At 51.0% G+C, this 57,671-nt stretch carries 52 protein-coding genes, 1 tRNA gene and 1 riboswitch (1 of these 54 cut by a window edge); of the genes, 16 read left to right on the top strand and 37 right to left on the bottom strand.

Annotation, left to right across the window (positions count from 1 at the left end; genetic code table 11):
* From flgL to ACXAFR_RS09755, 13 genes are all read right to left on the bottom strand, one after another.
* A protein-coding gene (flgL, locus tag ACXAFR_RS09815) for a flagellar hook-associated protein FlgL (protein ID WP_475176161.1) crosses the window boundary here: on the bottom strand, window positions 1–1,126 show its 5' portion. 134 nt of this gene lie to the left of the window's left edge; 1,126 of the gene's 1,260 nt are visible here — the first part of the coding sequence; it begins with the start codon at window positions 1,124–1,126; the stop codon falls past the left edge of the window.
* A gap of 11 nt (window positions 1,127–1,137) precedes the next feature.
* Complete coding sequence (flgK, locus tag ACXAFR_RS09810; protein WP_475176160.1) at window positions 1,138–3,882, bottom strand: flagellar hook-associated protein FlgK; 2,745 nt, start codon at window positions 3,880–3,882, stop codon at window positions 1,138–1,140.
* Window positions 3,883–3,887: 5 nt separating this feature from the next.
* Window positions 3,888–4,874, bottom strand: coding sequence for a flagellar assembly peptidoglycan hydrolase FlgJ (gene flgJ / locus ACXAFR_RS09805; RefSeq protein WP_475176157.1), 987 nt, complete (start codon window positions 4,872–4,874; stop codon window positions 3,888–3,890).
* A gap of 15 nt (window positions 4,875–4,889) precedes the next feature.
* A complete protein-coding gene (locus tag ACXAFR_RS09800; RefSeq protein ID WP_475176154.1) occupies window positions 4,890–6,020 on the bottom strand; it encodes a flagellar basal body P-ring protein FlgI in 1,131 nt (376 codons plus the stop codon).
* 10 nt (window positions 6,021–6,030) lie between these two features.
* On the bottom strand, window positions 6,031–6,774 hold the full coding sequence (flgH, locus tag ACXAFR_RS09795) for a flagellar basal body L-ring protein FlgH (RefSeq protein ID WP_475176150.1): 744 nt from the start codon (window positions 6,772–6,774) through the stop codon (window positions 6,031–6,033).
* 26 nt (window positions 6,775–6,800) lie between these two features.
* Window positions 6,801–7,586, bottom strand: a complete 786-nt coding sequence (flgG, locus tag ACXAFR_RS09790; RefSeq protein WP_475176149.1) for a flagellar basal-body rod protein FlgG — start codon at window positions 7,584–7,586, stop codon at window positions 6,801–6,803.
* A 68-nt stretch (window positions 7,587–7,654) separates the two neighbouring features.
* Window positions 7,655–8,392 (bottom strand): flagellar basal body rod protein FlgF, encoded by a 738-nt coding sequence (locus ACXAFR_RS09785; protein ID WP_475176146.1) that lies wholly within the window; start codon window positions 8,390–8,392, stop codon window positions 7,655–7,657.
* Between the two features lie 248 nt (window positions 8,393–8,640).
* On the bottom strand, window positions 8,641–11,028 hold the full coding sequence (locus ACXAFR_RS09780) for a flagellar hook-basal body complex protein (protein WP_475176143.1): 2,388 nt from the start codon (window positions 11,026–11,028) through the stop codon (window positions 8,641–8,643).
* A 61-nt stretch (window positions 11,029–11,089) separates the two neighbouring features.
* A complete protein-coding gene (locus ACXAFR_RS09775; RefSeq protein ID WP_475176139.1) occupies window positions 11,090–11,767 on the bottom strand; it encodes a flagellar hook assembly protein FlgD in 678 nt (225 codons plus the stop codon).
* Window positions 11,768–11,787: 20 nt separating this feature from the next.
* Entirely contained in the window at window positions 11,788–12,222 is a 435-nt protein-coding gene (gene flgC, locus ACXAFR_RS09770) for a flagellar basal body rod protein FlgC (RefSeq protein ID WP_475176135.1), read from the bottom strand.
* Window positions 12,223–12,233: 11 nt separating this feature from the next.
* Window positions 12,234–12,635, bottom strand: coding sequence for a flagellar basal body rod protein FlgB (flgB, locus tag ACXAFR_RS09765; RefSeq protein WP_475176130.1), 402 nt, complete (start codon window positions 12,633–12,635; stop codon window positions 12,234–12,236).
* 171 nt (window positions 12,636–12,806) lie between these two features.
* Window positions 12,807–13,643 (bottom strand): CheR family methyltransferase, encoded by an 837-nt coding sequence (locus ACXAFR_RS09760; protein ID WP_475176126.1) that lies wholly within the window; start codon window positions 13,641–13,643, stop codon window positions 12,807–12,809.
* A gap of 76 nt (window positions 13,644–13,719) precedes the next feature.
* Window positions 13,720–14,685 carry a chemotaxis protein CheV gene (locus tag ACXAFR_RS09755; RefSeq protein WP_475176123.1) on the bottom strand — a complete coding sequence of 322 codons (966 nt, stop codon included), beginning with the start codon at window positions 14,683–14,685 and terminating at the stop codon, window positions 13,720–13,722.
* 250 nt (window positions 14,686–14,935) lie between these two features.
* Here ACXAFR_RS09755 and flgA point away from each other — a divergent pair, with 250 nt between their 5' ends.
* The 3 genes from flgA to ACXAFR_RS09740 all read left to right on the top strand — a co-directional run bounded on the left by flgA (window position 14,936) and on the right by ACXAFR_RS09740 (window position 16,787).
* Window positions 14,936–15,658 carry a flagellar basal body P-ring formation chaperone FlgA gene (flgA, locus tag ACXAFR_RS09750; protein WP_475176120.1) on the top strand — a complete coding sequence of 241 codons (723 nt, stop codon included), beginning with the start codon at window positions 14,936–14,938 and terminating at the stop codon, window positions 15,656–15,658.
* Window positions 15,659–15,818: 160 nt separating this feature from the next.
* Window positions 15,819–16,136, top strand: a complete 318-nt coding sequence (gene flgM / locus ACXAFR_RS09745) for a flagellar biosynthesis anti-sigma factor FlgM (protein WP_475176119.1) — start codon at window positions 15,819–15,821, stop codon at window positions 16,134–16,136.
* 129 nt (window positions 16,137–16,265) lie between these two features.
* Window positions 16,266–16,787 (top strand): flagella synthesis protein FlgN, encoded by a 522-nt coding sequence (locus tag ACXAFR_RS09740; protein WP_475176116.1) that lies wholly within the window; start codon window positions 16,266–16,268, stop codon window positions 16,785–16,787.
* Window positions 16,788–16,824: 37 nt separating this feature from the next.
* Here the strand turns inward: ACXAFR_RS09740 and ACXAFR_RS09735 are convergent, their stop codons facing one another.
* Complete coding sequence (locus ACXAFR_RS09735) at window positions 16,825–17,526, bottom strand: TIGR04283 family arsenosugar biosynthesis glycosyltransferase (RefSeq protein WP_475176115.1); 702 nt, start codon at window positions 17,524–17,526, stop codon at window positions 16,825–16,827.
* 164 nt (window positions 17,527–17,690) lie between these two features.
* On the opposite strand from ACXAFR_RS09735, the gene ACXAFR_RS09730 reads away from it, so the two are divergent.
* The 3 genes from ACXAFR_RS09730 to phaZ all read left to right on the top strand — a co-directional run bounded on the left by ACXAFR_RS09730 (window position 17,691) and on the right by phaZ (window position 20,137).
* Window positions 17,691–17,767, top strand: a tRNA-Arg gene (locus ACXAFR_RS09730).
* A gap of 29 nt (window positions 17,768–17,796) precedes the next feature.
* Window positions 17,797–18,513, top strand: coding sequence for a 16S rRNA (uracil(1498)-N(3))-methyltransferase (locus ACXAFR_RS09725; RefSeq protein WP_475176113.1), 717 nt, complete (start codon window positions 17,797–17,799; stop codon window positions 18,511–18,513).
* 403 nt (window positions 18,514–18,916) lie between these two features.
* A complete protein-coding gene (gene phaZ, locus ACXAFR_RS09720) occupies window positions 18,917–20,137 on the top strand; it encodes a polyhydroxyalkanoate depolymerase (RefSeq protein ID WP_475176111.1) in 1,221 nt (406 codons plus the stop codon).
* 57 nt (window positions 20,138–20,194) lie between these two features.
* Here the strand turns inward: phaZ and ACXAFR_RS09715 are convergent, their stop codons facing one another.
* From ACXAFR_RS09715 to ACXAFR_RS09680, 8 genes are all read right to left on the bottom strand, one after another.
* The gene (locus tag ACXAFR_RS09715) at window positions 20,195–21,754 is read right to left on the bottom strand and encodes a class I adenylate-forming enzyme family protein (protein ID WP_475176110.1); all 1,560 of its coding nucleotides are present in this window, start codon (window positions 21,752–21,754) and stop codon (window positions 20,195–20,197) included.
* A gap of 207 nt (window positions 21,755–21,961) precedes the next feature.
* On the bottom strand, window positions 21,962–23,632 hold the full coding sequence (locus ACXAFR_RS09710; RefSeq protein WP_475176107.1) for a PHA/PHB synthase family protein: 1,671 nt from the start codon (window positions 23,630–23,632) through the stop codon (window positions 21,962–21,964).
* A gap of 510 nt (window positions 23,633–24,142) precedes the next feature.
* Window positions 24,143–24,865 (bottom strand): acetoacetyl-CoA reductase, encoded by a 723-nt coding sequence (phbB, locus tag ACXAFR_RS09705; protein ID WP_475176106.1) that lies wholly within the window; start codon window positions 24,863–24,865, stop codon window positions 24,143–24,145.
* 505 nt (window positions 24,866–25,370) lie between these two features.
* A complete protein-coding gene (locus ACXAFR_RS09700; RefSeq protein ID WP_475176105.1) occupies window positions 25,371–25,751 on the bottom strand; it encodes a PilZ domain-containing protein in 381 nt (126 codons plus the stop codon).
* 93 nt (window positions 25,752–25,844) lie between these two features.
* Window positions 25,845–26,108: a hypothetical protein gene (locus ACXAFR_RS09695; RefSeq protein WP_475176101.1), complete on the bottom strand. Its 264-nt coding sequence runs from the start codon at window positions 26,106–26,108 to the stop codon at window positions 25,845–25,847.
* Window positions 26,109–26,314: 206 nt separating this feature from the next.
* On the bottom strand, window positions 26,315–28,216 hold the full coding sequence (locus tag ACXAFR_RS09690) for a propionyl-CoA synthetase (RefSeq protein WP_475176100.1): 1,902 nt from the start codon (window positions 28,214–28,216) through the stop codon (window positions 26,315–26,317).
* Between the two features lie 161 nt (window positions 28,217–28,377).
* Window positions 28,378–29,238, bottom strand: coding sequence for a DUF3014 domain-containing protein (locus tag ACXAFR_RS09685; protein ID WP_475176098.1), 861 nt, complete (start codon window positions 29,236–29,238; stop codon window positions 28,378–28,380).
* Window positions 29,239–29,328: 90 nt separating this feature from the next.
* Entirely contained in the window at window positions 29,329–30,267 is a 939-nt protein-coding gene (locus ACXAFR_RS09680; protein ID WP_475176095.1) for an alpha/beta fold hydrolase, read from the bottom strand.
* A 184-nt stretch (window positions 30,268–30,451) separates the two neighbouring features.
* Here ACXAFR_RS09680 and ACXAFR_RS09675 point away from each other — a divergent pair, with 184 nt between their 5' ends.
* Complete coding sequence (locus ACXAFR_RS09675) at window positions 30,452–31,669, top strand: hypothetical protein (protein ID WP_475176093.1); 1,218 nt, start codon at window positions 30,452–30,454, stop codon at window positions 31,667–31,669.
* A 36-nt stretch (window positions 31,670–31,705) separates the two neighbouring features.
* Window positions 31,706–32,476, top strand: coding sequence for a fumarate/nitrate reduction transcriptional regulator Fnr (gene fnr, locus ACXAFR_RS09670; RefSeq protein ID WP_475176090.1), 771 nt, complete (start codon window positions 31,706–31,708; stop codon window positions 32,474–32,476).
* A gap of 101 nt (window positions 32,477–32,577) precedes the next feature.
* Here fnr and ACXAFR_RS09665 read toward each other — a convergent pair whose 3' ends face one another.
* The gene (locus tag ACXAFR_RS09665; RefSeq protein ID WP_475176088.1) at window positions 32,578–33,285 is read right to left on the bottom strand and encodes an OmpW/AlkL family protein; all 708 of its coding nucleotides are present in this window, start codon (window positions 33,283–33,285) and stop codon (window positions 32,578–32,580) included.
* 178 nt (window positions 33,286–33,463) lie between these two features.
* On the opposite strand from ACXAFR_RS09665, the gene ACXAFR_RS09660 reads away from it, so the two are divergent.
* Window positions 33,464–34,051 (top strand): DUF4202 domain-containing protein, encoded by a 588-nt coding sequence (locus ACXAFR_RS09660; protein WP_475176086.1) that lies wholly within the window; start codon window positions 33,464–33,466, stop codon window positions 34,049–34,051.
* Window positions 34,052–34,158: 107 nt separating this feature from the next.
* Here the strand turns inward: ACXAFR_RS09660 and ACXAFR_RS09655 are convergent, their stop codons facing one another.
* The 3 genes from ACXAFR_RS09655 to ACXAFR_RS09645 all read right to left on the bottom strand — a co-directional run bounded on the left by ACXAFR_RS09655 (window position 34,159) and on the right by ACXAFR_RS09645 (window position 36,030).
* The gene (locus ACXAFR_RS09655) at window positions 34,159–34,452 is read right to left on the bottom strand and encodes a hypothetical protein (RefSeq protein ID WP_475176085.1); all 294 of its coding nucleotides are present in this window, start codon (window positions 34,450–34,452) and stop codon (window positions 34,159–34,161) included.
* 213 nt (window positions 34,453–34,665) lie between these two features.
* The gene (trhO, locus tag ACXAFR_RS09650) at window positions 34,666–35,604 is read right to left on the bottom strand and encodes an oxygen-dependent tRNA uridine(34) hydroxylase TrhO (protein ID WP_475176084.1); all 939 of its coding nucleotides are present in this window, start codon (window positions 35,602–35,604) and stop codon (window positions 34,666–34,668) included.
* 108 nt (window positions 35,605–35,712) lie between these two features.
* Window positions 35,713–36,030, bottom strand: coding sequence for a BolA family protein (locus tag ACXAFR_RS09645; protein WP_475176080.1), 318 nt, complete (start codon window positions 36,028–36,030; stop codon window positions 35,713–35,715).
* A gap of 308 nt (window positions 36,031–36,338) precedes the next feature.
* Here ACXAFR_RS09645 and ACXAFR_RS09640 point away from each other — a divergent pair, with 308 nt between their 5' ends.
* From ACXAFR_RS09640 to ACXAFR_RS09615, 6 genes are all read left to right on the top strand, one after another.
* A complete protein-coding gene (locus tag ACXAFR_RS09640) occupies window positions 36,339–36,560 on the top strand; it encodes a hypothetical protein (protein WP_475176079.1) in 222 nt (73 codons plus the stop codon).
* Window positions 36,561–36,751: 191 nt separating this feature from the next.
* On the top strand, window positions 36,752–38,776 hold the full coding sequence (locus tag ACXAFR_RS09635; protein WP_475176077.1) for a VacB/RNase II family 3'-5' exoribonuclease: 2,025 nt from the start codon (window positions 36,752–36,754) through the stop codon (window positions 38,774–38,776).
* A 63-nt stretch (window positions 38,777–38,839) separates the two neighbouring features.
* Window positions 38,840–38,962, top strand: a riboswitch (TPP riboswitch).
* 73 nt (window positions 38,963–39,035) lie between these two features.
* Window positions 39,036–41,150 (top strand): TonB-dependent receptor, encoded by a 2,115-nt coding sequence (locus ACXAFR_RS09630; RefSeq protein WP_475176076.1) that lies wholly within the window; start codon window positions 39,036–39,038, stop codon window positions 41,148–41,150.
* Window positions 41,151–41,180: 30 nt separating this feature from the next.
* Window positions 41,181–41,429 (top strand): hypothetical protein, encoded by a 249-nt coding sequence (locus tag ACXAFR_RS09625; protein ID WP_475176074.1) that lies wholly within the window; start codon window positions 41,181–41,183, stop codon window positions 41,427–41,429.
* Between the two features lie 38 nt (window positions 41,430–41,467).
* Window positions 41,468–42,064, top strand: a complete 597-nt coding sequence (pnuC, locus tag ACXAFR_RS09620; protein ID WP_475176884.1) for a nicotinamide riboside transporter PnuC — start codon at window positions 41,468–41,470, stop codon at window positions 42,062–42,064.
* Entirely contained in the window at window positions 42,057–42,944 is an 888-nt protein-coding gene (locus tag ACXAFR_RS09615; protein ID WP_475176072.1) for a phosphotransferase family protein, read from the top strand. Before pnuC ends, ACXAFR_RS09615 begins: the two co-directional genes overlap by 8 nt.
* 17 nt (window positions 42,945–42,961) lie before the next feature.
* Here ACXAFR_RS09615 and ACXAFR_RS09610 read toward each other — a convergent pair whose 3' ends face one another.
* The 5 genes from ACXAFR_RS09610 to ACXAFR_RS09590 all read right to left on the bottom strand — a co-directional run bounded on the left by ACXAFR_RS09610 (window position 42,962) and on the right by ACXAFR_RS09590 (window position 47,496).
* Window positions 42,962–43,423: a bacteriohemerythrin gene (locus tag ACXAFR_RS09610; RefSeq protein ID WP_475176068.1), complete on the bottom strand. Its 462-nt coding sequence runs from the start codon at window positions 43,421–43,423 to the stop codon at window positions 42,962–42,964.
* 156 nt (window positions 43,424–43,579) lie between these two features.
* On the bottom strand, window positions 43,580–44,068 hold the full coding sequence (locus ACXAFR_RS09605; protein WP_475176065.1) for a GNAT family N-acetyltransferase: 489 nt from the start codon (window positions 44,066–44,068) through the stop codon (window positions 43,580–43,582).
* 6 nt (window positions 44,069–44,074) lie between these two features.
* Window positions 44,075–45,388, bottom strand: coding sequence for a sodium ion-translocating decarboxylase subunit beta (locus ACXAFR_RS09600; protein WP_475176062.1), 1,314 nt, complete (start codon window positions 45,386–45,388; stop codon window positions 44,075–44,077).
* Between the two features lie 15 nt (window positions 45,389–45,403).
* Window positions 45,404–47,194: a sodium-extruding oxaloacetate decarboxylase subunit alpha gene (gene oadA / locus ACXAFR_RS09595; RefSeq protein ID WP_475176060.1), complete on the bottom strand. Its 1,791-nt coding sequence runs from the start codon at window positions 47,192–47,194 to the stop codon at window positions 45,404–45,406.
* 41 nt (window positions 47,195–47,235) lie between these two features.
* Window positions 47,236–47,496: an OadG family protein gene (locus tag ACXAFR_RS09590; protein WP_475176058.1), complete on the bottom strand. Its 261-nt coding sequence runs from the start codon at window positions 47,494–47,496 to the stop codon at window positions 47,236–47,238.
* 504 nt (window positions 47,497–48,000) lie between these two features.
* Here ACXAFR_RS09590 and ACXAFR_RS09585 point away from each other — a divergent pair.
* Window positions 48,001–48,957 (top strand): tRNA-dihydrouridine synthase, encoded by a 957-nt coding sequence (locus tag ACXAFR_RS09585; RefSeq protein WP_475176881.1) that lies wholly within the window; start codon window positions 48,001–48,003, stop codon window positions 48,955–48,957.
* Window positions 48,958–48,996: 39 nt separating this feature from the next.
* On the opposite strand, the gene pyk is transcribed toward ACXAFR_RS09585, so the two are convergent.
* From pyk to ACXAFR_RS09555, 6 genes are all read right to left on the bottom strand, one after another.
* Window positions 48,997–50,442: a pyruvate kinase gene (gene pyk, locus ACXAFR_RS09580; RefSeq protein ID WP_475176056.1), complete on the bottom strand. Its 1,446-nt coding sequence runs from the start codon at window positions 50,440–50,442 to the stop codon at window positions 48,997–48,999.
* A gap of 46 nt (window positions 50,443–50,488) precedes the next feature.
* On the bottom strand, window positions 50,489–51,124 hold the full coding sequence (locus ACXAFR_RS09575) for a bifunctional 4-hydroxy-2-oxoglutarate aldolase/2-dehydro-3-deoxy-phosphogluconate aldolase (protein ID WP_475176054.1): 636 nt from the start codon (window positions 51,122–51,124) through the stop codon (window positions 50,489–50,491).
* Window positions 51,125–51,153: 29 nt separating this feature from the next.
* Window positions 51,154–52,989: a phosphogluconate dehydratase gene (gene edd, locus ACXAFR_RS09570; RefSeq protein WP_475176052.1), complete on the bottom strand. Its 1,836-nt coding sequence runs from the start codon at window positions 52,987–52,989 to the stop codon at window positions 51,154–51,156.
* Window positions 52,990–53,010: 21 nt separating this feature from the next.
* Window positions 53,011–53,715: a 6-phosphogluconolactonase gene (pgl, locus tag ACXAFR_RS09565; RefSeq protein ID WP_475176051.1), complete on the bottom strand. Its 705-nt coding sequence runs from the start codon at window positions 53,713–53,715 to the stop codon at window positions 53,011–53,013.
* A gap of 533 nt (window positions 53,716–54,248) precedes the next feature.
* Window positions 54,249–55,943 (bottom strand): pyridoxal-dependent aspartate 1-decarboxylase PanP, encoded by a 1,695-nt coding sequence (gene panP, locus ACXAFR_RS09560; RefSeq protein WP_475176049.1) that lies wholly within the window; start codon window positions 55,941–55,943, stop codon window positions 54,249–54,251.
* A gap of 209 nt (window positions 55,944–56,152) precedes the next feature.
* A complete protein-coding gene (locus tag ACXAFR_RS09555) occupies window positions 56,153–57,496 on the bottom strand; it encodes an MFS transporter (protein WP_475176048.1) in 1,344 nt (447 codons plus the stop codon).
* Window positions 57,497–57,671: the final 175 nt, after the last annotated feature.

Here is a 57,671-nt window from a genome sequence, read left to right as displayed (position 1 = left end):
CATTCGAAACCAGCTCCGTATCCAGATGTAGCTCTCGCGTACTTTCCAAGGTGTTTAATCGCGCACCGATGGCTGCCGTTACCTCCTGGATATTGGTCTGGGCGCTGTCCAGATTATCCAGGGTCTGGGCTACGACATCCTCAAGTAAATCTCGACTTTCGGTCGTTCCATCCATGTTTTTCATGGCGTCACTAAACCGGGCAAGTGTGGTTAGCACGTCCTGAGTCGGAGAGGATTCAATAAAAAACTGATCGCCGGTTTGGGCTCCATTCGCCGCCGCTGGCAGCCCACTAATGCTAAAGCGAACACCATTGACCACCAGTTCCTCGCCGGGCACATACACATGATTGGCTTCAATAACATTGCCCGTAGAGCGCTCAGTGATGGTGAAATTTCTGGCGGCAGGAATCACGTCACTGTCTTCTTGAAAGGTGATCACCATATCTTCTGGATAGAATTCGTCGTAAGCCTCCTGGTCAACGATTTGGCCAAAATTAATCGCTCCGGGCGGATTGGCCCGATTGACACTACTGGCGGAGGTATTCACAGTATTATTGAGCGATTCAATATCGACAAACAGATCTTTCCCGGAATCACTGGTCGCAATCGAGGTGCTATCCGAGATTTTAATGTTCATTTGCCCTTCTGTGCCCGTATAGTCGAATCCGGTAACCGATGAGCCAACAAAGGGTTGATCGCCGCCTTTGTAACCTGCAAAGATATAGTCGCCCGCAGAGTTTTTCGTATTTAACAAATTCTGCAGCTCTTCCAGTCTCGAATCGACCTCGGATGCCAGGGCATCATAGTCTTCCGGAGAATAGGTTGCCGTGTTACCTGCCTGCACCGCGAGCTCTCTCACCCGCTGCACCAATGACGTGATGCTGTCGAGCGTCGCCTCTTCAAGTGACAGATTATTCTCGGCGATATCAATGTTTTTGCCGTATTGCTCAATACGCGCCAGTCCGCGATCAAGCTCCAGAATTTTAGCTGTGGCAACAGGATCATCAGACGGCGTGAGGATCCTCTGCCCCGTCGAAATCTGGGTTTGCGTCTCGACAATATCACTGTTGGCTTTGCCCATCGCATTACTGGCAATTCCAAAAATTTGCAGCGTTGAGATTCTCACGACCCATTACCTCAGAAAGAATTGATCAAACGATCAAACAGATCTCTGGCCACAGAGATCACTTGTGCATTGGCGTTATATACCTGCTCGAATTGAATCAGGTTGGCAGCCTCTTCATCCAGATTGACCCCCGACAGTGAATTACGTAAATCTTCTGTTTGGGTCAGTACCTGGGATGCAGCTTCTAAATTAATTTCTGCCGCATTGGTATTGATACCGATAAATTCAATCAAGGTGGCGTAAGATTCTGCCAGCGTACGAGAACCATCCTCGACGAGATCCTCACCGTAGAGATTCACCAGCGCCAATGCGTTGCGGTTATCGGAAATACCCGATTCGTTGAAATTTAAGGTGAATCGATCCCCGGTTTCCGGCACGCCACTGATACTGGCTTCGATACCAAAATAGCTGGATTGTGCAAAATCTGCAGCGGAACTGTCCCCAAAGAGGGTGCTCACCGTTGGGTTAGTACGCATGGAAATACCCGAGGCCATGGTGACATCCAGTGTTCCGCCAACGGTCACAGCGGTTTCGTTACCCGCACCCGTCGCCACCAGAGATCCACTGCCACCATTGTAATCCGCGACTGTCATACTCTCCCCCGCACCAGCAGTGAGCGACAGATTTAAGTCGTCACCTTTGGTGGAGCTGATTCGCAATTCGGGTAATCCTGTCGTCGCATTGGTGCCGGCAATGGCACTGATGCCTAAATCTGCAAGCGCGGCTTCTTCATTAATACGTTCGGCCAGATAGTCGTTGAACGCTGCGGGATCTGCTGCAGGATCCGGCACGGCGGCATCCAATACGCCGCTGTTGTATTCAATCAAGTCGACACCATTCACACTGATTTGCAGCGGTGACGTACGAGTTAATCCGGAAAAGTCCGTCAAACTCGCTGAGTTTCTCGCAATCGCAGAAACGCCATCTAAATTGGACAGCTGAGCGGCAATTTCGGCCGCTGACGCATCGGCAGCGGTAACGACAGACTGCTCACTGGTACGGCCGGTATCTGCATCGATATATCGAAAAGTCAGCGTCTCGACGCCGTATCCATTCGCCGGTGCCGCCAGAGGCGATGCACCACTGGTAATGGCAGACATACCGAGCCCCGCTCCTTCTGCCGCCACGATGGTCTGACCGACATCGGATGTAAAAAGCTGGTTGGTTTGCCCAGGAATATAAGGCTGGTTGCGCACCGGAGGTGATAACTGCACGGGATTTCCCGGATCAGAATTGTCCAGCACATCGTAGGTCGTCGGCGATGTAAACACCACCAAAAGTGGCGTTGCAATACTACCATCGGCAGTAAACAAACCGACATCGGCTCCGTCGACACCTTCCAAGTTCGTCAGACTGCCAGAGGTAATCGACGCATTGCCAATATTGCCTTCATCCGCACCGGTCACCAGCGGGCTGGCGAAGGCGAGTTCATCTGCCCGCTCAACCACGGTTTCAAAGTCTCTCGCCGCGGTTCTGGTAGGCTGTAACGTAAAGGTATCGCCTTCCTGAAAACTCCCGGATACAAAGGTCAACGCCAGACCATCAAACTCCACGGTTTGCGGATAGTTTGTCGGCAGAGCGCCTTTATAGACAATGGCACCATCGGATTCCCGAGTAATGGTGTAATTGGTGCTGTTATCACTGACTTCAACCTGATAGTCACTGATGGTTAACTGGCTGCTGTCGGTAATCTCCAATGCCATGACACGGTCATTCGGTTGCGCATTAGAGCTGGCCGAAATCACTCTGCGCGTAACCAGACTGGTGTCATTGACGTCGAGAAAAAAGTCACCACCAAAATTATCGTTGAGATCGATCCCCTGTTTGTGAACTTCATTTATTGCGTCACTCAGGACAATAGCAACGCGACCCAGTTCATTAAAGGACGTGTCGAGCACTTCATCACGAAACTGGATGATACCGCCGATTTCTCCGCCGGTTAAAAACTGGGTAATGGACTGAGAACCCAGGCGATCATTGTAGGAAATTTCGTAGGACTGAGGATCTTCCTCACCGGGACCAACGGATATTTCCCGCACCAGACTTCCGGTCACAAGGGATTGCCCGGTACCAATCGCAACGTTAACCGAACCGTCTGTCTGCTCGATAACATCAATGTCGACCAGCTCTGACAATTGACGTAAGGCCTCTTCCCGTTGATCCAATAAATCATTAGGCGATTTTCCGGTTGAACCCAGAGCCTGAGCGATACTGACATTTAGCTGTGCAATATTCTCGGCAATTGCGTTGATCTGGGAAACGGCAACACTCAGTTTCTGATTGACGTTATCGGCAATGTCCGACAACCGCTCGTACAGCGTATTGAATCTCTGTGTCAGGTTTTCCGCTTCACTGATGATCAGTTCACGGGAGGGAATTGATGTGGGATCATCGGCACCCGTCTCCAGAGCAGCAAAGAAGGTTTCCAAGCCACCGGAAAGTCCTGTGCTGGAATCCGACAGCAGTGTGTCAATCTGCTTAATGTTTTCCGTGTAAGCGCTGAACTCACTGTTTAAAGACGTATCTTCCCGCAACTGAGTAACAACAAATTCGTCGACAATCCGCTCGATGGCAGAGACTCGGGTACCGGTCCCGATATAATGACTGCCGTAGACATTCGCAGGCGAAGTCTCGGATTCAACCCGCTGACGACTGTATCCTGCCGTGTTGGCATTGGCGATGTTGTGACCGGTCGTACTCAGAGCTGTTTGACTGACTTTTAAGCCCGTGACCGCAGTATTCAGTAATCCTGCCATCGCCGCTACTCTCCGCTACCTGAACGCACGTCACCAGGCAGAGACTCCATGATGGCGAGAATTTTGTCCGCATAGCCAGGATCTGTAGCATAGCCTGCCTTTTGCAGTTGACGGACAAAATCCTCACTGCGGGCTCCCGAGGCCAAGGCATCTGCGTAGCGGCTTCCCCCTTTCAAAAACTGTACATAGTCCGTAAAACTGTCTTCGAAACTAGAATAAGATCGAAAACCGGCCCGGTCAGGAACCGCAACGCCATCGACAAATTCCATGGTGCCGACCACAGCGACATCACCCTGCCAACTGCTATCTGCTTTGATACCGAAGAGGTTATAACTGTTACTGCCATCGTCATGGCGAATCATGTATCTGCCCCAGCCAGTCTCCAGAGCGGCTTGAGAGATCAACACGTCCGGATTGACCCCAAGTTCACGAGCAGCAACCTCTGCGGCGGGGCGTACAGCGGCAACAAACTCCGCAGGTGTCTCAAACGTCTCTTCGGAAAGGACATTGAGTCCTTCCAGCATCGCTTGGCGCTCAGCCATTTGAGGGGTGTCGATATAAGCAAGAGGTTCTTCGTCAACCTTGGGAAAGTCAGCTTGGTAACTTGCTGAAAACGGATTCTCCAGCGCTTGAATACTGCGCGATGGCGGAGGCGAGACTTCACCGCCCATTTGACGAATTAATGCATCTGAAAGCCCAATCCCCCGCTCGGATAACGACAAGGACAACTGCTGATCATACATCTGCTGATAGAACTTCATATCGTTCGAGTTCCCCAGCGAGTCGTCCGTAAACGCTTCATTGGCGTCGCGCATACTTTTCATCATCATGTTGATAAACAGCGACTCAAACTGCTTGGCAACCGCCTCCATCGCCTGCTGTCGCTCCTCACCTTCGCCGGTCGACATGCGACGGAGTTTTTGCAGCCCGCTCAAATCGGTATAGACATCCGATTGGGCTCCGGCATTGGTCAAGCGGTTGTTCTTTTCCATATCGAGTACCAAACCTCAGATAACGATAAGATCGGCTTTAAGTGCGCCAGCTTGTTTCATGGCTTCGAGAATGGCCATCAAATCACCCGGCGCTGCGCCAACCAAATTTACGGCTCGCACAATATCTTCCAAACTGGCGCCACCATCCAGTTTGAACATGGGATTGATTTCCTGCTGGGCATCGACATTTTGCGTTTGCGGCAACACCACCGTCTGCCCTTCGCCAAGTGCGTTGGGCTGACTCACGGCTATGGCTTCGTTTACGGTAACGGTTAGACTGCCATGGGTTACCGCCACGGGCTCAACCCTAACGTCCTGCCCGACAACAATGGTTCCGGTTCTGGAATTAATGACGATTCTGGCGGCTTCACGCCCAGGATCGATCTCAATATTTTCAAGAAGCGCGAGATAATTAACTTTTTGAGCCGGATCTTTCGGCGCTTCTACCATAATCGAGGAGGAGTCCATAGGCCGAGCCACATCCGGTCCCAGCATATTGTTAATGGCCTCGGCCATGCGCTTGGCGGTGGTAAAATCGTTGCGGTGCAAATTAAAGACAATGGGTTGCCCGCCAGCGAAATTATTGGGCGAGCTGCGCTCGACCGATGCGCCGTTAGGAATTCTACCGACACTGGGAACATTTACGGTAACCCGTGACCCGTCGGCACCTTCCGCACCAAAGCCACCCACCACCAAATTCCCCTGAGCGATCGCGTAGACATTACCGTCAAGCGCTTTGAGTGGCGTCATCAGCAAGGTGCCACCGCGCAAACTTTTCGCGTCAGCAATAGACGATACGGTGACATCGATTTTTCGTCCGGGCTTGGCAAACGCTGGCAACTCGCCATGCACCATAACCGCAGCGACGTTTTTCGGATTAATCGTCGCACCCTCTGGGATGGTGATACCGAATTGCTTGAGCATGCTGCTGAAGGCCTGAGCCGTAAAAGGCGCACTGTTGGTTTTGTCGCCGGTTCCATCCAGACCGACGACTAAACCATACCCCAACAGTTTGTTGTCACGGATACCGGCGACATCAGCGAGATCTTTGATTCGCTCACCGTGCGCCTGTCCAACCATCAGCAGGATAACGATTGCACCCAACCAGCGTAACAGCGTTATCAGAACATTCTTTGAAGCACTCATTACCACATACCTAAAAGGGCCAAATAGAGCTGTTAAAGAAACGGCTTAGCCAGCCCATCCGGTTACTTTCTGCCAGTTCTCCGGTGCCACTGTAGGAAATTCTTGCATTCGCCAGTTTTGTTGACAGCACACTGTTATCCGGACTGATATCCTCGGGACGAATGACGCCACTAAGCCGGATGAACTCATCACCTCTGTTCAATGTCATCCATTTTTCTCCCCGTACAATCAGATTACCGTTTGGTAGGACGTCGGCGATGGTGACACTGATATTGCCCTGTAAACTGTTACTTTGGTCCGCGTCCGCACCGCCACTAAAATCGCGATTTTGTTGTATATCCGTATCCAGTGAAAAATTCTTGAAGGATGGTGAAGTCCCTAGAATATTTGGCGCGTTAAAATTCGCAGTGCTGTCCTTAACGACGGAGACATTGGTCGTTTTCTGTGAGACCGTTTGCTCATTCAAGACAATCGTAATCACATCACCGATATGCCGAGCACGACGATCTGTAAACAACTCCATACCATACCCAGCGCGATAAATTGACCCGGGCTCTGCATCGGGAATGGGTGACGGTGCGGCCATAACCGGCGCATAGGCGGGATCACCAGGGCGTACCGAGGACTGAGTCGCGCAGCCGTTGAGCAATATCAAACCCACACCCAACAACAGAGGCCGCAACAACCGTACCGGAGGAGCAAACCGGAATCGTGCTGTAAAGACTCTACTGTTGTGGGTGTTAGATTTGAACATGGTTATCACGCTATCAGTGATTAAAATTAGAGGCTCTGATTGAGGAACTGCAACATTTCATCCGCCCGCGATACGACCTTGGAATTGAGTTCGTATACCCGCTGGGTGGTAATCATGTTGACCATTTCCTCAACAATTTCGACATTGGAGTTTTCCAACATCCCCTGCTTTACGGAACCCAGACCATCCAACCCAGGTTCACCGGCAACCGGATCGCCACTGGCCGCTGTCTGACGAAACATATTTTCGCCCATCGCCTGCAAACCCGCCGGATTGATAAAATTCACCAATTCAATCTGCCCGACTTCCGAGGGGGCGTCCTGACCGGCGATGGTTGCCGAAACGGTGCCATCATCACCTATCGAAATTTGAATGGTTTCGTCGGGAATGGTTATTCCAGGCTGCAGCAACAAGCCGGACGCGTTAACAATATCCCCCTGGGCATTCAGGTGAAACTGGCCGTTACGGCTGTAAATAATGTCGCCATCCGGTGCCAGAAACTGAAAAAAACCATCACCATCAATCGCCACATCCAGACTGTTTTCAGTGATCTGCATACTGCCTTCGGTAAATTCTTTTTGCGTGCCGACAACCCTGACACCGGCCCCCAACTGCAAGCCCGAAGGGAGTTGCGTATCCTGGGTTGACTGAGCACCCGGCTGGCGCTGGATCTGATAAAACAAATCTTCAAACACCGCACGATCGCGCTTAAAGCCAACGGTCGAGGCGTTTGACAGATTGTGTGCAATGGTACTCAACTGGGTATCCTGAGCATTTAAGCCCGTCTTACTGACATAGAGTGCTCTTAACATTTTGAAACCTCTGCTACCGTAATACTGTTAATACATGCGACTAACGCTGTTGAAATGTCTGGTTGTTACTAAGAATTTCGCAACAGCTCCGCCGATACTTCCGAATTTGCCTTCGCAGTGCTCATAATTTTGGTGTTGAGCTCGTATTGACGTGACAGAGAAATGACGTCGACAAATTCATTGATGGGATTAACGTTACTGCCTTCCAAAAACCCAGGGCTCAATCGGATGGCTCCGTCAATCGCCGCTTGAGTACCGTCCTTCAAGCGAAACAGACCGTCCTCGCCCTTCTCCAGATCTTCCACATTGGGATTGACCAAACGGATTCTGTCCGGCTGAACCAAGTCCAATGGTGTTGCGCCACGACTGGTGACCGTACCATCCAGACCAATATCAATTTTCGAGCTTGGAGGCATGAAAATCGGCCCTGCTTCGCCCATCACTTGCAATCCGTTGGCCGTCAACAATTCTCCATTGGGCCCTTGGGTAAGAGACGCGGCACGGGTATAGGCCTCTGTACCATCCGCCCCCAAAACAGCGAGAAAGCCATCACCCAGTACTGCGAAATCCAACTCACTGCCGGTTTCAATTAATGGCCCCTGAGTAAAATCACTGCTGGGATTTTCTGTCAGCGCGTAAGCCCGTGTTGGGTGACCAGGACCATAGTAAACCGGCATGCTGCGCGCTTGTTCAAAGTCAGATCGGAATCCCGTTGTATTGGCATTCGCCAAGTTATTGGCATGAATACTCTGACCTAACATATTGTTTTTGGCGCCGGTCATACCTATGTAAAGCGCTTTATCCATCGGTTATGTCTCCGTCCTTTTTTTCCCGTCGGAAAAACCTGTCACTACGGGAAAAAAATTGCCGCTATGAAAAAAAAAATGACACTTACCAGGGATAGAGCAAGGACCAGGCCAATGTTGGCGTTCGGTTTTTTAAGGCGGGAGAATCGCTTGCGCGACTTCTACAGCGGTAGTCGGCAAGTAACGCTTGACGTTTAGTGAAGGAAAAACGAACAGGGCTGAACAATCATCAGCCCTGCCGCTGGTCATTAAATATTGAGAATAGCCTGAGTCACCTGATCAGCGGTTTCAATCGTCTTCGCATTGGATTGATAATTACGCTGGGCAATGATTAGATTCACCAACTCTTCAGAAAGATCGACGTTGGATTCTTCCAAAGCACCCGATTGAATCGCACCAAAATCCCCGGTTTCCGGCAGCCAAACCAACGGATCACCCGACTGAAAGGTTTCAACCCAACCCGTTTCACCAACGGGCTGCAACCCCTGCTCGTTCGTAAATCCAGCCAAGGCAATCTGTCCCAGAGTCTGAGCTTGACCGTTGGTAAAACGAGCAAAAATAACGCCGCTGCTATCAATATTTAAACCGGTCAAGCGTCCTGAAGTATATCCATTTTGCTCGACATCATTCACCGAAAAGTCGCTGCCGAATTGCGTGGTTCCAGCAATATCGATGGTGAAATTTGACGAAGTTTCGGGCACTTCCAGCGGCAAAGAACCGGCAGTATCTGGCCCCAAGGCGCCGTTGTAATTGCCGGATTCATCGAGCGGCGTCCAGTTACTGATCAGGTAGGGACCTTCTGAATCTGTACTCAAGGTGCCGTCAGATAGAAACTTCAATTCGAATTGCGCCAGGCCGGGGGAGTTACTTCCCGCCGGAGGATTACCCACGTTTTCACCATCAATCAATACGTACATGGACCAGGTATTGCTGGTGCCGTTGATGTTGGTGGGATCAGTCCTTTCCTTGACAAAATACTGGGTCATGACATGGGATTGACCGAGACTGTCGTAGATGGTGACTGAAGTTGCGGAGTTGTAGGTTTCTGCGTTATTGGGATCAAAGGTATTACTGGAGTTGCCGGGTAACGCGCCCCAGATATTACCGGGGGTACCTGTGGTGTTCGCCTCAATGCTAATGCCGTCATCAACGGTAATATCCAATTCACCACCGACAGCCACCTGCAGGCCCGAATTCAGAGTTTGCACACCTGGGCTCGAGGCAGGTACAGACAGGTTTCCGCCAAAATCTGTCAGTGAGACATAATCCAGAGTTTCCGTTGCGCTTTGGTTTTGAATGACGATATCTTCACCATTCAACGCCGCAATATCGACGACGCCAGTACTGGAAATTTCGGCCGACAATCCAGGCACATTTGCTTCATTAATAGCATCGACAATCTGCTGTTCAATGCTGCCGGCACCACCGGCCGGATTTAATGTGAGGAAGGTGGTATCCCCGTCTTCATTGGAAGACTTCAACGCTAAAAACAGCTCGTCGTCATTAAACGCACCGATGTTTGAGAGACGCACATTAGTCCGCGCATCCGCGTTGATTCCAAGCAGCTGATTCTGACTTTCATCATTCAGGTAATCGGCGATTTGCAGCGCCGTGGCATTGGCGCCGGGCTCGGTCGTCAAATCGAGTGACTCAATACCTGTTGCGGTAATCACATTGAGCTGGCCGGGATTATAGCCATTGTCGGGCGCTTGGTAAGTGGAAGAGATACCGGAAGTAATTTCCGGTACCAGATTCGAAAAGGCATCGATGCCATTGCCCGACACATTGGTCAGGTTCACCGAAAAATTGGTGTCGTTCATCGCTTCCGTGCCGGTCAGAGAAATATCCAACTCGGTTCCGTTCGCAGACGCTTGCAATTGACTGTAAGGCGTCGTTAGACCACCAAAATACGTATTCAATGTGCTGACGAGTGTCGCCAGATCCGGAATATTGCCGTTGAGGGTTAAACCTGCGGGCGCCGTGGTACCGGGGATACTGAAACTCACCGTTACCTGATCAGCGCTAAAGTCGGTAGCCGACCCAAATTCGGATGTCACACTGGTTTGCGCAGCATCTGGCGTCGTTGGCGTTAGTACAGCTGTGCCGTTCGATGTTGCCACTAGTTCAACCGGTGCCAACGCCAGGGCATCAAGGTTTAATTGCGAATCAACATCTGTCGTCTGCTGAGGCGCCTGAATGCCCGTTTGCACACGCAAATCGGTGAGGACGCCGTTGACAATATTGCCCTCTTCATCAGCGGCAAAACCCTGCAATTTAAGATCGGAATTATTGACCAGATAACCTTGCTCATCCGTCGAAAACATTCCGGCTCTTGTATAGGAAGGATCGCCATTATCACTGAGCACAAAAAACCCGGTACCATTAATTGCAAGATCCAAAACGTTCTCGGTGAAAGCGATATTTCCCTGGGTAAACTGCTGAGAAATATCCGTTAAGGCCACACCGTTACCCGGAGCATCTGCGGCAGAGCCGACGATCGAACTTGCATAAAGGTCGCCAAATTCCGCTCGCGAACGCTTAAAACCGGTGGTGCTGGCGTTGGCAATGTTATTACCAGTAACCTGCAGATCACTGTCTGCCGCCCGTATACCGCTGAGACCAATATTGAATGACATGGCCGAATTCCTCTACTTCTCTGTCTGCTATCACTAAGCTGCGGTTTTAAACACAGCACCGCTATTGAATGGTTTGCACCTCTGACAGGGCTACCCTGCCAATACCTTCTAAATTCAATGAAGTTTCACTGCTGGTTGCCCCCAGTGTTACGCTGTTGACGTTGGCCCCCAACAGCGTTTCCAGCTGCTGAGATTCACCGTCAATTTGCGCTTCAGCGCTCACCGTATACATGCCTGAGGCAAGCGCTTCACCGCTGTTGTTGGTTCCATCCCAGGTAAACCCAACCTCGCCCTCAGCCTGAACGCCTAAATCCATATTCTTCACCACTTGCCCTGACGCATCGTAGATCGACACCGTCAGTGTGCTGGTCGCACTGGGCACCTCGATGACACCGGTAAATGGATCACCCTCCGTCATCCAGGAGCTGTCTGTGCGCACCTGAACCTGACGCCCAACCAGAGCCGTAGCCTCGAGCGCCAGATTCGACTGGTAACTGGAAACAAAGCCCTCCATGGTAGCGTTGAGGTTATCGATACCTTCCAGAGAGCTGAACTGTGCCAGCTGTGCAATAAACTCACCGTTGTCCTGCGGCTCAAGTGGATTCTGATTCTCCATCTGCGTCACAAGCAGCTGCAGAAACTCATCCTTGCCCAGCTCGTTACTGCCGGTAGTTTCAGCTTCTTCTGTTCTGGTGTACTGCTCCAGAACACTGGAGATTTCGTTACTGACAACGTCCATCGCCAATCACCTTTAACAATTTATTGACCGAGCGTCAGCGCTTTCTGCACCATCAGCTTTGCCGAGTTCATCACTTCCACGTTGGTTTGAAACGACCGGGAAGCAGAAATCATATTGGCCATTTCTTCCACTACATTAACATTGGGGTAATAGACGTAGCCTTCTTCATTGGCTTCCGGATGATAGGGCTCGTAGCGTGCTTGCAAGGGCGCATCACTCTCGACAATCCCCATCACACCTACGCCGGCTTGCGATTGTACGGCAACGTCTTTGGCATCAAGATTCATTGCGCCTTCATAAACAGCCTTAAATACCGGATGGCGAGCGCGATACACTTCATCTGTACTGGAACTGGCAGATTGTGCGTTGGCCATATTACTGGCGGTGGTATTCAAACGAACGCTCTGAGCGTTCATTCCTGATCCTGCGATATCAAATACATTGGCGAGTGGCATGATGCGTCTCCTTATTCGCCGCGCAACGCGGTATTCAGACCTTTAAACTTGCTGTTCAGAAAGGTGAAAGACGATTGGAAATCGAGGGTGTTTTCCATGAATTTGGCATGCTCAACATGCTCTTCCACGGTGTTGCCATCAATGCTGGGTTGGGTAGGCGTGCGATACAGCAGGCTGTCATCCATATCGGCTAAGCCCGCTTTCTCGATGTGCGCACCGTCAGTTGTGGCGAGTTTCATGCGTTGCGTCTCTTCTTCAGCGCGCTTTAACGCCGCCTGAAAATCGATATCTCGAGCCTTGTAATTCGGGGTATCCAAATTGGCAAGATTGTTCGCCAATACGGAAGAGCGCTGACTACGAAACTTTAAAGCGTCGTCGTGAATGCCCAGCGCTGAGTCAAAAGTGATTGCCATAATCGAATACCTGACGTGCAAATTCTTTGTCTTTCAGGCTTACAGCAATCCCTGTGCCACGCTTATATTTATTTTTATCCTAATGATTTTATTAGACTTTTTATTTCAGTCACGAACAGCAACGGCAAGAACGGGCAAGGCATTACCGCTTTGGCGGCAAACCCGTGTCGCTTAAAAAGATCTGGGGATAGGACGATACGCAATGCCGGGGTTGGCATTGACCATTTCAAAATGATCACTTAAACCGGAAACATTTTCCGAAGCACCAAGAAAGAGTAAGCCATCCGGGTAGAGCGCCTGATGAAACTTTTTGATAACACTGTTTTTGGTATCGGCATCGAAATAAATCAGCACATTGCGACAGAAGATCACGTGAAACCGCCCCATGCTGGCAAAAGAATCCAACAAGTTCAGTGAGCGAAAGTCGACCCGCGCGGCGATATTGGATTTGATGCGCCAATAGCGTTGCGGTTGTAGAACATCAAAATACGTGTCCAAATACCCGGCCGGCAATCCGCGCGCGACTGCGTTGTAGTCGTAAACCCCTTCTCTGGCCTCTGCCAACACCCGGGAGGAAATATCTGTCCCGACAATTCGAATATCCCGCGCACGACTGCCACCAAATTGTCGCGAGCATATATCGCTAAGCATGCTGATCGAATACGCCTCCTGTCCGGTTGAACAGGCAGCAGACCAAATACGAATGGGCTCCCGTGCTGGCGCTTTTAGCAATTCGGGAACATAGGTGCGCTGGAGATACTCAAAGGGGTAACCATCACGAAACCAGAAGGTTTCGTTGGTTGTCATCGCGTCGATGACTTCCCTCTTCAGCGACGCATTTTGTGGAAGCTCAATTTTTCGAACCAGAGCAGCAAGATCGGCGGTGCCGTGCTCCTGCATCAAACGCCGCAAACGAATGTCGACGAGGTATTGCTTGTTGAGCGCCAGAGAAATGCCACTGTTGCGATAGAGAAAATCCCTGAAACAATTAAAATCTCCCGCGTTCAAGCCAAACCTCTTAGCCTGTTTCGAGATACCTTGTTAGCCTTGTCCCTCATGGAAATAACCGCTCCTGTTGCTGCCATTAGCTGTCCGCCACTTCATCGGGGGGCAGTACATCTTCTCCAGTGATGTCTTTAATTCGGCTATTGACGCGCTGAGCGAGCTCATCGGGATTAAACTTAGCTAAGAAGTTATTAGCACCGACTTTACGCACCATCGCCTCATTAAAAACGCCGCTGAGGGACGTATGTAAAACAATATAGAGATCTTTCAGCGCAGGGTTATCTCGCACTTCCGATGTAAACGTATAGCCGTCCATTTCCGGCATTTCGATGTCAGAAATCACCATGATAAGTTCCTCCATGGGATTCTTACCATCTGCGACCATTTGCTCGAGAAAGGTCAACGCTTCGCGACCATCTTTTTTAAGCGTCGTTTTGATACCCATGGACTCCACAACCCGCTGCACCTGCTTGCGGGCAATGGTCGAATCGTCAGCAATGAGAATGTGACGCTCGATAACGCGCTCGGCGATGCCATCCTCAATAACGCCCGCACTCACCTCTTCCCGTGGCGGCGCGACCTCGGCAAGAATTTTTTCAACATCGATAATTTCCACGAGTCGACTTTCAACTTGCGTCACGGCAGTCAAATAGCTCTCTTTGCCCGATCCCTTTGGTGGTGGATGGATGTCACCCCAGTTCATGTTGACGATTCGCTCGACACCTCTAACAAGGAAGCCCTGAGTACAACGGTTGTATTCCGTAATGATGACAAAGCAATCCTGAATGTTTTCCAGCGGCGTATTGCCTGTCGCCTGACTCATATCAAGTATGGAAACCGTAGACCCTCGAATATGCGCAACACCTCGGACAACTGGATTGCGCTGGGGAATCTCGTTTAATGGAGGGCACTGCAGCACCTCTTTTACCTTAAAGACGTTGATGCCGTAGAGCTGATCACTGGCCAGACGGAACAGTAACAGCTCCAACCGGTTTTGACCGACCAGCTGCGTCCTCTGATTGACTGTGTCTAATACACCCGCCATTTATATTCCTCACACTCTCATCCGTCAAAAATCCGCTGGCATAGCTATTGCTTTTTAGGAGATACCACTTCCGAATACGTCGGAAAGCGCCAGAGAATTGCCACTACGCCAGGATTGTCTGACACAGGTAAAAGCCGCCGTCAGAAACATTAGCCACACGACAACAACGACTATCTGTTGGTTATTAGCGGCGGCAAGGAAAAAATCTTTTGGCTTTTTTTACTCTGTCCTACTTCATAAAGCATAGGTCATGAAGAGAAAACTTTTAAAAATTTATCCCCTATTTGCCTGCGCTTTGGGACTTTTCGCACTGAACAGCGAGGCGACAGAATCTAACCAGGCATACCTGCAGCGAATCGGCGATGAAACTACGGCTTTTCTCGAAGATATCCTGTCCGCACAGGCTCCGGACGATGAGCTCAGTATATCCGTCAACACTCCGGATCCGCGGCTGCGTTTGCAGCAATGTGACAGTCCTTTGACGTACAGCTTGCATGGCAGAGCTCGGAACGCATCCAACGTTACGGTAAAGGTATCCTGTGAGCTTGCCGCCGGCTGGTCTTTCTATGTGACCGCGGATGTCTCACGTCGGCGCCTGGTCGCGGTCGCCGTCAACGCCATCCCCAGAGGGGATACCATTACGGCACGCGACGTCGAAACCCAACGTCGCGCTATTTCTGCCATGGGTACGAGCAGCTACAGTAGCGCCGAAAGCGTCGTTGGTATGGCAGCGAAACGCTCAATTCGCGCCGGAGAGATCATCCGCAGTTCTCAAGTCATTGCTCCTCTGGCCGTCAACAAGGGTGACCAGATACAAATTCGGGCAAAAAGTGGCTCTATGAGCGTCGTGACATCGGGGATTGCCATGAATAAAGGCAGTGTTGGCGATCAGATCGACGTGCAGAATCTGCGCTCAGAGCGCGTGGTTCGCGGTTTTATCGTCGGTCCGGGACAGGTGGAAGTCCCTCTATAGCACAGGTTTTCGACGGTAGTAAAAAAACCGCTAAAATACGTTAAAGTTTTTAAAAACCCGGCCGCTACTCTTAGGGAGAGCCACTGATCTTATGGAAAATGCGGCTTACATACGGCTTCAGAGCGATACTTTGCAGCCCAACTTTCGGGAAACAAGAGTCATGGTTATAGATTCTGGAAACAATATTCCCTCTGGCGGAAGCGGCAACAGCCGGATTGATGCGCGTAACAGCAAACCTGTTATCCACAATACCGAGTCAGCGCCCTCTTCTTCACAGAGCAAATCTGGCGATCAGAGTGATGTTTCGCTCAGTAATCGCGCCCAAACATTGAACAAATTGGAGTCGCAGATTCGCGAGTCCAGCGACGTGGATAGCGCAAAAGTCGCTCAGATTAAGCAAGCACTGGCGGACGGCAGCTACAATCTGGATGCCGATAAGATCGCCAGCAACATGATCGCCAAAGACGATTGGTTTTAAGACATTACTGGTGGCTGCCCATCATCAAACGCCTAATCAAATGGGCGTTGCCAGCTGGGATTCCAAAGCTGGTCTATACTTAGGCCACCAGCGAAAAAGCTTCGCTCGCCTGACTTGAAGGTTACACTGATGGCTGCTAACGGCAACGTAAAACTCCCCGCCCCCGATCGCCTGGCTGATGCGATCAAACGAGACTTGCAAACTGCGGTAAAACTTTTGGAGCTCTTAGGGCGAGAATTTGAGTCACTCAACCAGCGCGACGAACAGATTATCTTACAGGTAATCGCAGAAAAGCAGCGTCTGATGACGGCCCTTGAACAGGGCTCAAAGGCCAGGACTCAACTCTTGGTACAGCTGGGCAGAATCAAGCAGCCTGGGGGCGACGCGGAAGAATCCCAAGCCGCTTGGCAACAGCTTTTGGAAGACGTCGACGCAACCACACTTCCCGAATTGTGGAATGACTTCGTTTCAACGCTCAACGACTGCCAGCGCCAAAATGAAATCAATGGCAAAATTATCGCCCGAGGCCAACGTACCTTGCGTCAACTGATGACGCTGGTTCGCGGACAAACCGTCGAGACACCTCGCCTTTACAATTCAACCGGCAGCGCCCACAAACAAAACGCCAGCCACAACTTTATTAAAGTCTGATCGGTCTTGCGAACTGCACGTTAAGATTCACAGGCTCTTAGCGAACGTTGGTTCGATAAGACCTGTGTAGCCTACTTGGTGATACCCCCAACCAGAAAGCCAATCTCAAGCGCCACATCAATAGGATCGTTTTAACGATACCCTGTTGCTCCCAGCGGCGACTCGAGGTCACCACACGCTCCTGACGACAGCAGGGCCGCATGATGCGCCGGGCTCGTTTACAAATGTCGATGTCTTCCATCAGAGGGATGTCAGTAAACCCACCTAGCTGTGCCCAGCAATCACGATGGAAAAACAGCAATTGATCCCCCGTACCTACAGAGCTAAGTCGCGACCGCCAGGCCATGCAGAATTCAATGACGCGAAACATCGGATGACGGCCGCTCAAACGCGGGCGAAAGAACCCCCAACCCGAGGGTAATGATCCTAATACGCCCGTCAAATTTTCATCGAGGCGGGTATCCACATGCAAAAATGCCAGCCAATCCCCCTGGGCAAGAGACGCCCCAGCGTTCATTTGACGCGCGCGTCCGGGCGCACTTGTGATGATTTTATCCGCCAATGTCTTCGCTTGTTCGGCCGTCGAGTCACTGCTACCACCATCGACCACAATAATTTCTAATCCTTGAGAACGCTCTGCTTGCAACGTCAACAAGGCGTCTTTGATGACATCCGCTTCGTTAAAAACGGGTATTATCACACTGACCGTCGGGGTCACCGGCTTTATTTGTTGAGACACTACACACCTTAAGTTGACGAGCCCTATTGGTATTTCATGGTAGGGCGGCAATCTTAACATGTTGACGTAAAGACGCGTCTAAAGCACCGTCTTATGCATCCAGTGAACGGCATTGTCATTGAATTTTCCGCCAGCGAAGAGAGCTGTTATACTCTGCGCGCCCTGTCCCCGTAGCTCAGTTGGATAGAGCAAGCGCCTCCTAAGCGCTAGGTCGGACGTTCGAATCGTCTCGGGGACACCATTTCTACCGTCGCTAGGCTCACACCATTCATGAACCTGCTTTTACTGGAACCGGCGGATCTGCTCGCCCCGGATCTGGCTCAGATTGATGGGCGGCGCTTGCAGCATCTGACTGGTATCACTCGCATGACAACAGGCGATACGCTTCGCGTTGGCATGCTCAATGGCTTCATGGGGCAAGCTCAAATCGTTCATCTGGATAAGCAATCTGCGCGCCTCGAATTTACTTTGGACACACCGCCACCACCGCCACTGCCGGTAACGCTGGCACTGGCTTTACCCCGCCCCAAAATGATCAAACGGACGCTGCAAACTATTGCCGCTATGGGCGTAAAGCAGCTCTACCTTATTCAATCAGAGCGCGTGGAAAAAAGCTTTTGGCAATCGTCAATTTTGGACATGCCAGCCATTGAGCGAGAATTAAAACTGGGCTTGGAACAAGGTGTCGACACTCGAATGCCAGACGTTCACCTGGTACGGCGCTGGCGTGACTTTCGCGACACTCTACTGCCGTCACTGATTAAAGGTCGCCGTGCTCTGGTCGCTCACCCGCGACAGGCAGCTATCTGCCCCCAGGCAGAACTCCAGGAAACGCTGTTATGCGTCGGTCCAGAAGGAGGCTTTGTCACCCGCGAAGTCGAAGAGATGACCGCAGCCGGCTGTGTTTCTGTCCATATTGGCCAGCGCATTTTACGCGTTGAAGTTGCCGTACCCGCACTGTTGAGTCGATTGTTTCCCCCACTGTAAATAACAGCTTGGCAAGTACGCCAAAAGCCCTGACACTCACAGAAAGGCTCACGAAATTTGACTTAAACGCACGTCGGTTTTGACAATAACTCAGTGGCGTATTTGTCTGCGATTCCTGGATACATAAACTGACAAATATTCTTTTCTTTTCAACATCTTCTCGCCAAAATTCCTGCACATCATCCCGCCAGAAAAACAGCACACAGGCATTGCACCCCCAATAGGGTCGTATATACTGCCTTAGAATGAATCGTTCTGTTCATTTGGTATTGAACTCTGATTCGATCTCTAACTCACCTGTCGTTAACCTGCGTGCAAATAGCGCTTTAGCTAATTCACGATAAAAGCCTCAGCCCCAAAAGCCTGTTTTCTAACAGGAAATACTCGGAGGAATGATTTCAGAATGCGTTACCAAACAGTCGACATGGTCAGTGATGGACTCAACAACCTCGCGACCAACCTGGCCAACATCAAGGCGTTGTCCGAAAGCAAACTCAACATTTTGAGCGGCACCAAAGTTGGTCGCCTGCAATCTGCGGCACTGGACGTCAGCATTCGGCTCTTGCGCCACTATCCGAAACGCGGCTGGGACTATCCCGATGTCGTTGTCGACGAGAAAAGCTATCCGATTGAAGAAACGATAAAGGTGAAGAAACCTTTTTGCAGATTGATGCGTTTTAAACGCAAAGATCTACCGGAAAACGCGCCTAAGGTTTTATTTATCGCCGCCATTTCCGGGCACCACGCTACCCTATCCCGAGAGACCTTTGAAGAATTTCTACCCGATCATGAAGTTTTCGTGACCGATTGGTTGGATGCTCGACATGTCCCTATGGAAGAAGGCCGCTTTGGACTCGAAGAATACATCAACTATGTGATGGAATTTATCGAAGCCATTGGTCCCAAAGTGCACATCATTGGTATCTGCCAGGCAGGAATTCCGGGATTGGTGGCTGTTGCTCAGTTATCGAAAAATAATCCAGATATTGCGCCCGCATCCATGAGCTTTCTCGCCAGTCCCATGGATATTCGCATCAACCCAGGCATACTGACGAAGGTATCCAAGTTCATCAATCTCAATGCCCTCACCATGTTTCTGCTGCACCGAGTGCCGAAACGTTATCCGGGTAAAGGTCGATTGGTGTATCCGGGAATGATTCAGCTTGGCAACTTTATGTCGATGAGTATGAAGGGGCATATCGAAAGTCACGCTCGATATTTTAAAAATGTTTACCACAAGAATTACAAAGAAGCCGATAAGACCCGTGACTTCTACGATGAATATTTCAGCGTTCTCGATTCAACTGCAGAATTTTATATTGAGACACTGGAATGCGTATTTATCGACCAGCAACTTCCTAAAGGCATGTTCTCCCATAAGGGTGAAAAAGTTGACTGCGGAGATATTACCAACGTTCCCATCCTGACCATTGAAGGTGCTAAAGACAACATGGTGAAGGTTGGACAGTGTACTGCCGCTAACGATTTCTGTTACAAATTATCTGACGAGAAAAAGTTTACTCATGTACAGGAAGGTGTTGGTCACTATGGTGTATTCAGTGGCAAGCGCTTCCGAGAAAGTATCGCACCAAAACTGAAAGAGTTTATTGCAAAATATAACTGATCTTTAGATCGCCAGATAAACAGTATCTGTTATAAAAAAGGGGCGTCAGCCCCTTTTTTATGATTCAGAAAACGTATGCAGCTTTTCTTCAATGAGATGCCGCTGTATTTTTCCAGTTGTGGATCTGGGAAGATCTGCATCAGCGACAAAGTAAATGGCTTTAGGTCTTTTGTAGCGTGATAAGGAGGTATCACAGAGCCCTACGACGTCTTCCCGAGTAAGAGAATCATCTTTACGTACCACCAACGCGATTGGAACCTCCCCCCATTTATCATCTTTCTGGCGCACAACAACCACGGTTTCAGCACGCTCGTCGGCAAGAATGACCATTTCAATTTCAGCGGGGTAAATATTTTCGCCGCCAGATTTAATCATGTATTTCACACGATCGACGTAATCTAAGGTTCCGTCAGGATTGCGCCGCATTACATCACCCATATGAAAACGGCCGTGTCGGAAGTCTTCCTGGTTTACCTTATCGTTATTCCAGTAGCCACTGAACAACGTCGGCCCAGCCATAGACACTTCCCCAGGTGTCCCGACATCAACCTCATTTTCATCGCTATCAACCAAGCGAACGTCGCTAAACGGCGTCTGAGTTTTTGACAGACTGGTCGGCGCTACGCCGATGGGAATTAAGCCACCGGTTGCTGGAGCCAAACCGGTCTCGGTAGCCCCAAAGGTGTTGAGGAAAGGCGCCTTAAGCAGTTTGGACGCAGCGGCAATATCGGCCGCCGGAATCAGATCTGCCATAGCACCAACCGCCCGGATTCGCTTCGGTGCGATACCTTTTTGCTGAGCGGCTTCGACAAAAGTACCCACCATTCCTGGTACCAACACGAACCAAGTGATGGGAAATTCCTCCGCAAAACGAATCAGCAGTTCGGGCTTGTAGCCGTCAACAATCCAAATTGTCCCGCCTCTCATCAAGGTCGCCAATCCATGGTCAGTCGCAACCATATGGTACATGGGCGTCCAGGCGATAAAATTATCTTCATCGGGAACATGAAGAATGATGTGGTACACCGTCGCCCGAGAGATCATGGCTCGATGGCTCACCAGAGCACCTTTAGGCAGCCCAGTTGTTCCGCTGGTGTATAAGATCACCAGACCAGTTTCCGGGTCAATATCGAGTCTAGGGTTTCGCTCTGAAGACGCCGTTAACACGTTTTCGTAAGCATCACCAAAGGTCAGACGCTCGATAGTTCCGAGGCTGTCAGAAGGTAATCCCTCCAGTGTCGCAGCCATCCGTTCAGTAAATATCAGTAGAGAGGGTTCCACCAGCTCAATGCAATAGGAGAGCTCGCGTGCCCCCAGCCGCCAATTTAGAGCAGCGACAATGACGCCACATTTTGCCGCCGCCAGTAGCACTTCAATATACTCGCTGCGGTTTTCCGAAAGTACCGCCACCCGATCTCCGGGTTTGAACCCCTTATCGATAAAACAATTGGCCAACCGATTTGTGCGCGCGTCTAAATCTGCATAGGAAATGTGTGTGCCATTTTCTTCGACCAGCGCGGTTCGCAAGGGAAAGGCCGCTGCAGCGCTGGAAAATAAAGCGCCCACATTGGTTTTACCTGATTCAAAAACCGACGCGGGGGGTTGGTAAGCTGGCATTCTGACTCCTGACTAAGAACTCGAAAACCTCGATGAACACAGTTAACTATAAGACGTAATCACGACCGAGACAGGATACTGTTTGTCGTTATGACTGAACCCTACTCTCATCCGATAAGCGCAGCAATCCCGAGGCAGACATCGTATTCCCCGCCACGGCCATAAAGCGCCACCGCCTGTAGAGCAGACTCTCTTCGCTTTTGGCCGTTATATGGGTCTAGGCTCTTCAAACACATATTTACCCGGTGCGGGACATAGGGGCTTGTACTGCTTACGCCCTAATCGCCGCGGAGCTTTTTTAACGTCTGGAGATTTTTCTTGTAGCCAGTCGATCCACGCTTCCCACCAGGATCCTTGGTTTTTCTCCGCTCCCGCCAACCACTGATCCGGGTCTGGAGGCAAATCTCGACAGGTAAAATAGCTTGCTTTGGGATTACCCGGAGGATTTACCAAAGCGGCAATATGACCGCTATTACTGAGCACGAAGGTTTTCTTACCACGCATAATCTGAGTGGTCCGGTAACACCCCTTCCAGGGCGTCAAATGATCCGTGACTGCGGCGAGCACAAACAGATCAGAATCAACCTTGCTAATATCGATGCGTTTACCCAAGATTTTTAGTCGACCGCCTCGCAATAGCGAAGAGTCTTCAAGAATATCCAGAAAATCCCCATGGAGCTTGGCTGCGACATTCGTACCGTCGGCATTCCATGCCAAAATATCAAATGCTGGCGGCTGCTTCCCCATCAAATAATTGTTGCACCAATAGTTCCAAATCAACTCGTTAGGTCGCATCCAGGAAAACGTACTGCTCAGCGCAGACTGAGGTAGGTAGCCCCTCTCCTTACCCAGATGTTTTACGAAGTCCAATAAAGCCGGCTGTTTAAAACTCCCAATGGACGGCGCAGCATCGAAATCCAAAAGCGTAACGCCCATAGATGCAGAGTTGACACAGTCCCGGCCGATCACTTTCAAATACGCAAGGAGAATACTCAATGTAAGTCCGCCAGCGCAAAAGCCCAGATAGTTTATCTTCTCCTCATCGGTAATTTCACAGACGACATCCGTCGCATCCAGCAATGCCTGAATATAATCATTCATCCCCCAGTCGCCACTGTCAGCGCCTGGGTTACGCCAAACCACCATAAAACACTGAATGCCATTCTTAACGCAGTGTTCCACCATACTGCGCCCCGGCGCCAAATCAATAAAATAATATTTACTGATTTGTGGCGGAATAATAAGCAGCGGCTTCGAATGAACTTCCGCTGTCAGCGGCTTGTATTGAATCAACTCAAACAGCGAATCGCGATAAACCACAGCGCCTTTGGTCGCAGCCAGATTCTCCCCGACTTTAAACTTGGTTAAATCCACCTGCGAAGGCAAGCCCGTGTTCCGGCGCATGTCGTGGGCGAGATTCTTCATCCCCTTGTAAAGACTTTGGCCGCGCGAATGCCTGAGCTCTCTCATCGCTTCGGGATTGGTCAACAAAAAGTTGTTTGGAGATACGGATGATGTCAGCGCGTTTGACAGTAATTTCATACGTGCTTTTTCCTCCGGGCGGACACCCTCGGGAATAATTTCCTCCACTGTATCGCACCAGGCGAGATAAGCCTGCATACAGCGCTTCAAGGCAAAGTTTTTCTGCCAGGCTTCGTCTTTAAAGCGCCAGTCTTTCGGCTCTGGTGAGATATCGGATTTACCTCGAACAATTTTTCCGAGTTCGTTGACGTAGTCTTTGCCATGATCAACCAAGTGATATTGCGCAATGGTTTCTCTGATTTTCTTAACCCTACGACGCAGTAATGACGTGCTGCTGCGGCTTTGGTCTTCCGCATCAGAGTCGTTTTCTTGCGCCATAATTTCACGTGCTGTCATTGCTAATTCCTTCGCATCCTCTTTTTTACGAGCAGATTAATAAGCATGAATTCGTCTGGCGCCTGTTTCAGCAAGTGAAAGGCACACCAGAATTTACGTCATGCGTGGCGCCAAATGCAGCGCAAATGACATCAATTAGAAGAGGCACTCAAAGCGCCCGAGCATGGGTTTTACCCAACAGCAGCTCGTGAATCGTTATCGTATGAACTGCCTTTAACAAGCCAACAGAATCAGGCTTGGCAATGGACAAACTTTTGCGGTGAAAGGCAGCACAATCGCAAAAGATACATCTGTCTGTATCGCGTTATCCGGCTGGGAGCATCGGACATCGTCAAACTGACATTAGAGCACAGCGAAAATTCCGAGAGCAACCTTTTAAAATCACTGGTTAAAAAAACCTGTCGTTTAATAAGCTTTCGAAATATAAACCGTCGTAAGAGATGTCCTTTGCTCGGCAGACAAGTTTTAAAAATGTCTGCACGCCACTCCTTGGCCTATCCCGATCAGGGATTAATACATATTTTGACCGCCATTAATCGTCAGCGTAGAACCGGTAATAAAACCAGCCTCCTCAGAAACCAGGAAAGAAACGCCACGAGCAATTTCTTCGGGTTCTGCCCAGCGGCCTACTGGAATTTTCGCCAACAACTTTTCTTGGATATGCTGAGGTACCGCCAATGCCATATCAGTTTTTACGTAACCTGGAGCAACAGCGTTAACGGTGATGCCGTACTTGGCACTTTCCAGAGCAAGGGCCTTATTGAAGCCATGAATGCCGGCTTTCGCGGCACAGTAGTTAACCTGCCCGTATTCGCCCGCCTGACCATTTAGAGAACCTATGTTAACGATACGCCCGTAGCGGCGCTCTCGCATGCTTTCGATAACACAGCGACAGGTGTTGAAGCAGGCCCCCAGGTCGGTATTTATGACCGCCTGCCATTGGTCCAAAGTCATTTTGTGCATGGTGGTATCGCGAGTAATACCCGCGTTATTGATGAGCACATCGATGGGGCCCAGGTCTTCGGTAATCATGCGGATATTGTGTTTTACTTCTTCAAAATCCGAGACATCAAATTTGTAGCAAGGAATCCCCGTGGCTTCGCTGAGCTCAGCAGCGCTAGCGTCGCTTCCAACATAATTAGCGGCCACTGCATATCCCTCGTTGAGCAGCGCCAGGGAGATTGCTTTGCCAATCCCTCTGACACCACCCGTGACCAGTGCGACTCTTTTCATAAGTTTTTCCTCAGTTTAGGTTGGTTTTTAATGGCGTTCATTTGGCACCTAAAACAACACAAAACCACGTGCTTATGCCTGCGCTGAAATCATTTTGCAAGGGGCATGCCGAGGCAACGTCGTCGAGAAAAAACCGTTCGCTGTCCCATCGCCAGCCACGCTCAATCCATCAAGACTAATCCCCACAAGCTGACATCAGGCTGAACATCGTCGGACGACGAGGCAATGCTGGGCTAAGATTAACGCAGAAAAGAAAACGCCAGCTTGCTTTACATCAAACGCATATCGTCGTTCGCAAACTGCCAGCAGACCATCGACAATGTCGTCATCGAGCTCTGCAGTCTAGGTCGATGACGTGATGGTTATGTGACAGAAATTTTGAAGCTGAGAGATAGGATACGCCCAAGCACCAACTTGGATCATCCCTTTTTTTTGGAAGCACCATTTAAGCGCTTGAGAGGACGTTAAATCAGTCGAGAAAACGCGCGCGGAGGAACAACAATAATTACGTTTCTGCGGAGGTTTGGTGATTGCGAACTTCGGCTTTAAGCATGTCTAGCATTTCTTCCGCACGTGGATCACCCAGTTTTCCATCGTATTCAAAATAGGCGCCATAGCGAAATCCATCTCCCCAAATCTGGCGATTACAAATGATGGCAGACAATGACAGAGACGACAAAGACTGGGTAGTGACACTCAGACGAATACTGTCACCCACTTGGAAGCGGTTGTGCGTCAGCACAGCGATACCACCTTCGCTGATGTCGACAAGGCAAACATCATCCGCGTCATATTCCTCTAACGGTGCCCACAGTAATTGCAGATTTACCGCATCGGATTGAGGTGGGACCGAAAGCCTTTCATGTTTTCTGCGCTCGCGCTGCATGCGCTAACCTCAACTGGTAATTCTAGAGATATTATAGGTTTAGACTAAAAACCAGCGATTCGAAAGTCTGCTAGCTAGAGGCCTTGCGAACGCTCACTGATAGCGGCGCCACAACTCTCTGCGGTGACAGTACTCTTGAGGATCCTCCCCTTCTGGCTTTACCTGGCTTTCAATATCATTGAGTACAAACAAGGCGATTTTGGCGTGATTTGGATCTTTTGATGGATCGGCCAAATCGTTGCGTAACTGTTCCCTCAGATCCCGTATAGGAAGGATACCTGGCTCGGTTAACTCGCCATAGTAATAGGCATACTTGGCACAAAAATGATCGTTGTCAGATGCACAGCCCACCAACATCCCGAACACCAAAAAACAACCGATTACGGAACATCGCCCCATCCGGGGGGAGCTAACGGAAAATCTGACTTGCATTCGAATACCCAGTTACAGAGCAGGAAAGACGCTCAGGCACGACAGCCAAATAGTTCGCGTCAGTAACTGGAGAATAGAACAGAGGTGCTGGAAGCGCCAAAATGGCGCTCCCAGCAAACGGGGACGGAGACTCAGGCAGCCGTCGGGGCGAGAATGCCGTGAGCTTTAAAAACAGCTTCGATCTCAGTCAAAACGGCCGGATCATCGATCGTGGATGGAATCGTGTATTCTTCTCCATCGGCGATTTGGCGCAACAGCTTTCGCAAAATCTTTCCTGAACGAGTTTTCGGCAACCTTGATACGATAATGGATTCCTTGTAGCAGGCGATCGCACCAATTTCGTGGCGTACACTTGCAGCAAGATCCTTACTCAGCGTGTCTTCGTCAATATCAGCGCCGTCTTTTAGTAAAATCAGTCCAAGCGGCTTCTGCCCTTTAAGCTCGTCATTAACACCGATAACAGCACATTCGGCCACGGCGGGATGTGCCGCAACTATCTCTTCCATTTCGCCGGTAGAAAGTCGGTGACCCGCCACGTTTATCACATCGTCGGTTCGGCCCATGATAAAAACATAACCATCGTCATCTTTATAACCGCCATCACCGGACACGTAATATCCTGGGAAAGTCGATAAATATCCTGCCCGGAAGCGAGGGTGGTTTTCCCAGATGGTTGGCAAACATCCTGGGGGCAAAGGCAACTTGATGGCCACGCTTCCCTGCACTCCCGGAGCAACCTCCACACCAGCGTCGTCAAGAATTTTCACATTAAAGCCAGGCGACGGCAGAGTCGCAGAACCTGGCTTCGCGGTCATAGGTTCTATCCCCATCGGATTACCGCAGATCGCCCAACCGGTTTCTGTCTGCCACCAGTGATCGATCACGGGTAACTGCAGCAAATCTTTAACCCAGTGGTAAGTGGGAGGATCCAGTCGCTCACCCGCCATAAAAATCGTTTTCAGACTACTGATGTCATATTTTTCTAAGTGGCGCCCTTGAGGGTCTTCTTTTTTGATGGCTCGAAATGCCGTCGGGGCTGAAAAAAGCGCGCTGACTTTGTAGTCTTGAACCACACGCCAAAAAGCACCCGCATCCGGAGTTCTGACAGGTTTACCTTCATAGAGAATGGAGCTGCAGCCGTAAATCAACGGCGCGTAGACGATGTAGGAATGTCCGACCACCCAACCCACATCAGAGGCAGCCCAAAACACATCTCCCGGCTCCATACCGTAAACGGTTTTCATGCTGAAGTTCATCGCGACGGCATGACCGCCGTTGTCGCGCACCACACCCTTGGGTTTTCCTGTCGTTCCTGAGGTGTAAAGAATATATAGGGGATCGGTACCTTTGACAGGAACACAGTCAGCTGGAGCACTGGCAGAAACGAGCGTTTCCCAATCGTGATCCTGCCCTGCTTTTAAACTCGCTTGCAGCTCTTTACGCTGAAAAACAACGACGTGATTTGGTTTCTTTTCGCAGAGACTAATCGCTTCATCGACAAGAGGCTTGTACGGAAGGACTTTGTCGACTTCAATACCGCAGGATGCTGTTACGATAACATCCGGGCATGCGTCGTCGATACGAATCGCAAGCTCGTGCGGCGCAAATCCTCCAAAGACAACCGAGTGCACAGCACCAAGACGAGCCGTTGCCAACATGGCGACAGCGGCCTGAGGAATCATCGGCATGTAAATTAAGACACGCTTGCCTTTTTCTACGCCAAGTTCCTTTAACGCACCGGCGAACTGTGCAACTTGATCGCGTAATTCAGTATAGGTGATTGCCTGCTTGGTTTGAGTAACCGGAGAATCGTAATAAATGGCAACTTGATCACCGCGCCCATTGGCAACATGGTAGTCCAGCGCCATGTGAGCGGTATTCATTTCGGCATCGTCGAACCAGCGATCAACACCGTTATCATCTTTGGAAAGAACTTGCTCGGAAGGTTTAAACCAGTCTAGCTTCGCCGCTTGATCGCCCCAAAACTCGCGGGGGTTTTCCAGAGAACGGGTGTACTCCTCCAGGTAGCTCATGATCGTTATCACCTGCATTATAAGTTTTATTTATGACGGTAATCAGAAACTGCTGTGCTTATTTCTAAAAAAACAAGCACGGCAGAACTAACACGCCTTGTATGTGCAGACTCTAACGACTTTGAAAAATAGCGACTATACGACCATGGTCGAGACGCCGATCAAGGCGTCTCTTCAGTTTGCAAATAGGGCGCTAAAGCATCGAGATAAGACTGTAGCTTCTCACGGTTCGTATTGCCCATGCGCCACACCCATTTCTCCAATGCACTGCGATTTTCCAATTCGGGATCGGCATATTCATAAAACACATGGGGACGATCCAAAGTGACATCTCCCGGCGTCGGCTCGACGGCTTCCAGTCGCTCGATCAACGCACTAACCCGATCATCAAAAGTATCGGTTTTTCCCAGCTCACCGTACGCCTGTTCCAGCGTCGGCAACCAAGCACGGTAATATTCCGCCATCACCTGCGGATCGACCTCAGTAACGGCATCAATTAATGCGGTCAAACGCTCTTGATTTTCCGGAGCAGGCAAACTGGTTTCGCCATTTTCTGTGACTTTGTATTTATCCATACCATACACAAGCGGAAGATGCTGCTGCGGAATTTTTCCTGCTGCCATTTGATCAACCGCCAACACCCATTTGCGAACCTGCTCTTCCGGCAACAGCCATTGGGTTAATTGCGGCGATAGCTTGGCGACAGTGGACACGACGAGAGCATCGCTGTCGTTTAACGACTCCGGCGTATCAATTGCCGGCTTCTGCGGCTCAACAATTGGCTCAGGATCAGGCTCGGGTGTTGATTCCGGGGTTGCCACCTCCGGTTCCGGCGCGACGGTTTCCGGCTCTTCTTCAACATCGGGTATTGGTGCTGGAGCGGGCTCTGGCACTGTTTCCGACTGATAGTCGGTTTCGGGCGGCAATGAGACTGTTGGCTCATTGGATGACAATGAGCAGTAGGCAAGAATTGCGGCAACCACAATAATCACGCAAATAATGGCATAGGTCTTAAAGTTCATAGGGGGTACATATCACCTGCGGGCAATTTCTTCTCTTAGATTAACCGTTTCGATAAAGGGTCTGACAACATCGTTACGGAATAATTACGCTTATAAACCGCTTACGGATGGATCCGTAGGCGTCACCTGACGGAAGAGGCTCACCATGGAAGCAACCAGCTCCGGCACCGCTTCCTCAGGCAGATTGTGCCCCATTCCTGGCACAATCTGTAAGGTAGCGGCGGGAATCAGTTGTGCCGTATGCTCTCCATGAGCAGGCGGCAAAAGCCCGTCCTCTGCACCGTGAAGCACCAGTGTCGGGGCCTGGATTTTACGAAGTTCAGCCGAGCGGTCACCAGAGGCCAAAAAAGCCAGCATCTGACGAGGCACGCCTTCGGGATAAAAACCTCGGTCGTGCATAGCGGAGGGGTCTTCATCATCTGCAAATGCAGCAGCTTCCAGGTTTTTGCGCGCCTCGGGGGTGGGTTCGGGCAGATCTTCTGCGCCACTGGTTGACATAACCGAGACCAGACTCAGCGTCTTGTTGGGATATTGAACAGCGAAGACCTGGGCAATGACACCGCCGAGAGACGCGCCAACGATATGGGCTTTTTCGACACCGATGGCGTCGAGCAAACCGGCTGCATCGGCCGCCATATCCTGAACGGAATAGGGATTATCAACGGAAAACCCCATTGCGTTCTTTAATAATTGCCAGCGCAACCATGGGTCACCCATAGCATCCATTCGCTGGGAATCACCCACATCTCTATTGTCCATTAAGATGACCCGATAACCTGCGTTCGCGAGCCCCCGAGGTAGCTCGTCACCCCATAATTTATGGGAGCTACCGAGCCCCATGATCATCAACACAGCCGGCCCATCTGAAGCACCAATCTCTGTATAGGCCAAGCTGACACCGTTGGCCTTGACCTTCGCCATGTCGCCGTCTTCCGCGGAACATACCGATGCTGCCAACAGCCAAAGTCCCAAAACCCAGCCGGTGAAAAGCCGCCCCCCCAAAACACGCCCTGTCAGGTCTTTTCTCATCCGCTCACACAATCCTCTACTGATTGGTCAAGTCATCATCAGATCTCTCCATCGAGATGACCCGCTGACGCATTTCTATCAGTCACTATATCTGGCCCCATTGACCTGTATCAACAGCGCAATTGCACACAGGGTTAGACTCGATTCACTTATTTTCCTCACGCTGCCTACAAAGAACGTCGTAATGGAACTTATAAGAAATTGCCACCAATCCAATACGCAAGCTCCCGGACATTACTGTGGTGTTGTGACGCCTCTGTGCGCGTTGTTGAATTCACAAACGGCGGAACACTCTGGCGCCCTGGCATCGTCACAGAACAGCGCCATGGGCGTGATGCTCTCACTCCAGTGCAGTGATTGGCGGGGCTATTCCTCCGCTGAGATAACCAGCGCCCTTGCACGAGAGATGCACATCCGCAGTACCAAACCGGTAGACGATCTGCAAAACGTTAAGATCCCTTGGATTCTATGGGATATTCCTCAGGATTGCCTGGAAGACGCAGACATCACCCAACTGATGTGGCAACTTGGACGCAGACTCCCATTGGCCAGCCCGCCGGACGTGGATTTTCAATTCAGCTGCAGCCTAGAGACATTAAACGCGGACCGCTTGGCCTTGTTTCGCGGCCTGGGTTTTAATCACCTACGCCTGCAGTTACCCAGCAGCATCTACAGCAACAAACTCATCGATCGCAGTTTGGCTATGATTGCGGATTTTCGTTTTGACAGCTGGTCCCTACTCTCCTGGCAGCCATCGCCAGATATCCATAGACTTTTACCGAAACTAGAGGACTCTCGTGCGGGACTACCAACAGCGATCCATTGGCGTTGTTTGCCACATACAAACGCCGGCCGCGAACTCTTTGACACATTGTTAAAGCTTGCAGAAGACTACCAATATCTGTTGTTGGGCAACGATTGGCTAGTAAAATCGAAAAGCCGAACCGCCAACGCCTTTCACGAAAAAACGATACAGATGACACCGTTTGGCTACAACGGTTTGGGCGTTAACAGCATTCTGGCGTTTGGCCCGGGCGCCGAGAGTTTTGGACTGCATAACACGTGGCGCAACGCTTCGGTCTTTGCCAATTATCGCGACAGTGAGATTCCCAACCAGCCTTACACACGCCCCTCCCACACCCAACAATTGGCGATGGCGCGTGAATTAATGTGTTTTCATAAACTGGAGATTCCCCCTTATGGCACGGCTTTGGCAAAGTTACTAACCGCATGGCAATCTCAGACTTTGGTCGATAACACGCCGCTCTACAGCGAGCACGACAATCAGATTAAGCTTACGCAACAAGGCATTTTTTTATTGAGTGACCTGCTAAAGCCCATCTTATACCCCCAAACAGGGGACATTTTCTCTTTACCCGCTGTAGCCGGTATAGCAGAATAGTAATTGTCTTTAGCCTTTTTATTTGAAATCGATGGTATGACCTCCCGTATTGCGAGTGACTCTTCAGCCAATGGTGTCGGCAGCCGGTGCCATCACAATCCAACTGTATCCTGTGGTGACTGTCGCCTGAACGCGATTTGCCTCCCCATCAGTCTCCATGTTGACGATATCGATCGACTCGATCAGATCATTCAGCGTGGACGTCCTCTGCAGAAAGGAGAGCATTTGTATCGAGCCAACCAGCCATTTCAATCCGTCTACGCAGTGAGATCCGGAACCATCAAAACGGTCAGCGTCACTAACGATGGCCAAGAGCAGGTAACGGGGTTTTTTCTGCCTGGTGAAGTGGTGGGCATGGATGGTATCGCTACCAATCGCTACTCCAATTCTGCGGTCGCCTTAGAAACCTCGGCGATTTGCGAAATCCCCTTTTCTCGCCTGGAAGATTTGAGTCTGCAGCTACCCAACTTGCAGCGACATTTTTTTCAGCTCATGAGTAAGGAAATCAAATCTGACCAGCAGTTGATTACGCTACTGAGTAAGAACAGCGCAGAAGAGCGGGTAGCGTCATTATTGTTGAGTATTTCGACACGCAACCACAACCGACATTTATCAGCAACGTCGTTTCGACTGCCAATGTCTCGTGCGGATATTGGAAATTATCTGGGCTTAACAATAGAAACTGTCAGCCGCGTATTTAGCCGTTTTCAGAAAAATGGCATTTTAAGTGTCGACAAAAAGGAAATCGGTATCACAGACATGGCGGCCTTAAAACAAATCGCCAATGTCGAAGATCCCTGCACTTAGCGTCTTTTTATTATCTTATCATCGGCATTAAGTGGTCACGCTATTACGGATCACCTAATGCCTTACAGAGAGCCTGCCACGAGCAGGCTAACTGATTTCTCTTAGAACTTGTAGCCGACGGACAATGTGTAGACAAATGGATCTACATCAACGTCGGCCTTTATTTTACTACCGCCATCAAAAGAGATTTCGGCCTCAGTGCTGATATCAATCCAGCGTACTGACGCATTAACCAACCACTTTTCATCCAGCAGCCAATCAACCCCGGCCTGCAGAGCAATACCAAACGAGTCTTCCAACTCGATATCACCGCCCGTTAAACCTAAGCCGGCCAAAGCTCCTGCAGCGCTGTTATCCAAATTTTCTTCATAAATAAAGGTATAGTTCAAACCGACGCCAACGTAGGGTTGAAAACCACCCATATCATTTAGGTGGTACACCGCGCTTACCGTCGGTGGCAAATGGGTAAAATCTGCAATGTCACCAACGCCGGCCAACCCACCATTAAGAACGGCAGTGTGCTTAAACGGTGTTGCAGCCAGCACTTCTACGCCAAGATTGGGTGTCAGGAAGTATTCCAATGTCAGCCCCAGTTGGGTATCGCTGTCCAAACCAATCGTTGTTGGTGCCCCTCCTATAGTCACTGTTGTACCATCAAGCGCAATATTGTCGCTATCTTCACGAGGATCAACGGTTGCAGCACCTACGCGGAGGACAATGTCTCCCGCTTCAAAGCTCATCGCCGGTACCGCCACGCACAGTGCCGACACAGCAGCCACCAGCTTTAACGGGGAAAATAATGATCTCATAGTAAGGCTCTCTCTGTATGAAGTCGTCTCATTGTCGGAGTATAGTAGACAATAGAAATTGCGCAGGATCCTTGATCTGGATTAACGATTTTTCCCCAACCAACCTTCAAGTGTTCGACACCTAGTTGCCAGTTGCGCCAGATCAACAGCATCCTTCCATATAAAACGAGAGACATTTATGACCGACATTAGCCGACTGACACGTCTGTTTTCTTTAATTGATGAAAAAAACAACGAAGACCCAAACCGAATTACGGTAGATCAGGAATCTATACCCGCCGCCTACCTTTACGGCGTTCGCATGACCGAAGTACAGCATGCTTTCGCCCCGGATGCAGATGAGTTGTTACAGATCGCCTGCCGAGCCCAGCACATTCAGCGCTGGCAAATTCCACGCAGCGACTTTCCAATGGACAAAGCCGGATACAAACGCTGGCGAACTCGCCTTGCGCAATTCCACGCTGAGTTAACATCGCAATTGATGCAAACTTGCGATTACACGGAAGAAGAACAACAGAGGGTCAGTGATTTACTGCAAAAGAAAGGCATTAAACGAGATACCGGCACACAGACCTTGGAGGATGTCGCCTGCCTCGTTTTTTTATCACACTATTTTGAGGAATTTGCCGCCAGACACGACGACGAGAAAGTCATCGACATCGTCAAAAAGACTTGGCCTAAGATGTCAGAAGAAGGTCACGCCGTTGCACTTCAATTGACGCTTCCCCCCAATCTGGCAGAACTGGTCGGCAGAGCACTTTCCTGAGGGAAGGTTGCCCCCAAGCATCCCATAGGCAAAACGGCATTGAGTTTAATACCCGCCCACCAACTAGACGCTGAGGCTTAATCCGCTCTAAGGATCGGCATTCACGCTTATTTTTTCAAACGCAGCGTGTTGCGCTTTGGTCTATTTGGAGGAGCTGTATAAGTGGTGGTCGGCTTGCGATTTCCATCCGAGGAGCGGTTACGACTACGAGCCGCTTTGACCATCGCTTCCATGCCCGTTCTTACCAGGCGAACTTTATCGATATTGCTCAGATTGGGAGGGAATTTTCCCGGGTGAACGGCATTTGGATCTTTGGGATCCCCTTCAACCTGAAGTTGAAATCCACAGACATGGGTGGCAGTTCGTTTACTCAGATCAACGGTCCAGGCAGTAAAATCCATTATGATGCATCTACGGTAAAATGACTCGGCGGGTAAATAAGGACTGCTGACACATGACCGGCTCAGCAATACATAAATTTACATTTGTGGAGTTATTAGACCATATAATTTGCGCCAAACGAAGCCCCGGCAACTAATTATTCACGTCAATTTTAAAAGAATTTTCCCCGAAACAAACTAAAGCTTGTAAATGGTCGCTCCGCCTGTCGACGGCTAGCCCTTTGGCTTCTGTCGAGCCGGTGCTGGCGCACCAATATGTTGCGTATTACGGGCTTGAGCCAGTCTTACCTGCTTCTGTCGCTCAGTAAAACGCTGTTTTTGCTCGTCCGACAAGATATCGTGACAACGGGGGCAGCTGACCCCTTCAACGTAATACTCAGACTTTTTATCATCTTCTGAAATCGGAAAGCGGCAGCCGTGACAAAGATCGTAGTCTCCGGGTTGCAGATCATGGTCCACAGTAACACGGTTATCGAAAACAAAGCAGTCACCCTGCCAAAAGCTCTCTGTCGACGGGACTTTTTCCAGATAATTCAGGATGCCGCCTTTTAGATGGTATACCTCGTCAAAACCCTGCTCTTTCAGATAAGCCGTCGATTTTTCGCAACGGATACCGCCGGTACAAAACATGGCGACCTTCTTGTGACGCTCTGGCTGCAGGTTATCGGCGACGTATTGAGGAAACTCCCGAAAGCTCGACGTATTTGGATTGATCGCGCCCTTAAACGTACCTAACTCAACTTCATAGTCATTGCGGGTATCGATGAGCACAACGTCCGGATCGCTGATAAGCGCGTTCCATTCTTCGGGTTCCACATAGGTACCGACCACTTTGCGAGGATCAACGGAATCAACCCCCATCGTGACAATCTCTTTCTTTAACTTGATTTTGGTACGATAAAACGGAGCGACTTCATCAAAAGAAAACTTACAATCCAAATCGGCAAGGCGGGGATCACTGCGCAGATACTCTAATAAGGTATCGATATCCGCCCGACGACCACTGACAGTACCATTTATCCCTTCACGAGCCAGCAGCAGGGTTCCCTTGATGTCATGGTCCAAACAGAACGCCAGCAATGGCTCTCGCAAAGCCTCATAGTCGTTAAGTTCGACAAATTTATAGAGAGCGGCAACCGTTACACCATTCATTGCGTCCACCAGAGAGTCATTTCCGAAAGGGCGCGCATTTTATAGCAGTGTTCAACTTTTGCACAGGTACCGCAGTAGAATCTCGTAAAAGCACATTGCGCGCAACGGCTAACCTGTCGCTTTCGAGCCACCGAGACATTGCGGGGATGCCGGTGCCGACTCACGCTCTTGCCACTCTTGAGGCGTATACGTATGCAATGCCAGGGCATGTACGCCACCACTCATCTCCGCACTCAAACAGCGATAAACAGATTGATGCCGCTGAACCAGGCGCTTATCCGCGAAGGTATCACTGACCAATACCACGCGAAAATGGGACTCTGAGCCAGGCGGGACACTGTGCATATGACTCTCATTGGTAACATCAAGATGAACCGGCTGAAAATCACGGGTTAACTGATCGACGATAGCGTTTTGCACCTTCATATTCCCAACTCCTTAAAATCGATAGGGTATCGCTGTAGCCAATTGAAAGCAGTATCCTCCACCCCAACCTCACTGTCGACCGCTAAGCGCCGTATTGGCACGAATCTCGGCTTTCGCTAGCACGGGGATTTGCAGCTCGGACCTATATATAGACGCCCGACCACAGATCAACGATACGACGCCATAAAAAAGGGATGGCGCGCCAGATACTCTTTCTTGTATTCACGGATTTTTAGGCTAATATTTGAGGCACTCAATACATTATCGTCACCCCGTCATCCATTCGAAACGAGATCCGATACTGTTTTATGACAAGCACTAAGACCTTTATCAATCGACGCAAAGGGACAGATCGCCGCTACGATGAAGACCCCTGCCGCGACCTTCCCATCGATATGTACCACCGCAAGCGTCGTAAGACCACCGAACGCCGCTCGAACCGCACGCTCCTGGAAGACTACTACGCTTTCACATCGGAAGGTGACATTCCGGAAGAAGTGTCCGATGTTGATCCTAATCGCCTCGCTTGAGCGAGGCCCAGCGCCTTTCCTCCCCCTCCGTAGTCGCTGAAATAGAAATTCTCAAAGTGTCTTCGCATTAATTTTGCCCGCCAATGGGCTTTCGCGGATAATAAACCCGATTTGCAGGTCTACCAGACTCTCAATCGGCAAATAATTCTGCTACCATACGCGCCTTTTTCAGCACCTTACCCCCCGACGCTATGCTCAACTCTGACGCCCTCAATCAACTCAGCCAGTTGAAACAAACCATCCGCGCGGAAAAAAACCTCCATCCCGGAACCGTCCGAGGCAGCCAGGCCCGATTTGGCTTTGTCATCCTAGACGATGGTCGTCGCGCGTTTCTCCCGCCCAATGAAATGGCTCGTGTCTACCCAGGAGATCGGGTCGAAGTCAGCGTTGCTCAAAGCGAAAAAAGCTCGGACAGCAACCGGATCGACGCCCAGCTCGACAAGATGCTGGAATCTCCGTTAAAAGTAGTCGTAGGACAATACATCGTGCGGGGCAAAGGTCATTTTGTCGCGGTCAATATGCCGCAACTGCAGCGCTGGGTTTTCATTCCGCCAAACGGGCGCTCTAAAGCCAAACCCGGTGACTACATTCGCTGCCGGCTCACTCGCCACCCTTTCGAAGACGGTAAAGGGCAGGCAAAGGTCACAAGCATTCTGGGGAAACCCGACGACAGCCGTATTGTGCAACGCTTCATCGCGGAGAAATACAGCCTGCCAGGGCAATGGTCTGATAAAGAGTTACAGCAAGCTCGCCGCCTTGGCGACATGGCCGATGCCGACCTTTGGGGAACAGAGGCTCGTGAAGACGCCACCGCCCTTTCCTTTGTTACCATTGATTCCGAATCCACATTGGATATGGACGATGCACTTTTTGCATCAACGAATGAACAAGGCTGGGAGCTCTGTGTGGCAATTGCCGATCCCAGCTGCGCCATACAACTGCAAACACCTCTGGCAAAAGCCGCCAAATCACGGGGAAACAGCGTTTACCTGCCCGGTCAGATGATCCCCATGCTGCCTGAGGCTCTCAGTCAGGAGCGCTTTTCGCTGATGCCCGAACAGGATCGTCCAGCGCTTTTGTGCCGTATGCAGGTCACTCGCGATGGGCGTATTACAGGTCATAAATTTACCTTCTCCCGCATACGTTCTCGAGCCAAACTGAGCTATCAGGGAGTTTCAGAGTTTCTCTCCTCAGATAACACCACTGCTACGATGGACGGCGTCGATGAAGAGACCACAGCTTCCATTCGTGCTCTGGCAGACTGTACCGCAGCGCTACACCGCCAGCGCGCCGAAAACGCCCTGCTCATGGCAGACCAGGACGACTACCACTTCGTCGTTGACGCCAACGGCAAGCTGCAAAACATAAAACGCGCCAGCAAAACCCCGGCCCACAAAATCGTTGAAGAAGCCATGCTGGCGACCAACATCTGTGCCGGTGAGTTCTTTCAAAGTCACCCTCTATCCGGGGTATATTCGACTCACGCAGGCTTTCGCCAGGACCGCCTAAAACAAATTGAAGCGGTCATCACCAGCGATTTCCCTGCGCTGGCAGAACATGATGCCGCGACACCTGATGGCTATCGCGCGTTAATCCAGGCTTTACAAACTATCCCCGAAGCCAGCAGCCTCCTGGCGGCTCTGCGCTTGCAGCTGCAACCGGGTGTTTTGTCTCAAGAAGCGCTTCCCCATTTTGGACTTGGCATTCCCTGCTATGCCAACATCACCTCGCCGTTGCGACGCTTCAATGATTTTTACAATCATCTGCAACTGCGAGCCCTGCTGAATGGTGATACCCCGCAACCAGCCCCCGATCTGCCGGAGCTACAGCAAACCATTTCCACTGCGCGATCAGCATCTCGCGATACTGAACTCTGGTTAAGCCTTAATTATCTGCAAAACCTGAAAGGCAAACCCTTCGAAGGACGTGTCAGCCGGACATCGCCGCAGGGTATGCAAGTGCAACTGCTCGATTTTGGGGTCGTCGGTCAGGTCAAAGCGAACCCCAAAACTGCAAAGCAGGATGACCTGCGGCAACGTCTGACCATCGACGATCGACTCTACCAAATTGATGATCTGGTCACCGTGAAGATTTCTCAGGTTGATTCGGAAAAACAACAAATACACCTTCAGGTTGTTGCCAACCAGGAAGCACCAACTGCAGAAACTGAGCAGCCGGAAGCCTCCGCAGAAACAGCCCCTAACACGCAGGCATAACCTAATCTCCTTCCGCCAGGTGCAGAAGCCTTGTAGCGAACGGCAACTGCGCCTAAACTAGCCCGCGAACCTAGGGGGTGGTCACAGTCGCCTTAATGCCGACTCCGACCTGAGACACATATCCACAGTGAACCCCTTGAACCTGATCCGGACAATACCGGCGTAGGAATAGGCCAGGCTCACTGTTTCGCCTTTGCGACGCACCGCCACTCCTCTATTAAACGCGTTATTCCGGGTCTCTGATCGTTGGAGGCCTTATATGTATTCCCCCAAAATTCTAGCGGCAGCATCTCTGGTAGCTGTCGGCAACGCAAGCTTCGCTCTGGCAGACCCAGACACCACAGACAGCAGCGAATTACTTCCTGAAGTACGGGTAACCGCCGATTTCCGCAGCGCGAAACTCGTCGACCTTCCGGGCAGCATCAGTGTCATTGATGCCACAACCATCCAGGAACGCAGCGCCCATCACCTGGAAGAAATTCTCAATAGCGCACCAAATGTCAATTACAGCAGCGGCGCTTCCCGGGCTCGTTTCTACCAGATTCGAGGTATCGGAGAGCGCAGCCAGTTTGTCGAACCCATCAATCCATCCGTGGGTGTCGTCATCGACAATATTGATTTTACCGGTCTGGGAACCGGCAGCACTCTGTTTGACGTCGACCAAGTAGAAGTCCTGCGAGGTCCGCAGGGAACACGGTTTGGCACGAATGCGATGGCCGGCATGATCAACCTGAAAAGTGCTGACCCGACGTCAGACTATCACGGCAAATTGGAAACCAGTGTATCCAGCTATGATGGCTGGTCCTTAGGCGCAGTGACGAGCGGCCCACTGGCGGAAAATCTTAACTACCGCCTGGCAGTCCAAAAAACCGTCAGTGACGGCTACATCGAAAATGACTTTCTCAATCGTGATGACACCAACGACATTGACGAAAGTACCGCCCGAGGAAAGCTTGATTGGGCCGTGACAGAGCACTGGCAAATTGCAGTGACGGGGATTTACGTCGATGTCGACAATGGCTACGACGCCTTTTCACTGGATAACAACCGTCACACTCTCTCTGACGAACCGGGCAGCGACCGGCAAAAGACTCGAGCCCTTGGCATTGATTCACTCTGGGATGGAAATGAGCAATTTTCCACTCGAGTATTACTCAGTGGCAGTGACAGTGACCTGGAATACAGTTACGACGAAGACTGGGCCTATTCTGATATCTGCCTCGGACTCGCCTGTGAAGGCTCGGAGTATTCCAGCTTTGACCAATATCTAAGAGATCGCCGTGATCACAGCGCTGAGATCCGACTGGTTTCCAAAGAAACCGGCAGGCTTTTTAACGATTCTACCGATTGGGTTTTCGGCGTCTACGCACACTCCCAGGACGAAGATCTACACCGCAATTACACCTATCTTGATGTCCCCTTTCTAAGCCGGTACGACACAGAGAGGTGGAGCCTTTATGGCCAATTCGAAAGCGCGCTAACAGATCGGCTTACGCTTATTTCCGGCTTGCGTTATGAGCGCTACCAAGCTGACTACCAGGACAGTGTCGGCGTTGCGTTTGATCTGGATGAGGATCTATGGGGTGGGCGGCTCTCCTTGGAATATTTACTCAGTGAATCCACCATGATCTACGGATTGCTTTCGCGGGGCTTTAAGGCCGGCGGTGTCAACAGCAATCCGTACCTGCCGGATACCCGTCGAGATTTCAGTACAGAAACGCTGATCAACTATGAAGTGGGCAGCAAATCGAGCTTTTTGGATCAGAAATTGGAAACGCAAGTCTCCATTTTCTATCAGCAACGCGACGACATGCAGGTACGTCAATCCCTCGTCCTCCCCATAGACGGTGACGACTGCCCCTGTCGCTTCATCGATTACAGTGGCAACGCGGCCGAGGGAAATAACTACGGATTGGAATTTTCTGCCCGCTGGCAAGTGTCACAGGTACTGACGCTGTCAGGTAATCTTGGCCTACTTGACACCGAATATCGGAATTTCGTCAATTCTAATGGCGAGGATCTGTCCGGCCGAGATCAGGCACACGCACCCAACTGGCAGTTTACTGTCGCAGCAAGCTACCAGCTACTACCTGACCTAAGTCTGAGAGTCGAAAGCGAAGGTAAAGATGGCTTTTATTTCTCATCGCGTCACGACGAAAAATCAGATGCATTTGCACTATGGAATGCCAGGCTCGATTACTCCGTCAAAGACTGGGAAGTATCCGTTTGGGGCAAAAATCTGTTCGATAAGGATTATCAAACTCGCGGTTTTGGTGCATTTGGTAATGACCCCAGAAAATCCTACGCAGTTGAGCCCTATTATCAATTTGGTGATCCACGCGTGGTTGGCGTAAGCGCCGCCTATCGCTTTTAACCGATCCAAAATACGACTTGAGGAAATACTATGCGCGCCAGCGTCGATATCAGTTTGTATCCCAACAACCCGGACTTTGTCCCTCCAATCAAGGCGTTTATTGATCAATTGAATCAATACCCGGAACTCACTGTGCAAACGTTTCCCACGGCTACGGTCGTACAGGGAGAGCTCGCTCGCATCATGGAAATTCTGGCGATTGAGATTGAATCCTGGCGCAGCAAAAACGGCATGGGCGTTTTCGTTACAAAAATTCTGCCGGATTACGAAGCTCTGTGAACGACTGGTTACCGTGGCTGCAGCAAGCGTTGAGTGACATGTCTGGTTGGGAGATGCTCGCCGTCGCGCTTGCGCTGAGTTATCTCATTCTGGCGGTACGCGAAAGTATCTATTGCTGGTATGCGGCCTTCGCCAGCACACTGATTTATACCGTACTCTTCTGGAATGTGTCTCTGCTGATGGAATCGGCATTGCAGATTTACTATCTGGCCATGGCCGTTTATGGCTGGTATCAATGGCGCTACCAACTTTCTGAACGGGCTCAACAGGATGACGACCAAGCAATAGGTCCGAGCGAAATTAAACTCTGGCTTCCCCATCAACATTTTTTAGCCATTTCCACCATTCTTCTGGCAAGCGCAATCAGTGGCAGTCTGCTTTCCATGTTCACCGATGCCGCACAACCGTTTCTGGACTCTTTTACCACCTGGGGCAGCATTGTGACCACTTATATGGTTACAAAAAAAATACTGGAAAACTGGATCTACTGGCTGATTATCGACAGCGTGTCTCTGTACCTTTACCTGGACAGAGGTCTGCATCTCACGGCTTTGTTGTTCGTCGCCTACCTCATCATCTGTCTGTTTGGCTTGATAACCTGGTCGCGGGAATATCGCACTGCCGCCTATGCCTGACGCCGATCAACAACTGCAATTGGCGTTGGACTCCTGGCCAAAATGGAAACCGAGTTGTCAGAGGCGCCCCGAGCTGCAATATCCTCTCGCAGAGTCATCTCACCAAGCGTATGTTGTCACCTTGGAAGAATCTACCGGGCAGACTGTTCAGGCGGTCGTTAAATTACTGGATGCAGACATCCGTGCACTCGGTCTTCCTCAAGCCCAAGAACTGGCGCTGATGGCTGACGCCTTTCCTTTAGCGCCTCACTGCTATTATGCGGATCGCCAAGTCATTGTGACTCGACACATTCAAGCGGATATTTGGACTCCGGGAGAGCATTTAGATCACTTGGGCGAAGCTTTGGCTAAACTCCATTCACTGCCCACATCTCTCCCCCGCTTCTCATTGACAGAACACTGCCGAAGTTATCGCAAAACCTGCCTTCTTTCGCCAGAGGACACAGCAGTATTCGAGAAAGCAATAAGAAGCGTCGAACACCTTTATGATCGCCACCCTCTACGCTGTGTTTGTCACAACGATTTAATCCCTTCAAATCTCCTGGTCGATCCCAACCGGAAAATTTATTTTCTAGACTGGGAATACGCTGCGCTCAATTCCCCACTGTTTGACCTAGCAAGCCTGGTCGAATACGCAGCCTTAAGTGCCTCTCAACTTGAAGATTTAATGGCCGGCTACCGAAGAGTCATCCGTCAACATTCAACGAAGGCAAACTGCCGTAACAGACTGGACGGAGTTAACCCGGAAACCATTAGGGCATTCGCCATAGCCGTGAGGCTGATCGAATGGATGTGGCAATTAAATGCCGGACTGCCGGGTGGCGTTCAATCTAGACAACGACTGACAACGCTACTGTCGCAATTGCCAGATCGTCCGTAGAGAATTATTACAGTAATCTAGCTGTCTAAAAATCGGGAAAAAAACCCTTTTTTTCGCTGCTTTTGGCGCACATTCTCACTGGCGGCCACCAGCTCTTTCACACAGTCAACATAGTCAGCATCATCGCGCCGTATGTGATTAACCAGCCAAGTTCGCAAGGTCGTCAATAGCTCACGTGAAATATCTTCGCCTTGTTCAAACCGCTCAAGATACGCATTCATTTTACGGGTAAAAAGATCGTGAACCCGCTTATGGGCTTTAACAAAGGTATAGCCTGCGGACTCTTGTAGATCTTCTTCGAAGGCAAAATGAGAAATCGTGTACTCAATCAACTGGTCAAGAACTTCTCGAACCTCTTCCCGGCTATGCGTCGCATGAGCGTGGTGCAACTGATTGATATAGTCGACGATTCGTTCACGCTGATGATCGATTACGTCAATTCCGGCTTCCAGTTCGCTGGACCATCTTAGATACGTCATGGTGAACACTCCAGGCTATAAAACGCTGACAATATCCGTCAGCGCATTCACCTTAGTCTTCTCACCATGGCTGGCTACTGATCACGATCAAAAACCAGCTTAAGCGTTATTAAAAATAATTTTTATAATTCCTTTTAAGAATATAAACCCTTAGAACTAGATTTTTTTCTCCCAAAACATGGCTCGCCCAGTCTCCTCGGCCAGGGAATAGGCGTCAAACCCCAACTTCCGATAAAGGCCTTGAGCAACAGCATTCCCTTCCAAAACTTCCAGCGTCAATTTACACGCTCCTCGACGCTTTGCCTCTCGCTCAACAGACGCGAACAGCTTTTGCGCAATGCCCTGCCCACGAAATTCTGCCAGCACGACAACGTCATGGATGTTAACGATTGGTTGTGCCTTGAACGTGGACAGACTGACGAAACAGTTAACTAAACCTGCCGCCCGCGATACGCCGTCAGTTTTACTCACCGCGAGAAGCGAATAAGCGGTTGGAAACTCGAGTAGCCGGTCAGGCAAAACTGACAAAACCGACTCTGCCAGAGGCTCACCGCCGCCCATAGGATCGCAGGCATAAGCCTGCATTAAATCCTGTAATGCCTGACGATCAAAAGGCTCGTGAAAATCCGCCAACCGGTATTCCATGTTCTGCTATCCTGTAAACGCTTGCACCATGGCAATCATAACACCGGCAGCGACCGCAGAACCGATAACACCGGCGACATTTGGCCCCATCGCATGCATCAGCAGGAAATTGTGCGGGTTCGCTTCCAGTCCCACCTTATTTGATACCCGAGCGGCCATGGGTACCGCAGAAACACCTGCTGAACCGATCAACGGATTAACCTTATGAGTTGAGAACTTGTTCATCAGTTTGGCCATCAGAACGCCCATGGCTGTACCGATACCAAAAGCCACAATCCCCAACAGGAGGATGCCGAGTGTTTTAGGATCGAGAAATTTGTCTGCCGCCAGCTTTGAGCCAACGGACAAGCCTAAAAAGATGGTGGTGATATTGATCAGTGCATTCTGGGCCGTATCGCTTAAGCGCTTAACAACACCACATTCACTCATCAGATTACCGAAACAGAACATCCCCAACAAAGGCGCCGCAGCCGGCAGCAGCAAGGCAACCAGGATTAAAATAACCAACGGGAAAATAATTTTTTCTCGCTTGGAGACCACCCGCAACTGAGTCATGACGATTTCACGCTCAGCCTGGGTTGTCAGCGCTCGCATAATGGGTGGCTGAATAAGAGGCACCAAAGCCATATAACTGTATGCAGCAACTGCGATCGCCCCGAGTAACTCAGGCGCCAGCAGTGACGCAACATAAATGGCGGTCGGTCCATCAGCACCACCGATAATGCCAATTGCCGCAGCATCAGCGATTGAGAAATCCATAATGCCCGCAGAGGAAAGTCCTACCGCGCCGAGAATGGTGGCAAAAATCCCGAATTGAGCCGCCGCACCGAGAAACAGAGTCTTTGGATTGGCCAGCAGCGGACCAAAATCGGTCATCGCTCCCACCCCCATAAAGATCACCAGGGGCGCAACACCGGAGGCAATAGCCACACTGTAAAAGTTATACAGCATGCCGTTGCTGTAACCCGCATCACTGGCGACCTGTTCAACGGCGGTATGTTGAGCCGAGGCAGCGCTGGCATAGGCGGCCTTCACATCGGCAATGGTCGCCGCCGGGTCGAGCCCGAGGGCTTCAGTGATCGCCCCCAGTATCGCAGGATCATGGGACCGTATCGCAGCTTCCGCCGCCGACAGAGCCAGATCAGCACCGGGAATATTGGCAAGAATCCCTCCAAAACCAATGGGTACCAGCAGCAAAGGCTCAAAATTCTTGTTGATTGCCAGAAACAGGAGCAACAACCCAACCAGAATCATAATGAACTGGCCCGAAGTCATTAGATGCAGGCCGGATTCCTGCCAGAGGCTAACTAAGTTTTCCATGGGAGCCTCCGCCTATTAGGCCAACAACAACAGCGGATCACCCACCGCTACACTGTCGCCAACTTTCACTTTGATCGCACCGACAGTTCCATCTGTTGGCGCGACCACATTGGTTTCCATCTTCATGGCTTCCAAAATCAGCAATACATCACCACTCGCGACCTGCTGACCTGGCTCCACATTGATGCGGACAATATTTCCCGCCAGCGGCGCTGGTACAGGTTCACCGCCACCGGGCGCTGCCGCCGTCGATGTCGAAGGTGTATCTGCGGTACCACTCGTAACCGGCACCATACCGGTAATATCTCCACCGTCACTAACACTAACGGTATAACTCACACCATCCACGGTAACGGTATAAATTTCTTCACCAGCAGAATTGCTGACCGCATCCGATTCACGCCCGGTCGGCGCCGGTTCAAACGCCGTGGCATCGCCTCGATTTTTTAGAAACTTCAAACCCACCTGAGGAAAAAGTGCGTAGGTGAGTACATCGTCGATTTCCTGATCACCCGTCGCCAGAGCAATACCATCAGACTGAGCTTGCTCTCGAAGCTCGGCTTGTAGCTTGTCCATCTCCGGTTCGAGTAGATCTGCGGGACGGCACGTGATCGGCTCAGCGCCTTCGAGCACACGCTGCTGCAATTCTGTATTAAAGGGCGCCGGTGCCGCACCGTATTCCCCTTTCAGAACGCCTGAGGTTTCTCGAGATATCGATTTGTAGCGCTCGCCAGTGAGAACATTCAATACCGCTTGCGTGCCCACAATTTGCGACGTCGGGGTTACCAGAGGAATAAAACCTAAATCTTCTCGGACTCGGGGAATTTCATCGAGAACATCGCCCAAGCGGTCAGCAGCGCCCTGATCGCGCAACTGATTTTCCATATTGGTTAACATTCCGCCCGGAACCTGGGCGGTAAGAATGCGGCCATCAATGCCCCGCAAAGAGCCTTCAAATTTCGCATACTTTTTACGGACTTCACGGAAATAATTGGCAATTTCTTCCAGCTTGGCCAGGTCCAGTCCGGTATCCCGCTCTGTCCCCTGGAGTATCGCCACAACCGCTTCGGTCGGGCTATGTCCATAGGTCATCGACATGGAAGATATCGCGGTATCGATGTTGTCGATCCCAGCCTCAATACACTTGAGCGCCGTCGCCGTCGATAATCCCGTAGTTGCATGGCACTGCATGTGAATGGGAATCGAACACGCCTGCTTCAACCGGGTAACGAGTTCGTAGCCGACATAGGGTTTGAGCAGGCCAGCCATATCTTTAATGGCGATAGAATCAGCACCCATATCCTCGATGCGGCGACCTTGGTCTACCCACATGTCGACGGTATGCACCGGGCTAATGGTGTAGGCAATTGTCCCCTGTGCGTGTGCGCCCTGAGTCTTTACCGCCTTTAATGCGGTCTCAATGTTACGCATGTCGTTCATAGCATCGAACACTCGGAAAACGTCGACGCCGTTGACGACACAACGCTCAACGAACTTCTCCACCACATCATCCGCGTAGTGGCGATACCCGAGAATATTCTGGCCGCGAAACAGCATTTGCATGGGCGTTTTCGGCATGGCTTTTTTCAGCTCCCGAATGCGCTCCCAAGGGTCTTCCCCCAAATAACGAATGCAGGCATCGAAGGTGGCGCCCCCCCAGGTTTCCAGAGACCAGAAACCAATATCATCGAGAGCTGCGGCAATGGGCAGCATGTCATCCAAACGCATGCGTGTGGCAAACAAGGATTGATGGGCATCTCGCAGGACAACATCCGTGATACCCAGGGGAGAAGAATTCTCAGCCATCGTTAGTAATTGCCTTTCAGTCAGTTATTGTAAATAGAGAATCAGCGTCCGCGCTGACGGCGGTGCTCCGCGATCGCAGCGGCAATCACGTTGAGTGTTTTCTGGTCGGGCAAGCCAGCGCCCGGCGGCGCAGCCGCTGGTGTAGTGGTTGCTGGTGCTGCAACTTCGGGCTCGGGAAGATACTTTTGAACCAATCGGGACATGAACGTGGTCGCGACCACAAGTAACGTCAGAAAGACAAAGACGGTCCCCATTCCAAAAATAAGGAGATCGAGTCCCTGACCAATCAGAGAAGCCTGCATTGCTGTCTATTTCCTTGTCTCAGGCCCAAGAACTTTTTGTTATAGGGCGAAATTCCAATAGGTATGTGCAGGCTATTATGGCGTTATTAAACCGCTCCTGTCACGACCGGATACACTGCCCTCAGATGCTAAGATGACGATTTGCTGCAAATCTGTCGTCACACGACCTATGAAAATTTACGTGCCGAAAAGCTGATAAATTTGCTGAAAACGCTATTATTCGCGCCCTAAAATCAATTTTGGCGGTCTGCAGCCACTAAAATTGATACTGAACATTGCCGTGATTTTAGAATTTAAGTTTTTCCATTACGCCTAAAATCCCATTTTTACATACATAGAAAACCATCCCTGAATACCAGGGCGGCAGCCCCAAAGTGGTGATCAATCACCTGGACGTCGCAAACAGTGGCGGGGGTAAACTGATAAGGAAACCCGTTGGCCAAGATTCACCAACCCTCGCTGTCCAGCACCACCAACGAGCCGCTTAAACTGTATCTGGCGCCGATGGAAGGTGTTTTGGACAGTCATTTGCGTGGCCTACTGACCGCTCAAGGCGGTATCGATGAATGCACGACGGAATTCCTGCGTATCAATCGACATCAGCGGTTGCCGCGGCGGGTGTTTTTACGAATTTGTCCGGAGCTTACACAGGGTGGAACAACCCCTGCCGGCGTACCGGTACGTCTGCAACTTCTGGGCGGAGATCCAGACAGTATGGCCTGGAATGCAGCCAAGGCAGCGTCAATCGGAGCGAAAGCGCTCGACCTGAATTTCGGCTGCCCGGCGAAGACGGTCAACAAAAGCGACGGCGGAGCCAGTTTGCTGAAAGAGCCAGAGCGACTCTATCGAATTGTTGCGGCGGTCCGTACCGCACTGCCCAAAGACGTATCACTCACGGCAAAAATCCGCCTTGGGTTCGCCTCCCGCAGTGGGTTCTTAGAAACCGCCGCGGCCGCAGAATCCGGAGGCGCCGAACGCTTAACAGTTCACGCGCGCTCAAAAGTCGACGGCTATCGCCCTCCAGCCTATTGGGAGCATATTGAAGACATCCGACAGGCCATCACAATTCCTGTCACCGCCAACGGTGAGATCTGGTCCCCTGAGGATTTTGATCGCTGCCGCGCAGTTAGCGGCTGTAACAGTTTTATGCTCGGTCGTGGAATGCTCGCCCGCCCCGATCTGGCGCTAACCATCGCCCATAAAGAAGCCTCCGAAAGGCTCTCGCCACTCAGCTGGGACAAGGTGCAGGAAATGCTTTGGCAATACCACAGTGCTACGGCGCCGCTCTATCCCGGCAAACACCAGGGCTGCCGCATCAAACAATGGCTGATCTATCTACGTCGCCAATACGCCCAGGCAGCAACGATGTTTGAACGTATAAAAGGTGCGCGAGGCGCTGAAGAATTCGAACGAACTTTCGCGACTCAGTGCGGAAAGTCCGTCGCCGAATCCCCCGACTGACGTCTGAGCAACGTCGGGGTCAGGGGCCGAGTTTGGAAATTAACGGATGTTTTCGCCCACTTTAACGATTTTCAGAGCGTTAGTACCGCCGTGAACGTTGGCATAATCCCCTTTGGATAGAATCACAAAGTCGCCCTTCTTGACCGCACCGCGGCGCAATAGCTCATTAACGACAGCCTGATTCAATTCCTCAGGTGCAAAACGTCTTGTGTCAAACGTCACAGGCTCGACACCACGATAGAGCGCCAGACGCTGCTCTGTACGATGGTGATCGGTAAACGCGTATACCGTCATGGCGGAACTGATTCGCGACATGTACAGAGGCGTTCGACCTGTCTCGGTAAAACTGATAATAGCTGCGACGCCTTCCAAATGGTTGGCGATGTACATGGCGCCCATCGCGATGGACTCATCCACAGCAGAGAAGTGCTCATGCAACCGGTGCGAGGAAATTTTCGTTTGCGGCTGCCGCTCTGCGCCCTGAATAATCCGATTCATGGCTTCAACCACTTCCAACGGATAATCGCCTGCTGCCGTTTCACCGCTCAACATCACGGCATCCGTACCATCGAGCACAGCATTGGCCACATCGAACACTTCTGCTCGAGTCGGCAGAGGGCTGTCGATCATGGACTCCATCATCTGTGTCGCGGTAATAACCGGCTTATTGAAATCCTTGGCTCGCTCAATCATGTGCTTCTGGACAGCGACCAGTTCAGCATCACCGATTTCTACGCCCAGATCTCCCCGCGCGACCATCACGCCATCTGACGCCTTAATAATGCCATCCAAGACTTCGGGTTTAACGGCTTCAGCCCGCTCAACCTTGGCGATCAGACCAGCATCACCACCAGCGCGTCGCAACAGTGCGCGAGCCAATTCCAGGTCAGCACCACTGCGGACAAAAGACACAGCCAGGTAATCAACGCCGATTACCGCGGCCAATTCGATATCCTGAAAGTCTTTATCTGTCAGTGCGTCGGCAGACAGGCCACCGCCTTCACGGTTGATGCCTTTGTTGTTCGACAGCTTGCCACCGACGATCACCTCGGTTTCAATCCGCAAGCCTGTCACGGCTCGAACCTGAAGAATGACTCGACCGTCATCCAACAACAATTTATCTCCGGGATGCACGTCTTGGGGCAGATCTTTATAGTCGATACCGACTTCCTGCTGATTGCCTGCGTCCCTTTCGAGACCGGCATCCAAGAAAAACTGATCGCCCACATTGAGGGTCACGGGGCCGTCGGCGAAGCGCGCGACGCGAATCTTAGGCCCTTGCAAGTCGCCGAGCACCGCAACACTGCGGTCCAGCTTTTTGGCCAAATCCCGCACTTGCTGCACGCGACTTTTATGATCCTCCGGACTGCCGTGAGAAAAATTCATCCGCACAACGTCTACGCCGGCTTTTAGAATGCCTTCCAGAATGCCGGGCTTATCTGTTGCCGGCCCCAGGGTTGCTACTATTTTGGTACGTCTGATCAAGGCTGATTACCAATGTCATATCGTAAAATGAAAGATAAGCAGGCCCTTATGCCTGCTCGCTAAACTTCGACGCTTGATGCGCCCGGCGGTGAATTTCTTCCCAATTACCCGTGGCCACTAAATCAGCGGGCGCCATCCAGGAGCCGCCCACACAAGCGACATTGGGAAGAGACAGATAATCCCCGGCATTTGCCGGTCCGACACCGCCCGTCGGACAGAAGGTGATCTGCGGAAGTGGCCCAGCAATGGACTTCAGCATAGGAATGCCTCCAGCGGCCTCAGCGGGAAAAAACTTCATGGCAGTAATGCCTTTTTCCAGCAATGCCATGGCTTCACTCGGTGTGTTGATACCAGGAAGTATAGGCACTCCGCACTGCAGAGCGGTTTCTAACAGACCCGCAGTCATGCCGGGCGTGACAATAAATTCAGACCCGGCATCAATGGCAGAGGCCAGAGTTGCCTGATTGATCACAGTCCCCGCACCGACAATCGCATCGGGAACGGCTGCTTTAATTGCTTTGATCGCTTCCAGTGCCACTTCGGTACGCAGGGTAATTTCCAGCACCTTCAAACCACCGCCCACTAAAGCTTCCGCCAATGGGACAGCGTGCTCCAGTTTTTCAATGACCATAACCGGAATAACTGGTGAGGTATTCATCACCTCAGAAACCGTTAACGACATAAAATCCTCTTTTATTTATCGGTGTTACGTTAAATGTTTGAGTCTGCGCTGCTGGGAAATAATGAGCAGGCGCCCTCTTCTGAAGCGGAAGACTGCTGCCGAAAGACAGAAAACAACTCTCGCCCCATACCATAACTGTGATCTTTCGCCGAATTTGCGAGCGGAATGCGGCTCGCCCACACGTCGGCATCAACCAACACATCGAGAGTTCCCGCATCAGCGTCCAGTTTGACCAGATCACCGGTCTGTACTTTCGCCAAAGGCCCCCCATCAGCACACTCAGGAGAAATATGAATCGCCGCCGGTACTTTGCCGGATGCGCCGGACATTCTTCCGTCTGTAACTAGGGCCACTTTGAAACCCCGATCCTGTAACACGCCCAGAGAGGGCGTTAACTTATGCAGCTCAGGCATGCCAATGGCTTTGGGTCCTTGATAGCGCAGTACCGCTACAAAATCCTGATCCAACTTGCCAGCTTTGAACGCGGCGACCATATCATCCTGGTCATCGAAAACGATCGCGGGTGCTTCCACCTGACGATGCTCAGGTGCAACGGCCGACACCTTGATCACTCCGCGACCAAGGTTTCCGTTAAGTACATGCAATCCGCCAGTGGCGCTAAAGGGCTTGCTGTAGCTCGACAAGACATCAGCGTCGAGAGATTCAGACGGAGACTCCTGCCAGGAAAGTACACCGTCGGTATACATCGGCTCCTGAGTGTATTGCTCCATGCCTCTGGCATCGCCGACAGTCAGAATATCACCGTGTAATAATCCACCGCTCAACAACTCACGAATCAACACGCCCATACCCCCGGCCGCTTGAAAGTGATTAATGTCCGCCTGACCGTTTGGATATATGCGTGTCAATAAAGGTACCGCTCTGGACAAGGTATCAAAGTCGTCCCAGTTGATGATGACACCTGCTGCCCGCGCAATGGCAACCAAGTGAATCGTATGGTTCGTCGACCCGCCAGTGGCCAGTAAGCCCACAATCGCATTAACGATGGCTTTTTCGTCAATCACCTTGCCAATAGGACGAAAATCACCCGCGGGATCCACAAATTTCAATACTTGTCGGGCAGCGGCCTTGGTCAGCTCGTCACGCAACGGCGTGTAGGGATTGATAAACGAACTGCCGGGCAGATGCAGCCCCATGATTTCAACCATCATCTGGTTGCTGTTGGCGGTGCCGTAAAACGTACAGGTGCCCGGACTGTGGTAGGACTTGGACTCAGCATCCAGCAACTCAGCACGCCCCACTTTGCCTTCCGCATAGAGCTGTCGAACACGAACTTTTTCTTTGTTGCTCATGCCTGTGGTCATTGGTCCTGCGGGGACAAAAACCGCAGGCAGATGTCCAAAGGTAAGAGCACCAATCAACAGACCAGGCACAATTTTATCGCAAACGCCCAAATAGAGAGCGCCATCAAACATGTCGTGGCTCAGTGCTACTGCCGTCGACATGGCAATGGCATCGCGACTGAAAAGTGACAGTTCCATGCCCGCCTGGCCCTGGGTTACCCCGTCACACATGGCGGGAACACCGCCGGCAAATTGCGCGACGCCACCGGCTTCTTTGGCGGCTGCTTTGATCAAATCCGGTGCATCTTTGTAAGGCTGATGCGCCGACAGCATATCGTTATAGGCGGACACAATACCGATATTACGGACCACATCACCGGCCAGAGATGCCTTGTCATCGGCATTACAAGCGGCAAACCCATGAGCCAGATTGCCGCAGGACAGGTGACCACGATTCGGTCCTTTATTCAGTGCTTCTTCCAAATGCTGTAGATACAGAGATCGCGACGCCTGACTCCGCTCGACGATCCGGTCAGTAACCTCTTTCAAAATGGGATGCATAAATCTTTCTCCAGGCAGGGCTCACGGTGCCCAATAAACATCAATATCTACAGCATCCTGTTGCAGCAGGATGCTGACCGGCATCAGGTTTTGATCGTCCGTTGATTTCGCCTGTTGGTAGACATCCCACTTGTCTTCACCGGTGATCAATAACACGGTCTTTTGGCTCTTCAGAATAGCCCATGGCGTCAGCGTCATACGCAATAAGTTATCCCCAGTCACTGGCGAGGGATGCGCTTCAATCGCTGCGCACAATTCTCTGGAAACCAAAGCATCATCCAAGCCAATGGCATTGGGAAACAGTGATGCGGTATGTCCATCCCCTCCCATACCCAATAGACAAAAGGTGAAGGGCTGCGGCAGAAGCGCATAGCGTTCACAGCACTCCGCAACGCCAGAAAACGGCGTGTCGGCCGTATTTTTCATGCCGATAAAACGAGCTGCAGAGGCATTTTTCACCAGCAGCGTTTCGCGAAGTAGCTTCTCATTACTCGCCGGGTCGTCAGTATCTCGCCAACGCTCATCCACCAGAGCAACCGATACCTGCTGCCAGGCTACATCGGCGGATGCCAGGCGTTGATACAACGGACCAGGGGTCGATCCGCCCGAGAGCAATAACGTTGCCTCTTTTTTGTCTTGCAGCGCAGCGTTCAGCTCACTGACACAACAGTCGTAGAGGGATTCCAATAAAGATTGACGGTCGTCGAATCGAAATTCATTAATCACGGTTGTTCCTGGACCTTGTTATCAATCGTCAGAACACGGAATACGCAACCTGAAATTACTTCAGGTCAAATAACGGCTCTGACCACTCGTAATAATTTCAGACTGCAAAACGGGTTGAGAAACCGAACCGGATAATCCGGAATAGCACGGGCACCTCCATCATTAAAAGCTACATAGTCTCCCTGCAACGTTCATCCGCTGTGACACAGATGAATACAAGAGTATATTGCCCCGATGGTCGCTGCCCCTTACATGGAGGGTGCTGCTGATCATTGTAGTAAAGATGTCGTCCAGCCACGGACGCAAATGAGCGAAGACGGTAGCGATCATTAGCGTCGCTAACTCAAACTTCAGATTTGCCAATGATGCTATTGTGCTTGATAAAACTGACAGCGAGATGACATTCACTGTGTTTTGTTTAAATTCCCACCATAAATAAGCGGTCACTGACTTTGGTATGTGAGTAAACCACATTTGTGGCTCTAGAGCAAAAAAACCCCTGTCTCAGCAGTCGCTTAGGTCAGAGTCATCCCTTATCCGACTCTGACTTTGCGCCTTGGCGCCTCCTCCGTCAACAGAGCCTCTAGAATGGTCTTTGACTTGCCCATACTCGCCAGCGATTGCTGTTCAGTCAGCACAGCCCGAAGCGTCTCGCGCGTGGTCAAGGGATTCGCCAGCACAACACGAAAAACGGTAATAACGTCGCCACCATAGGCTGGAGCGTCCACTCGTGTGCGAGATACGAATGTATTTCCGGCTGCTCTTTGCCCCTTTTGCAAACGCCTTATGACAACATCCAGCAACCGATTGATGGCGGACTGCTCCTCGGGAACAGCGTTACGAAGCCGCTCCTGAATCCCCGAGGGAACATAGCGATAACCAAGGATATTCAGCTCCGGCTTCACCACCAGTTCAAAGTCTGGGTGGTCGTCGATCAACCTGGCGAAATAACTGGCTTTTTCAATCCCCATATCGATCAGCAGCTCATAGCCTCGCCGACCAATAATGTTCAATCCCGCATGAACGAGCAACGCCATACCCGGGCGGGATCCTTCAAGGGTGTGGCTGCCCAGGTCCTTAGAACCTTTACGGATAATATATTCCGCATGGTGTTCGATACTCGACAGTAATTGAGGATCTTTGAACATCACCATGCCAGCCCCCATCGGCACATAAAATTGTTTATGTGCATCGACGGTAACGGAATCGGCCCGTTCAATACCACTGAGGCGTTTGCCATAACGGTCAGAAAATAAAGTGGCGCCACCCCAGGCTGCATCTACATGAAAATGGGCGCCGCACTCTGCCGCCAGATCCGCCAGTTCATTCAATGGATCAACACTGCCGGTTTCGGTTGCGCCAGCGATGCCCACGATACTGAGAATGCCATATCCTTCTTTCTGCAGCTGCTGGGCTTTCACCCGCATATTGGCGACACTGACGCGATAATTGGCATCCGTATCGATCGCGTGAAGGTTATCCCGGCCGATTCCCAAAAGATCGACCGCTTTCGCAAGTGAATAGTGCCCACGTCGTGAAACCAAAATGGCGAGCCCTTTCAGCCCGGACGCTTGTAGAGCACCGAACAGACCTTTGCGGGCAACCTGAGATTCACCCAAAAGACGATTGCGTGCAGCCCAGAGCGCCGTAATATTCGCCACCGTACCGCCAGAACAAAATGCACCCAGCGCATTTTCGGAGTCGTGCAGCCAGCGCCGATAAAACGCCGGCTGCTCGTCGTAAATCAGGTTGTGCAGCATGCCCAACACTTGTCGCTCCAGGGGTGTAAACGCCTTAGAGGTCTCTACCTTAACCAGGTTTTGATTCAACGCAGTCACAATTTTTGACAGCGGGAGCATGAAATACGGCAAGGCGGACGTCATATGGCCGATAAATCCCGGCGATGACGTGTGGACAGAATGAGCCACAAGGTGCTTGAGAATAAAATCTGTGTAGGCCGAAACGTAAAACGGTTGGTCCGGGATGTCAGCCGAGCTAAAAGCGGTTTCGATCTCTTGCAGATCCTTTTCCAGTGCGACGATATGCTCCTGGAGGAAACCGTCGAGATTACTGGAGATCGCCGCATCGATCTTCGCGAGCGTCGCACCGCTAGACTCAGGGATGGTAAATATGCGGTACAGGCTCTGCATATTGGCATGGGCCTGATAATCCAGACCTGCCGTATCTGCAAAGGATTCGATGGTGACCGGCCCAGAATTGTCCGTCATGCGCTGCACCCCATGTAAAAAGCGCCTCCCAGCTGTCTCCGTACCCGTCTATCGTATACGGACGAAAGGCGCGAGTTTACCGCGAAAACGTCGACAGCTGAACACAGCCTATGGGATAGCTCAAAAAAAGACCAGATTTGACGCGACCTTCTGCCGAGAAAACGCCCAAAAACGTCAACATTGGCGTCAAATCTTTATAGAACGAAGGACTACTCGATCTCAGGCAGCTTGGTTGCATAGGCCGCTGCCAGAAATGCCGCTATTGCCAGAACCAAAAGCAACACGGCGACGGGAACAATGGCGGTCAAAGCCCCCAAACCACCGCAGAGCAACAGCAGAAAGCCGATAAAGGTATTACCTATGGCGACGTAGGCTGTGCGCTTATTTCCTTGGGCCAAGTCGACCACATAGGTTTTGCGCCCAAGCCGCACACCATTGTGCGTGATAGCAAGGACAAAGAACGCCACCACAAATAACCATCCCGGCGCATTAGCCCAAACCATATCCAGAACAGCGACGGCGACACCTGAAGCCCCCGTCATCAACGCCGTGATCAGCAGTACTTTGCGACTGGAAACGTCAGCCAATCTTCCCCAAAACGGCCCACTCAGCAACCCTGCTGCCCCGGTGGCAATAACGAACAAACCGAGCAATGCAGAACTGTCAGAATGATCCTGCGCCAGGGCGACGTAGTAAGGCGCCGACAAGGCCGACGACAACAACAGCGAACGCACAACAATCAACGTGCGAAATGCTCTATCCTCAAACAACATTCGAAACTGTTTAACACCGCCAGAGAGAAGGCTACCCCCACCTTCTGTCGCGCCGGGATATTCCCGCACAAACGCGAAAGTGACTGCGGCGAGCAACCACATCAGGGCACCTAAACCCAGCAGCCAGAGGAACACAAGGTGCTTGTTCCCTTCTGGCCCCATTTCAGAAAAAGCCACCAAGGATCCGGCAATCAAGGTTACTAAACCAGCAGCTGACGCACTATAGCCTGTGACAATACCACGACGGGTTTTGGGGATGGTTTTACCGAGAACATCTTTCGATGCGATGGAGCAGAGCCCCCTCGCCAAACTAAAGCCAACCAGTGCAGTAATTAGGGCAACGCCTCCTGTAGCGCCATCAAGCGAGACAGCGATCAGAGCCATTGCGATAACGAAAACGGCTTGTAGGACACAGCCGACGACCCAAGCCCATTTGCGCACGGCTAGATGGCGGATTGGAGCAGCAATAAATGCCTGCGGCAGAAGCGAGCCAGACTCTCTGATGGGCACCAATAATCCAATCAACGCCGCCGGAGCCCCCATGGCACTCATTAGCCAGGGCAAGATGGTTTTCGCATCAATAAAGGCATCGCCAATTTTTGTCAGTAACGTCGACGTCAGCGTGAGGACAAAATTTCCAGGAACCACCTGACACGCTTGCTCTGAAATGCCTTTGCAAACTCGGGCATCGTCATCGCCAACCAAGCGTTCGTAAATCTCACCGAGTGCAGGCTTTTGGTGAAGAGCATCCGCCGCCGACGAACTTCCTACATCTTTCATACTGACCGTGTCCCTATCAAACTTTCCGATCGCACCTATCTTCCATTTTCACAGGCGTTCTATATCGACACACAAACAAATCAAAAAACTCTCAAGCTATCGAGCAGCTCTCCAAGTGACATACAGAGATCTAAGTGACCTGCAGCGATGCCCATTCTCTATTCCTATGCAGCCA

The sequence above is a fragment of the Pseudomaricurvus sp. ABR4_320 genome (assembly GCF_056159445.1).
This window is presented reverse-complemented; position numbering and strand designations above follow the sequence as displayed.

What these genes read in the sequence shown, in the direction of transcription:
- flgK (WP_475176160.1), bottom strand. Translation starts at nt 3,882, where the DNA reads ATGGCAGGATTACTGAATACTGCGGTCACGGGCTTAAAAGTCAGTCAA.
- flgJ (WP_475176157.1), bottom strand. Translation starts at nt 4,874, where the DNA reads ATGGAAAAGAACAACCGCTTGACCAATGCCGGAGCCCAATCGGATGTC.
- ACXAFR_RS09800 (WP_475176154.1), bottom strand. Translation starts at nt 6,020, where the DNA reads ATGAGTGCTTCAAAGAATGTTCTGATAACGCTGTTACGCTGGTTGGGT.
- flgH (WP_475176150.1), bottom strand. Translation starts at nt 6,774, where the DNA reads ATGTTCAAATCTAACACCCACAACAGTAGAGTCTTTACAGCACGATTC.
- flgG (WP_475176149.1), bottom strand. Translation starts at nt 7,586, where the DNA reads ATGTTAAGAGCACTCTATGTCAGTAAGACGGGCTTAAATGCTCAGGAT.
- ACXAFR_RS09785 (WP_475176146.1), bottom strand. Translation starts at nt 8,392, where the DNA reads ATGGATAAAGCGCTTTACATAGGTATGACCGGCGCCAAAAACAATATG.
- ACXAFR_RS09780 (WP_475176143.1), bottom strand. Translation starts at nt 11,028, where the DNA reads ATGTCATTCAATATTGGTCTCAGCGGTATACGGGCGGCAGACAGTGAT.
- ACXAFR_RS09775 (WP_475176139.1), bottom strand. Translation starts at nt 11,767, where the DNA reads ATGGACGTTGTCAGTAACGAAATCTCCAGTGTTCTGGAGCAGTACACC.
- flgC (WP_475176135.1), bottom strand. Translation starts at nt 12,222, where the DNA reads ATGCCACTCGCCAATGTATTTGATATCGCAGGATCAGGAATGAACGCT.
- flgB (WP_475176130.1), bottom strand. Translation starts at nt 12,635, where the DNA reads ATGGCAATCACTTTTGACTCAGCGCTGGGCATTCACGACGACGCTTTA.
- ACXAFR_RS09755 (WP_475176123.1), bottom strand. Translation starts at nt 14,685, where the DNA reads ATGGCGGGTGTATTAGACACAGTCAATCAGAGGACGCAGCTGGTCGGT.
- flgA (WP_475176120.1), top strand. Translation starts at nt 14,936, where the DNA reads ATGAAGAGAAAACTTTTAAAAATTTATCCCCTATTTGCCTGCGCTTTG.
- flgM (WP_475176119.1), top strand. Translation starts at nt 15,819, where the DNA reads ATGGTTATAGATTCTGGAAACAATATTCCCTCTGGCGGAAGCGGCAAC.
- ACXAFR_RS09740 (WP_475176116.1), top strand. Translation starts at nt 16,266, where the DNA reads ATGGCTGCTAACGGCAACGTAAAACTCCCCGCCCCCGATCGCCTGGCT.
- ACXAFR_RS09725 (WP_475176113.1), top strand. Translation starts at nt 17,797, where the DNA reads ATGAACCTGCTTTTACTGGAACCGGCGGATCTGCTCGCCCCGGATCTG.
- phaZ (WP_475176111.1), top strand. Translation starts at nt 18,917, where the DNA reads ATGCGTTACCAAACAGTCGACATGGTCAGTGATGGACTCAACAACCTC.
- ACXAFR_RS09715 (WP_475176110.1), bottom strand. Translation starts at nt 21,754, where the DNA reads ATGCCAGCTTACCAACCCCCCGCGTCGGTTTTTGAATCAGGTAAAACC.
- ACXAFR_RS09710 (WP_475176107.1), bottom strand. Translation starts at nt 23,632, where the DNA reads ATGACAGCACGTGAAATTATGGCGCAAGAAAACGACTCTGATGCGGAA.
- phbB (WP_475176106.1), bottom strand. Translation starts at nt 24,865, where the DNA reads ATGAAAAGAGTCGCACTGGTCACGGGTGGTGTCAGAGGGATTGGCAAA.
- ACXAFR_RS09700 (WP_475176105.1), bottom strand. Translation starts at nt 25,751, where the DNA reads ATGCAGCGCGAGCGCAGAAAACATGAAAGGCTTTCGGTCCCACCTCAA.
- ACXAFR_RS09695 (WP_475176101.1), bottom strand. Translation starts at nt 26,108, where the DNA reads ATGTTGGTGGGCTGTGCATCTGACAACGATCATTTTTGTGCCAAGTAT.
- ACXAFR_RS09690 (WP_475176100.1), bottom strand. Translation starts at nt 28,216, where the DNA reads ATGAGCTACCTGGAGGAGTACACCCGTTCTCTGGAAAACCCCCGCGAG.
- ACXAFR_RS09685 (WP_475176098.1), bottom strand. Translation starts at nt 29,238, where the DNA reads ATGAACTTTAAGACCTATGCCATTATTTGCGTGATTATTGTGGTTGCC.
- ACXAFR_RS09680 (WP_475176095.1), bottom strand. Translation starts at nt 30,267, where the DNA reads ATGAGAAAAGACCTGACAGGGCGTGTTTTGGGGGGGCGGCTTTTCACC.
- ACXAFR_RS09675 (WP_475176093.1), top strand. Translation starts at nt 30,452, where the DNA reads ATGGAACTTATAAGAAATTGCCACCAATCCAATACGCAAGCTCCCGGA.
- fnr (WP_475176090.1), top strand. Translation starts at nt 31,706, where the DNA reads ATGACCTCCCGTATTGCGAGTGACTCTTCAGCCAATGGTGTCGGCAGC.
- ACXAFR_RS09665 (WP_475176088.1), bottom strand. Translation starts at nt 33,285, where the DNA reads ATGAGATCATTATTTTCCCCGTTAAAGCTGGTGGCTGCTGTGTCGGCA.
- ACXAFR_RS09660 (WP_475176086.1), top strand. Translation starts at nt 33,464, where the DNA reads ATGACCGACATTAGCCGACTGACACGTCTGTTTTCTTTAATTGATGAA.
- ACXAFR_RS09655 (WP_475176085.1), bottom strand. Translation starts at nt 34,452, where the DNA reads ATGGATTTTACTGCCTGGACCGTTGATCTGAGTAAACGAACTGCCACC.
- trhO (WP_475176084.1), bottom strand. Translation starts at nt 35,604, where the DNA reads ATGAATGGTGTAACGGTTGCCGCTCTCTATAAATTTGTCGAACTTAAC.
- ACXAFR_RS09645 (WP_475176080.1), bottom strand. Translation starts at nt 36,030, where the DNA reads ATGAAGGTGCAAAACGCTATCGTCGATCAGTTAACCCGTGATTTTCAG.
- ACXAFR_RS09640 (WP_475176079.1), top strand. Translation starts at nt 36,339, where the DNA reads ATGACAAGCACTAAGACCTTTATCAATCGACGCAAAGGGACAGATCGC.
- ACXAFR_RS09635 (WP_475176077.1), top strand. Translation starts at nt 36,752, where the DNA reads ATGCTCAACTCTGACGCCCTCAATCAACTCAGCCAGTTGAAACAAACC.
- ACXAFR_RS09630 (WP_475176076.1), top strand. Translation starts at nt 39,036, where the DNA reads ATGTATTCCCCCAAAATTCTAGCGGCAGCATCTCTGGTAGCTGTCGGC.
- ACXAFR_RS09625 (WP_475176074.1), top strand. Translation starts at nt 41,181, where the DNA reads ATGCGCGCCAGCGTCGATATCAGTTTGTATCCCAACAACCCGGACTTT.
- pnuC (WP_475176884.1), top strand. Translation starts at nt 41,468, where the DNA reads ATGTCTGGTTGGGAGATGCTCGCCGTCGCGCTTGCGCTGAGTTATCTC.
- ACXAFR_RS09615 (WP_475176072.1), top strand. Translation starts at nt 42,057, where the DNA reads ATGCCTGACGCCGATCAACAACTGCAATTGGCGTTGGACTCCTGGCCA.
- ACXAFR_RS09610 (WP_475176068.1), bottom strand. Translation starts at nt 43,423, where the DNA reads ATGACGTATCTAAGATGGTCCAGCGAACTGGAAGCCGGAATTGACGTA.
- ACXAFR_RS09605 (WP_475176065.1), bottom strand. Translation starts at nt 44,068, where the DNA reads ATGGAATACCGGTTGGCGGATTTTCACGAGCCTTTTGATCGTCAGGCA.
- ACXAFR_RS09600 (WP_475176062.1), bottom strand. Translation starts at nt 45,388, where the DNA reads ATGGAAAACTTAGTTAGCCTCTGGCAGGAATCCGGCCTGCATCTAATG.
- oadA (WP_475176060.1), bottom strand. Translation starts at nt 47,194, where the DNA reads ATGGCTGAGAATTCTTCTCCCCTGGGTATCACGGATGTTGTCCTGCGA.
- ACXAFR_RS09590 (WP_475176058.1), bottom strand. Translation starts at nt 47,496, where the DNA reads ATGCAGGCTTCTCTGATTGGTCAGGGACTCGATCTCCTTATTTTTGGA.
- ACXAFR_RS09585 (WP_475176881.1), top strand. Translation starts at nt 48,001, where the DNA reads ATGGAAGGTGTTTTGGACAGTCATTTGCGTGGCCTACTGACCGCTCAA.
- ACXAFR_RS09575 (WP_475176054.1), bottom strand. Translation starts at nt 51,124, where the DNA reads ATGTCGTTAACGGTTTCTGAGGTGATGAATACCTCACCAGTTATTCCG.
- edd (WP_475176052.1), bottom strand. Translation starts at nt 52,989, where the DNA reads ATGCATCCCATTTTGAAAGAGGTTACTGACCGGATCGTCGAGCGGAGT.
- panP (WP_475176049.1), bottom strand. Translation starts at nt 55,943, where the DNA reads ATGACGGACAATTCTGGGCCGGTCACCATCGAATCCTTTGCAGATACG.
- ACXAFR_RS09555 (WP_475176048.1), bottom strand. Translation starts at nt 57,496, where the DNA reads ATGAAAGATGTAGGAAGTTCGTCGGCGGCGGATGCTCTTCACCAAAAG.